We start from the raw sequence: 57671 nt of genomic DNA, 5'->3' as shown, positions 1-57671 counted from the left end.
AGGTATCATGATTGATGATATTGTAGCGGGTATTATGGCGGCGATTTCGCTGTATGCCGTGGCACACTTCGCAGGTTGGTTAGTGTGAGTTTACTGAAGGGTTAAGGTTTAGTTGGCGATACACCAAGCTACGTAACGGATACTTAAAAGGTTGACCCTAGGGCCAACCTTTTTTGTTTTGTAGCTTATGCTGTTTGCTGGTGAAAGCTATTTAGCAAGGTAGTCAGAGATAGACTTCTCTATGCCTTTCGCATCTAAGCCAAGCTCTTCATGCAGCTCGCCTTGAGTACCTTGAGCAATAAACTTGTCTGGCAGACCAAGGTTCAACACTGGCATTAGCAGCTTCTCTTGCATCAAGAATTCAATCACACCCGCACCCGCACCACCTGCGATTGCGTTTTCTTCGATAGTAACCAGTACATCGTGGTCAGCAGCAAGTTGTTTGATCAGAGCTTCGTCTAGCGGCTTCACAAAACGCATGTCTGCAACTGTCGCATCGATAGAGTCAGCGGTTTGAAGTGCACTTTCTAGGAAAGTACCAAAGCTTAGGATTGCGACTTTCGAACCATCTTTTGCTTTCGCATTTTCGCGAACGATACGACCTTTACCAATCTCAAGCGCAGTAAACTCACTTTGGATCTCAGTACCCATGCCATTACCACGTGGGTAACGAACGGCACTTGGACCTGTGTGTTGGTGGCCTGTGTATAGCATTTGGCGACATTCGTTTTCGTCACTTGGTGCCATGATCACCATGTTTGGAATACAACGCATGAAGCTTAGATCGAACGCACCTTGGTGAGTTTGACCATCGGCGCCAACAAGACCTGCACGGTCAATCGCGAACATCACCGGTAGGTCCATGATTGCCACATCGTGGATCAGTTGATCGTAGCCACGCTGCAGGAACGTCGAGTAGATAGCCACAATCGGCTTATCACCCGCAATCGCCATACCAGTTGCTAGTGTTACAGCATGCTGCTCTGCAATTGCAACATCGAAGTATTGCTCTGGGTATTCTTTCGAGAAACGAACCATGCCAGAACCTTCACGCATTGCTGGCGTGATCGCCATTAGCTTAGGATCTTGCGCGGCCATATCACACAGGAAGTCGCCAAAAATCTTAGAGAAAGTTGGTTTAGAGCTGGTGCTCTTAGGCAGACTTGAGTGTGCAGGATCGAACTTAGGTACACCGTGGTAGCCAATTGGATCTTTCTCTGCTGGCTCGTAGCCTTTGCCCTTCTTGGTCATGATATGCAGGAACTGAGGGCCTTTAAGGTCTCTCATGTTCTTCAGCGTTTTAATCAGCTCATTCACATCGTGACCGTCAACCGGACCAATGTAGTTAAAGCCTAACTCTTCAAACATGGTACCGGGAACAACCATGCCTTTTAGGTGTTCTTCTGTACGACGAACGAGCTCTTTAATCGGCGGAACGCCAGATAGCACTTTCTTGCCGCCCTCACGAATAGACGTGTAAAGACTGCCAGAAAGAACTTGAGCTAGGTGGTTGTTCAGAGCACCTACGTTTTCAGAGATCGACATCTCGTTATCGTTAAGGATAACCAGCATGTCATTGTGAATATCGCCCGCGTGGTTCATGGCTTCGAAAGCCATACCCGCAGTAATCGCGCCATCACCAATCACACTAACGACTTTACGATTCTTGCCTTCTTTCTTAGCACTGATTGCCATGCCGAGAGCAGCACTGATCGATGTCGAAGAGTGACCAACAGAAAGCGTGTCGTATTCGCTTTCTTCACGCCATGGGAATGGGTGCAGTCCATCTTTTTGACGGATGGTCGACAAGCGGTCACGACGACCAGTAAGAATCTTGTGCGGGTATGCTTGGTGGCCAACATCCCAAACCAATTGGTCAAAAGGCGTGTTGTACACATAGTGCAGAGCCACTGTTAGCTCTACCGTACCTAAGCCTGACGCTAAGTGACCACTTGACTGGCTCACTGAGTTAAGAAGATAGGTGCGTAATTCATCACAAAGCTGTGTTAGCGTCTCTTTCGGAAGAAGACGCAAATCCTCTGGCTTATCAGCCAAAGCAAGAGTTGGGTACTTTGATATATCAAGAGTCATAGGTAATGCGCGCTTATTGTCTTAGTTCTTGCGCTCGATGACGTATCGGGCGAACTCTTCGAGTAACTGGGTATTGTATGGGATTGCAGCCAAAGCTTGAAGCGCTTCCTGTAGCAGAGATTGCGCTTTTTCTTGAGCGCCATCTAAACCTAACAAAGAAGGGTAGGTGCTTTTGTTCAAATCTTGGTCAGAGCCCTGTGGTTTACCCAACGTTTCAGTGTCGCTAGTGATATCTAAAATATCGTCTTGAACTTGGAAGGCTAACCCGATGGCATCGGCGTACTTGTCTAATTGAGGTAGTACTTCAAACGCTTTCTCACCAGCAGCCAGTGCACCTAAACGAATCGCACTCTTCATTAGAGCGCCCGTTTTATTGCGGTGAACTTCTTCCAGTTCTTCTAGTGTGACAGCGCGGTTTTCTGCTTCAATATCAAGCGCCTGACCAATACACATACCTTGCGCACCTGAGGCTTCAGCTAGGCGTTGAATCATTCGAACGCGATTGCTTTCCCCGTCAGCACTTAATGTGCCTTCCGCAAGTATAGTAAACGCGAGAGTTTGTAGTGCATCGCCGGTTAAAATTGCTGTCGCTTCATCGTATTTGATGTGACAAGTCTGATGCCCACGACGCAGTTCGTCGTCATCCATTGCTGGAAGGTCGTCGTGAATCAGAGAATAGGCATGAATACATTCGACTGCAGAGGCTGGAGTATCGAGCTCTTCAGCGGTACAACCGAGCATGTCCCCTGTAATGTAGACAAGAAATGGACGTGCGCGTTTACCGCCTAAAAGTAATCCATAACGCATTGCGTTGATAAGATTCTGATTTTGGTGTGGTAGGCGATCAAGCCAAAGGTTCAATTGCTCGTTATTACGTGCTTGATAAGACAATAAAGTCTCGATCATAGGGGATCTCATACAATTCGTTATTCAGGTTGTGGGTTAAAGTCACTCAGCTCTGCATTTTCATCATTTTGCAGTAGGATGCTAACACGTTGTTCAGCATCGTTTAGTTTACTTTGACCAGCACGAGCGAGGGAGATGCCTCGTTCGAATTTTTTCAGCGCATCATCTAAAGCTAGATCACCATTTTCTAGTTGATCAACCAAGCCATCAAGCTCTTCGATTGCTGCTTCAAAGCTCATATTTTCAGGTTTCTTAGTAGCCATAATAAATCTGCGTTTGGAAAGATGAACGAACGTTACCCTAGGCCGCTGATATGGTCAAATGTAACCAATAAATTTTGCTAGAAAGTTCGTTTTTAAGAGGCTTCAAGCCACTTTCATCGAATAACCTCACCTTTATCGAGTTTATGACTGGCTGATAAGAGCAAAGCGGGTAATAGTTGTGATTCAAAAACCAAAAGTGTGATACTTAGGCCAAGAATTTACTAAAAGATCTTATAGTCTTGCCGATAAAAAGATTATCGTCGACATAGAGCTACAAAAAAGCATGAGGAGTGCTCAGTGGATTTAGCAACCCTAATAGGTTTGATTGGTGGATTTGCCTTTGTAATCATGGCAATGATCCTAGGTGGAAGCCTCGGGATGTTCTATGACACGACATCCATTTTGATCGTGGTTGGTGGTTCAACATTTGTTGTTCTAATGAAGTTCACCATGGGACAGTTCTTCGGCGCGACCAAAATTGCCGGCAAAGCATTTATGTTTAAAGCTGATGAGCCTGAAGATCTGATAGCAAAAGTGGTTGAGATGGCAGACGCTGCTCGTAAAGGTGGCTTCTTAGCACTTGAAGAGATGGAAATCAGCAACAGCTTTATGCAAAAGGGCATCGACTTATTGGTGGATGGCCATGATGGTGATGTAGTGCGTGCTGCACTGCAAAAAGACATCGCATTAACGACAGAACGTCACGAGCAGGGCGCGAAAGTGTTCTCTGCATTCGGTGATGTGGCCCCAGCAATGGGTATGATTGGTACCTTGGTTGGTTTGGTAGCCATGCTTTCGAACATGGATGATCCTAAAGCGATCGGTCCTGCGATGGCGGTGGCACTTTTAACCACCCTATATGGTGCGATTCTTTCGAACATGGTGTTCTTTCCAATTGCCGACAAACTTGCGCTGCGTCGTGACCAAGAGACACTCAACCGTCGCTTGGTGATGGATGGCGTATTGGCGATTCAAGATGGCCAGAACCCACGAGTTATTGATGGTTACCTCAAGAGCTACCTCAACGAAGGTAAGCGTACGATTGATGGTGAACCGGCGTAAGAGGAGTTTAAGATGGATGAAGAGAATCCATGTAAATGTCCTCCTCCGGGGTTGCCTCAATGGATGGGGACATTTGCTGACTTGATGTCACTGCTGATGTGTTTCTTCGTGCTGCTGCTCTCATTTTCTGAGATGGACGTACTGAAGTTCAAACAGATTGCGGGTTCGATGAAGTTTGCGTTTGGTGTACAAAACCGCTTAGAAGTGAAAGACATCCCGAAAGGGACCAGCATCATTGCACAAGAGTTTCGTCCTGGTCGTCCAGAGCCGACACCGATTGATGTGATCATGCAACAAACCATTGATATTACACAGCAGACGCTGGAATTTCATGAAGGCGAATCTGAGCGTGCTGGCGGCACCATGCGTGACCAAGGCAAGATGACCGGAGGCAAGTCGCCAGAGGTTTCGACTCATGACAATCAAAACTCTGAGTCAGACCAACAGCAACAACAAGCTGAAGCTCAATCGCAAGAGATGGAAACCTTGATGGAAAGCATCAAGAAGGCGTTGGAAAGAGAAATCGACCAAGGCGCGATTGAGGTGGAAAACCTTGGCCAACAGATTGTGATTCGAATTCGTGAGAAGGGTGCATTCCCATCGGGTTCTGCTTTCTTACAGCCTAAGTTCCGACCTTTGGTTAGACAGGTGGCTGAACTGGTTAAAGATGTTCCGGGTATTGTTCGAATCTCAGGGCACACCGATAACCAACGTCTTGATTCTGAGCTGTATCGTTCTAATTGGGATCTGTCATCTCAGCGAGCCGTATCTGTTGCTCAAGAGATGGAAAAGGTTCGTGGATTCTCTCATCAACGTTTGAGAGTACGTGGCATGGCCGACACTGAGCCAGTAGAGCCAAACGATACTGAATGGCAACGCAGTCTAAACCGCCGCGTAGAGATCAGCATCATGCAGGGTGAGCCGCTATACAGTGAAGAAGTCCCAGCTATCTCTCAATAGTATCGAGATCTGAGTTATATCGAGTGATTAAATAGACCAGAAAGCCCAACCTTATGATGAGGTTGGGCTTTTTCTTTGGTCCGTTAGTTCTTAGCTGATCATTGCGTTGTACATCCATCAAACTGTCGATAGCGAGCAGAGGTGCTATTTTTAATAAGGTGCGTATTTATTACTGGTGCCCAAGCAAGCACTCTTTTCCTTGTTTCACTTTCTCATGTATAATTCGCGCCCTTAGATTTAGATATGATCTACTCTTGCTTCAAGTGCTGTGTAAATTCTCTAATTTACTTGGCGAAGAGCCTTTTAAAAATTTTGAACATTAATGTTGTGAAAGTACTATGAAATTTATTGTTAAGCCCCATCCGGAAATTTTTGTAAAAAGTGAATCGGTGCGTAAGCGCTTCACAAGGATTCTAGAGTGCAACATTCGTAACGTTATTCAGCGTCGCTGTGAAAGTGTTGCGGTATTCAACCGTCGCGACCATATCGAAGTGACGTCTGAGAGTGACCAGTACTACACAGAAGTGTTAGAGGCACTGACTCACACTCCGGGTATTCACCACTCTCTTGAAGTTCAACAGTCTGAATTCAAAGACTTGCACGATATTTACGAGCAAGTACTAGAACGCAGCCGTGCTGATATTGAAGGCAAGACTTTCTCTGTTCGTGCTAAGCGTCGTGGTAAGCATGACTTTACGTCTATCGAGCTAGAGCGCTACGTAGGCGGCGGTCTAAACCAAGCCGTTGAGTCAGCGAAAGTTCGACTTAAGAACCCAGACGTAACCGTTAAGGTTGAAGTGGCTAACGACAAACTTAACCAAGTACTGGCTCGTCACAAAGGCCTTGGTGGTTTCCCTCTTGGTACTCAAGAAGACCTACTAAGCTTGATCTCTGGCGGTTTCGATTCTGGCGTTTCAAGCTACCTGCACATCAAACGCGGTTCTAAGGTTCACTACTGTTTCTTCAATCTTGGTGGCCCTGCGCATGAGATTGGCGTTAAGCAAGTGGCTCACTACCTATGGAACAAATACGGTTCATCTGCAAAAGTGAAGTTCATCTCTGTAGACTTCGAACCGGTTGTTGCTGAGATCCTTGAGAACGTAGAAGACGGCCAAATGGGCGTTGTTCTTAAGCGTATGTTCATGCGTGCTGGTGGTATGGTTGCAGACAAGTTCAAGATCGAAGCATTGGTTACTGGTGAAGCACTAGGTCAGGTATCAAGCCAAACGCTAACTAACCTGCGTCACATCGACAACGTAACGGATACGCTGATCCTTCGTCCGCTTATCAACTGGGACAAAGAAGACATCATCGATCTTTCTCGTATCATCGGTACTGAAGACTTCGCGAAAGTAATGCCAGAGTACTGTGGTGTTATCTCTAAGAAGCCAACAGTAAAAGCGAAGAAAGGTAAACTAGAAGCAGAAGAAGCTAAGTTTAACTTTGAAGTGCTGGATCAAGTGATCGAGAACGCTCGTGTTATGGATATCCGTGACATTGAGAAAGAGAGTCAAGAACAAGCGCCTGAAGTTGAACAAGTTCAGGCTGTTGCTGACCACGCTATCGTTCTAGATATCCGTAGCCCAGACGAAGAAGACGAAAGCCCTCTAGAAATCGACGGTGTTGAAGTGAAACATCTACCTTTCTACAAGCTAGCGACTCAGTTTGGTGACCTTGACCAAGGTAAAGAGTACCTACTGTACTGTGACCGTGGCGTTATGAGCCGTCTGCAAGCACTTTACTTGCAAGAGCAAGGCTTCAAGAACGTTAAGGTTTACCGTCCATAGTTAGTCTTTGATGGTTGACTTCGGTCTGAGAACACATACGAAAAGCCGCTTACTGAAAAGTAAGCGGCTTTTTATTTATCGGTTGATTGTTATTCTGTCGTCGATAAAGTGGTTTGATAGCCTCACTCGTGCGGTTTTTGTCGTAAAAACAAGGCTGTGTGATAAAGAGAGTTCAGGTGAGAGTTGTTACCAAAATGCGCAATGAAGTGCTTATATTTGTATGCGTATGATTGTTTACGTAAGTAGGCGTTAAATTTTGTGATTAGAGTGAGAAAATAGTAAGGATTAATTAGCACAGCTATTGATAAACTTGTTGTTACTTTTCTCTGGGCATAAAAAAACACCGCCGTATAGGCGGTGTAAACAAATTTGACAGACAGGTCAAAATAAATACAGGAAGTATATGCCTCGTTTCAGGGTATAACTGCAACAAAACATTTGGTAGAACTCTACCCAACTCGAAAAGTACGAGTTTGCAAACACAACATCGCAGGAGCTAAGCCAATTGATTCTAGAGAGAATCAAGCCGTTCAGGCTAGCTGCTGCGGAATGAAATATAGAATTTCTCTGGCCGCTAGGCAATGGACAAATTATAATGTTTCAGATAAAAAAAACTAATGCTTATTTAGAGAGTAACTATGTCTCGTCGATTACCCCCATTAAACTCGTTAAGAGTGTTTGAAGCCGCTGCTCGACACTTGAGTTTTACGCGTGCTGCAGAAGAGTTGTTTGTTACTCAAGCTGCGGTTAGCCACCAGATCAAAGCACTTGAAGAATTCTTATCTTTGAAGCTTTTTCGTCGAAGAAACCGTTCTTTGTTGCTAACTGAAGAAGGGCAAAGCTACTTCTTAGATATCAAAGATATTTTCACATCACTCGCTGAAGCCACTGACAAAGTGCTTGAGCGAAGTGAGAAGGGTGCATTGACCATCAGCTTACCGCCAAGTTTTGCTATTCAATGGTTAGTACCAAGGCTTGCCGACTTTAATCAGCAAGAACCTGATATCGATGTGCGAATCAAAGCCGTGGATATGGATGAAGGCTCGCTAACTGATGATGTGGACGTTGCTATCTATTATGGTCGAGGCAATTGGTCGGGTCTGAGAGCTGACAAGCTGTATCAAGAATATCTGATTCCGCTTTGTTCTCCTTCAGTGCTGCTAGGAACAAAACCATTAGAATCTCTAAGTGATTTAGCATGCCATACGCTATTGCACGACACCTCTCGAAAAGATTGGAAACAGTTTGCTAAACAAAATGGCATCGATGGGGTTAACGTGAACCACGGGCCGATCTTCAGTCACTCAACCATGGTGCTTCAAGCAGCAGCTCACGGCCAAGGCATCGCATTGGGTAACAACGTTCTCGCACAACCTGAAATAGAAGCGGGTCGCTTGATAGCACCGTTTGATGAAGTGTTGGTGAGTAAGAACGCCTTCTATGTAGTGTGTCACGAGAAACAAGCCGACATGGGCCGAATCGCGACCTTCCGTGATTGGATGCTGGCTAAAGCACAAAGTGAACAAGAGGACTTGCTGGATGAATAACATCATTATTGATGGTGAAGACAACCCAATCACCTTTATCTTCGCACACGGCGCGGGTGCTGGCATGGACCACGAGTTCATGCAGTCGGTAGCCAAAGGGGTGGCCTTTAAAGGGATACGAGTGATTCGTTTCAATTTTCCTTACATGATCAAGCGTGCTGAAGATGGCAAGCGTCGTCCACCTGACAGAGCCCCTAAGCTACTTGAAGCCTACCAAGAGATCATCGAACAAACCGATGCTGACAAACTTGTGATTGGTGGTAAGTCGATGGGAGGCCGCATGGCGAGTCATCTATCTGAGTTGGATAAAGTGGCTGCGATGGCGTGTTTGGGTTTTCCTTTCCATCCGCCGGGTAAACCAGAGAAGTACAAAGGCGAACATCTCGCAGAGTTAACTAAGCCGTGTCTTATTTTACAAGGCGAGCGCGATACCTTTGGTAAGCGTGAAGAGTTTGCTGACTTCAATCTGTCGGATTCAATTCGAGTCGAATTTATTCCCGATGGCGACCATAGCTTCAAGCCACGCAAGAGTTCTGGCTATACGGAACAACAGAACATCGCGTTAACCGTTGAAAAGCTATCCGCGTTTATCAAAGAGGTGCTCAATGAAAAGTAAGTATTTACTCACTTTCGCAGGCATTTCTGGTGCGATCGCTGTGATGCTTGGGGCATTTGCTGCACACGGTTTGAAAGCCATCTTGCCAGAGTATCTTTTGGGTGTGTTCGAGACGGGTGTTCAGTACCAGTTTATCCATACTCTAGCGATATTGGCGTGTGGTGCTCTGCTACAGATGAAACTTGGCGCTAAATCACAAAAATATTTTTTCATTGCGGCAATTTGCTTTATCATCGGCATCCTTTGTTTTAGTGGCAGCCTTTATGGGCTAGCACTGACAGGAATAAAATGGTTTGGCCCTATAACACCGTTTGGTGGTCTACTATTTATCATTGGTTGGGGAGTCTTCTCCTTCGCTGCTTTGAATATAAAAGAGGTAACTCAGTGAAACACGTACTACTTTATTGTCGCTCTGGTTTTGAAAAAGAATGTGCTGGCGAAATTCAAGACAAGGCAACACAACTGGAAGTGTTTGGTTTTCCTCGCCTAAAGAACAATACAGGCTTTGTATTGTTTGAATGTTACCAAGCAGGTGAAGCGGACAAATTGATCAAAGAGATCGACTTCCAGTCACTGATCTTTGCTCGTCAAATGCTAGCCGTAGCGGTTGAAATCAAAGACCTGCCAACCGATGACCGTATCTCTCCAATTCTTGAGGCGCTTTCTGAGAAAGAAGGTTTCCCACGTTGTGGCGATATTCGTATCGAAACGCCAGATACTAACGAAGCAAAAGAGCTATTGAAGTTCTGCCGTAAGTTTACCGTGCCAATGCGTCAAGCAATGCGTGGCAAAGGCTTGATGACGGCTAAGGACAACGCTAAGAAGCCAGTACTGCACTTGTGCTTCATCGCTCCGGGTCACTGCTTTGTGGGTTACTCTTACCCATCGAACAACTCGCAGTTCTTCATGGGTATTCCTCGTCTGAAATTCCCATCAGATGCACCAAGCCGTTCTACATTGAAGTTAGAAGAAGCGTTCCACGTATTCATTCCTCGTGATGAGTGGGATGAGCGTCTGGCTTCGGGTATGTGGGGTGTTGATTTGGGCGCGTGTCCAGGCGGTTGGACTTACCAACTGGTTAAGCGTTCGATGTTCGTTCACTGTGTTGATAACGGCATGATGGCAGACAGCCTAATGGAAACCGGTCAGATTAAGCACCACATGGTAGATGGTTTTAAATTCGAACCAGACCGTAAGAACGTAACTTGGATTATCTGTGACATGGTTGAAAAGCCAGCTCGCGTTGCACACCTTATGGGTGAGTGGATCATCAAAGGTTGGGCGCAAGAAGCACTATTTAACCTGAAACTGCCGATGAAAGGCCGTTACGATGAAGTACTGCAGGATATCGAGAACCTAAAAGTGTTCCTTATTGAGAACAAAGTGAAGTTCAAGATGCAAGCTAAGCACCTTTACCACGATCGCGAAGAGATCACGGTTCACATCCAGTCGCTTTCAAACATCTCACCGCACTAATATTTGCGTTAGTGCCAGTCTCAGTATCGAGATAAAGAAAATGCTCCTTTAAGGGGCATTTTTTGTATCTGCAGTTTGGCAATTGCTCAGTTAAATCCATTGTTACATGTTGTGGAAAGTCGCACTCATGAGTCAGCTATGGGTGTTATGACTATCAACACAACTGACATGAAAATCGTTAAATTCCCTATATCAGCGGTGATTTGATATGAAAAAAGCCGTAAGTGATCGAGACATACGGCTACCTAATTCAGGGGTGATACGAAGAAGGGTTTATTCAAAGATTCAGCAGCAAAACGAAGTAAGTTTTACAGCCAGAACATCCTAATCGAATTCTGTTTTATTAAAAGTAAGGGAACGTAAGTAAAGAATGTAAATGATAAGAATTATCATTCAAACTGTGTAATATTCACGCCTCCTCACTCGAATCTATAAAACATAAAAACAGAATATGAAACTTAAAGCACTATCAGTGGCCGTTACGGTTGCCTTAACTTCATTTACAGCGCTTGCTGCTGACGAACAAGAAACCGTTGTTGTTATCGGTTCTGCACTTGACCAACTTGTTCAAACTGAAATCAACTCTGACACGCTTGAAAAGAAACAAGCATCGGACATCAAAGATGTTCTGAACACCATGCCAAGTGTGACGGTAGACGGAAACGCACGTTACTCTCGTAAAGTGTATGTACGTGGTATGGAAGACAAATTTGCCGTAGTGACCATTGATGGTGCGCGTCAAGAAGGTCAGCTGTTCCACCACTCTGGTGACCAAGCGATTGACCCAGCCATGCTTAAGCGTGCTGAAATTGAACTAGGCGGTAACTCTGCGCTGTCGGGTTCTGGTGCGATTAACGGTTCGTTTAGCTACGAGACTAAAGATCCAAGCGACCTTCTTAAACCAGGTGAAAGCATTGGTGCTCGAGTTAAAACCAGCTACCAAACCGCTTACGAACGTTTCGCAACCAACGTTGCTGTGTATGCAAAAGTGAACGACAAGCTGCAGTTCATGGGTATCGCAAACTACTCAGAAGATGGCGATCTGCATATCCCAGATCAGGAAGCGGTAACGTCTAAGCAGGGCGAACTGAAATCAGGTTTGGCTAAGGTTGTTTTCATCCCGAACGATGCCAACGAATTCAAGCTGACTTTCAACCGATACAACGATGGCGGTAAGCGCCAATTGTCAGGTGAGAAGGCAGGTGCTCTGTATGCTGATGATGAACACAACTACCACTCGCTCAACCGCGATACTGTGACTCTGCAGCACGAATACGACGCAGGTAGCGATTTGGTACATCTGAAAACCAATATCTACTACAACCGCCAGTACATGGAGCGTGATGCGCTTGTTGATACTGCTTGGGATAAAGACGCGAACGGTAACTGGATTAAAGATGGCACAATTGCTATTCCTGATCGCGAATACAATGTGACGACCATTGGTGGTGACATCCGTAATATCTCTTGGGTTGGCGAGCATGAGCTGACTTACGGTCTTGATGGTTATAAGGCAGAGCAGTGGATTGATGCGGGTGACGGTGTTTACCAAAGCGGTTCTAAGCAAGGTGAAACCAAGAAGTACGGTATGGATGGCGGTACGGTGACGGCTTACGGTCTTTACCTACAAGATATGTATGAGTTCAGCGATTTCCGTTTAACAACAGGTTTGCGTTACGACGTTCATAAACTTGGTGGTGTTTACGATGGTGATTTCGACCAGCTGTCTCCGAAATTCAAAGGTGAATACCAAACGACGGATAACCTAAAACTGCGTGTCGGCTATGGCCGTCTGTTCAAAGGTGCATCATTGCCAGAAGCACTCACGATGAAAGCTGCACCTGATGTTAACCAGTCTGATACTAAGGCGATGACGGGTAACAACTACGAAGCGGGCTTTGATTACGAGCTGACGCGCTTGCTTGCTGCTGACTACGCTATCCTAGGTTTCACGGCTTACACCTACAACCTTGATAACCAAATGCACCCAACCAAGAACAACTCAACACTGGCAAACCAGTATGATGTTGAAGTGTGGGGTGTGGAAACAGTATTGAGCTACGAGCTAGATTCTCTGAGCGTATACGCGAACCACTCATACTCAGACGGTGACCAGAAAGATCTAGAAAATGGCAAGACTAGTCATATGAGCAAAACAGGCATTCACAACTTCAAAGCGGGCTTCAACTACAGCCTAAACAGTGAGTTTGTGTTTGGTTGGGATTCTCGATTCGTTCCGGGTAATGACTACACGGATGAAAAGGGTGAACAAGTGAAGCGTGCTGGTTTTGCAACACACAACATTTGGGCGGCTTACACTCCTAGGTTTGCTAAAGACCTAGAGATGAACATCGGTATCGATAACCTACTTGATAAGAAATATGCAGAGCACACTGGCTTTGGTATCTCTTGGGGCTCTGATAAGTACACCAGCTACGAAGCGGGTCGTAACTTCAAAGCTTCTATCGCTTATAACTTCTAATCATCCGATTAAGTTCGCTTAGGCGGTCGCCGTAAATAACAAAAAGCCTTAGTGTCGACTAAGGCTTTTCTGTATCTGAAGCTCTGTATAAGAGACGTTCGTTATAATAGGGCTTTGTATATGAGAGTTAAGCGTTCGCTTCGTAGCGAATGTCTTGCAGGTTAAAACCTAAATCAATGTCTGTTTTCAGAGCCGAAACCAGCTTACACAAGCGAGCTGATTCGATATGTTCATCGAACTTCTTGCGATATTTCTTCGGCAGGTCTTCTGCTTGATAGGCGGTTTCAATATCAGGGTAGGTGGTTAGTATCTCTTTTGCCGCTTTCGGGCCGACACCTGGAATCCCCGGCACTTGGCTAGAGCTCACACCCGTTAAGCCCCAGTAATCAGCAAGTTGTTCAGGCTTTACGCCAAACTCAGCTTCGATAAAGGGTTTATCCAACCATCGATGTTGGAAGTAATCACGGATCTGCAGGGTAGGTGATAGCAGTTGGCAGTAGCCTTTATCCGTCGAAATGATGGTGACGGTTTCTCCGTGGTCGGCCACTTTCTTTGCCAATGTTGCGACTAGATCATCCGCCTCATCGCCATCTGATAGTAGTGAATCGATACCTAATTCCCACCAAGCTTGTTGTATCGCATCAAGGCCCTGCATCAGTGGTTCTGGCATCGGTTTACGATTCTGCTTATAGGCAGGAAGTACTTCAGCGCGCCAGCCTCGATCTTGTAAGTGATGATCAAACACTGCGATGATGTGGGTTGGCTTAGACTCAGAAAGGATTTTATTGAGAGTACGAGTTGTCGTGGTGATGGTTCTTGCTATATCGGTTGGATCCGGCTGAACAGAGTGCACGCGTCGGATGAGGTTTAAGGCATCGATGATAACAAGATGGATAGACATAAGTTTCCACTAAATAGGCAATAAAAAAGGGGCTGCTAGCCCCTTATAGTAACGTATCACTTGGTGAGTTGAAACGTTAGCAACGTAAACGTCATAACCTGATTAACTTTATGCCTGCCAATTGGTTATCTGTGACTTGGTTGCAATGAGTGAGTGTAACTAATCGCTCGGCGCAATTTTATAACAAGGCACATAGTCCGTACCGCCCGGCAGTTTCATTCGATGCTGTTCAACAAAGTCATTCAGCAGTTGGTCCATTTTGGTCATCAGCTCTTTGTCGCCATCGATGATGAATGGGCCATGTTTTTCTATTTCTAGAATACCTTCAGCTTTGACGTTACCTGCCACTATGCCAGAGAACGCTTTACGTAAATTCGCTGCTAGGCTCTCTGTTTTTTGGTCCATGTGCAGGTCGAGTGCCGCCATAGACTCATGAGTCGGGTCGAATGGCAATTGGAACTCAGGTTCAATATGCAGTGACCAGTTGTAGCTGTAGGCATCGCCGGTCTCTTTACGGTGAGAGCGCACATCTGGCATCGCTTGCTTCATGATCTTCGCAGCGCGTGCTGGGTCATCAATCACGATCTCATAGTGTTTTTGTGCATCAGGACCTAAGGTTTCACCAATGAACTTATCAATCGAACGGAAGTAAGCTTCGCTCTCTTTCGAGCCCGTTAACACAATCGGCATTGGTTGCTCGGCGTTATTCGGGTGCATCATGATCCCTAAGATGTACAGCAGCTCTTCAGCCGTCCCGGGGCCACCAGGGAAAATGATGATGCCATGCGCCATACGAACAAACGCCTCAAGACGCTTCTCGATGTCTGGCATAATCACTAGCTCGTTCACGATTGGGTTTGGTGGCTCAGCAGCAATGATTGAAGGCTCTGTTAGCCCTAAGTAACGATGATCGGTGTAACGCTGTTTTGCGTGACCAATGGCAGCCCCTTTCATTGGGCCTTCCATCGCACCCGGTCCACAACCCGTACAGATGTTCAGTTCGCGTAGGCCGAGTTCATTACCTACTTCACGAGTGTATTGGTACTCGTTGGCATTAATAGAGTGACCACCCCAACATACAATCAGGTTAGGCTCGATGCCCGGCGTCAGCGCACCTGCGTTTCTCAAAATACCAAATACTAAGTTGGTGATGTGAGTGGCGTTGGTGAGGTTGAGCCTTTGGTTATCGGCCAAGTGCATGTTGACGTAAACAATGTCACGCAACACTGAGAATAGGTGTTCTTGGATGCCCTTGATGATTTCACCATCGACAAAGGCATGCTCAGGTGGGTTGCTCAGTTCGAGCTTGATACCACGCTCACGGCGAACGACTTCGACATCGAACGACAGATACTTGTCGAGCAACTCTTTAGAGTTGTCGGTGTGGCTACCTGAGTTGAGTACCGCTAACGTACAGTTACGATACAGTTGGTACAGATCACTAGACGCGGTTTTCTTAAGACGCTCAACCTCAAGTTGAGAGAGTAAATCCATGCTACCGGCAGGGCTGATATGAGTGATCATAGTGCCTCCTTGTTGAAAAGAGCAGGGGACGTTGAAGTGACCCTCTGGCTCGAGAGTGAGAAGCAAACGTTGAAAGTGTTTGGTTAAGGGTGAGAGAGTTAACCAGACGAAACGGATACGACAGCGTTGCTTAATGGCTTTTGTAAACTTGCTTAATAGCTCATATGCATTGGCTTAAGAGCGACTATACATTGGTTTAAGAGCGACTTTACAGCATTGCTTGCCAAGAATGCTTGTTAAGCGAATGTTAATCATTAGCTTAGCAAACATTGAGGGAAATGGTATGTGATAAGTATTTGAAAAAATGAAATAAATTAAACCTAGGAAAGGTCTAGTTCCAAACCAGTTGGTTAGTACCGCGCTGTTTTGCTTTATTTAGCGTCTTATTGAGTCGCTCTAGCACTTCTTCAGGTGTATCTGATTCTTTAAATTGAGTACTCGCAGCACATAAGGTAATCGTGATTTGTTGGTCACGGAACTTAAACGGTAAGCGGCTAACTTGAGTCTGGATGTTTTGAATCACCTGATGGCAATATTCATCGGTTTGTTCGGGTAGCAACAAGATAAACTCTTCACCAGAAAAGCGAGCCACAGTATCTGTGGTGCCGGTTTCTTTGGTGATGGTTCTCGCGATGATCTTGAGTGCCTTGTCGCCTGCCGTATAACCAAAGCTATCGTTAATGGCTTTGAAGTTATCAATGTCTAGAAGTACCACACGCAGTGAGTGCTGCGCGCGAATCCAGCGGCGGTATTCCAGTTCTAAGCGATCTGTAAAAGCAGTGCGGTTGTACACCTTCGTTAGAGGGTCAAGCAGCATACGCTGAGCCTGATCTTCCAAGCGCTTACGATAATCTTGGGTCACTTCATAGAGCGAGTCTAACTGAGTCTTTCCGTAACTCATTCTCTCTATTAGAGCTTGTTCTTTCTGCTCTGCGTGATTCAGTCTTTCTGAAAGCGAGGCGATTTCACTGAGTAGGGGATTAATCGACATCTTTAAGCTATCGATGTCTGTGGCTTTATCCACTGAGCTTTGGCTTTTAGAAACTAACTCATTCAATTCTGAATTCAGACCTTGGCGGTGCTCAAAGTAGCTTTGGCTCTGGTCGGCATTTTGGTCTGCGGTTTTGATGCTAGACGCGAGTGAAGAGTTCAGCTGATCAATAAACTGTTCAGACTTTTTACGCTCTAGATTGGTGCCTTCAATGACCAATTTGAGAATTTGCAGTGTCAGCTCAAGTAGGTTTTGTGTTGAAACACCAAGTAGTAGCTTTGCTCGAATATCGGTAAGCAGATCACCCGATTCACCCTCGAAGTCGAGTTCAGTGATCAGATGTTGTAATTCGTTTGATAGGTCGGAAAGGAGTTCTTGCTCTGGAGACTGCGCAGCGTCGGCAAAATGAGTGCGCGAGTTATTCGCCATAATCTTTATGGCACGCTCATAAATACCGAGAAGTTTCATGGCATGGTCGACTTTCTGACTGCCATTGCATTCGGAGAAGCTAAGTAAGTTTCGTAGGTCGCGTTTCAACTGCGCTGGTAAACCAGTGATGCGTTGCAGCGTTTCCCCACTGTGCTTAATGCTATCGTCCAGATATCCGTTCTGTTTATCCATAGCCAACGTTTTCTGCTTAAGCATCCTTTCTAATACTGCCAGCTTTGGGATCATTGAGCTAATGTCTTTTTGCTTTTCTAGCTCTTCCCTAAGGGCAATGAGGTTTTCATCTAAATGGCTGTTACTGCCAACACATGCATCACTTAAAGATGTGACGATACGTTTTAGAACTTTCTGTTCTCGAATAAATTTGAACGAGGTGTCTCTTTGCGTCAAACGGACCTGCTCCAACTGAGATTTCAGCTGGTGGAGTTGCGCCTGAATGTCTTTTTCAAGAATGCCCATAGATGTATTAATTAGCGCCGCGTAGACCGATCTCGATCATTTTGATGAAATTCCGTTACATCGATAATAACAAAACTAAAAATAAGGTCACGACTTGCAAGTCTTAACCGCTCGCAAATCAGTCATCTTTTAGCATTTTTTTGATGTTGTCCTCATTCTGGTACGACGATTGTATTTTAATTAACCCTTGATTAATCGCATGTTTACACGCTTCTCTTATGTTACCGGTTGCAAGGCTTGCAGCTGGTGCATTGTCGATAGCTTTGAGGTATACCCACTGGCTGCTGCGCTCTTTAAGACTTATCTCACGCGCTAGGTTGGTCGACATCAATAACACGTCGAGCAGCTCTTGATCGTTAATCGCTGTGTAAGCGCGTGGTAAGAACGGGTAATCCGCGATGCCCATGCGAACGGTTCGGTTTATGTTGCGTTCTGGTTCGAAGTTATTCACCCAAGACTGAATCTTTTTGAACATCGCCTCAGGTGATAAATCACGGTCTGAGTTAGGTTCGATATAAAGCAGGTTCGCGTCCGAGAAGTGGTAAACACGAGCTGGGCCTTCAAGCTTTGATTTTAAGAACTCACCAAAAGCGTCTTCGAGCTCGAGACCCGCTTTATAACCATTTTGCGTGTACATGTTGCGTAGGAATGGCAAGTCAATCATCACGAAGCGTAAACGGTCGTTGAGTGGTTCATGAATCAATTCACCCATCTGCCATTGCTCAAAGGTTTGGCTGGTTTGCTCTAATGAATTTGAAAGCTTCGCATTGAGCATTCTTAGGTTCGGAAGCTTTGAACGTGAGTGCGTAAACAGGTCGGTGCGCAGTGAGTCCACTTCCTTGGCTAAGGTTTGAATGATGTAGCCGCGACGCAACACAAAGAAGAACAAGATAATACTGAACAAGAATAGGGCGAACGAGATCTTCTGGAACTTACGATGTTCCAGTTTGTATTTCTCTAGCTCTTGCGCTTGGCCTGCGTAGTGCAGGGTTTGTTCAGCAAACTCTTTCTGTTGTCGGAATGCGTCTTCACCAACACGGTTGAGTTTTTGCTGTTCTAAAGAGACAAGACTGTTGTATTGCTTAAGGTTAGCCAACGCCTGTTGTGGGCGACCTGCTTGCTCATAACCTAGAGAGAGTAAGTAGTATGAACGTTGCGATAAACGCATATTCTCGACCTGACGCGAGATCTCAAGTGCGCGTGTCGCATGCTTGATGACATCTTCGCTCTCTTGCAGATGGTAAGCCAAACCTGCTGATAGCAGTGCTGCGCGGCCTTCCAGTTTCGGAATGTCCGTGTACTCCAGCAGTTCAAGGGCACGGGTTAGGTACTGCTCTGCAAGAGGGTAGTTATAAAGACGTAAGTATGTTGCCGATAAACTTAGACGAATATCAATGACTTGGTAGATATCTCGGTCAGTACTTTCATGATCCAGGACGTTGAAGAAATGCACTAGGGCAAGGTTGTATTTACCTTGGTAAAAGTACACATCGCCCATTTTCTTAAGCACTTGTGCTAATACTGGAGAATTTTCAAAGTTATCATAAAAATCAGCGGCTTGAGATAGGTGTTCTAGTGCTTTGTCTAATACTTGGCGCTCAAAGAAAAGCTGTGCCAGTAGGCGGTTTACCTTAGCCAAACGAGAGCTTAAGTTTCCTTCTACCGACTTCCAATAGCCATACAACAACTCAGATAGCGCGTGGTTGTACTCTTTGTGGTTCAGGTAAAATTCACCGACCGAGATATGGTAGTCGATGGTCACTTTTTCAGAGTAACGCTGGTCGAGATAGGTCTTCGCTTCTTGGTAGAACTTTTCCGCTTCATCGATCTTGTTATCGTAAGAGGCGATATCGGCTTTCAACATGATCAAGCGGTAGGTAATGCCTTCCGTCAGACGTAAGGTTTTATTCACCGATTCTAGGTTTGCTTCAATATTGGCGAGATCTGCCTTTGCTTTGGCGGACTTTCTGTCACTTAGCCAAAGTAAGCGTACTTTTAGGATCTCTAGATCCAGTTTGAGGTACTCAAGCTTATAGGTTTTCGCGAGCTCAGAGGCTTTGTCGATGTGCTGAATTGCAATGCGAATGTTGCCAAGGTTGTACTCGGCTTTCGCTAAGATCTTGTAGGCATCGATGCTGCTGTTTGGCGTACGAATCGAAGAGTCTGTCTCTTCGCGAGAAATCGCCGAAGGGCTTTTCTCGCGTTGATCAGAAAGGACACGAAGCGTTAGGTAGCTGTTGGCCATTTGTTTTGCTTGGCTCGGCTCGATCTCAACCAAGTTATTGGCTTCGTTGAGCAGCGCCGATGAATAGACCGACGCATTAACCGATGTGCTTAAGCTTAAAATAAATAGGCTAACGACGTATAACCAACGCATTTCAATGTCCCTTTAAAGATGAGGTAGGTTCCAATAAGTGTGTGTCTTGAGCCTATTATTGGCGAGCCATACGCTTGTTGTGGCTTGGTCTATCTTGCTCTGTTGAACGGTATGGGTTGATATCCAGACCACCACGACGCGTGTAACGAGCAAATACAGTTAGCTTAGATGGGCTACAGTATTTCATGATGTCAGTGAAGATACGTTCAACACATTGTTCGTGGAATTCGTTGTGTTCACGGAAAGAAACTAAATAGCGTAGCAGAGCTTCACGGTCAATTTGCTTACCTGAATATGCGATCTCAACGCTGCCCCAGTCTGGTTGGTTGGTGATCAAACAGTTCGACTTCAATAGGTGGCTGTGCAGTGTTTCTTCCACTTCTTGTTCGCCAGCAGCGCCTTCAAGCAGTGATGCTTCAAAGTCGTAGCTAGTGATTCGGATATCTTGGTTGTCGATACAGTCGCCTTCCATCGTTACGATAGGTTGGTTGGTGTAGTCGGTTACTGAGTTTACATTCACAATGACAGTTTCGCCTGCACATGCTGACAAATCTTGGGTCAATCGCTCAGTTACTTGATCCCAGTTTTCAAATTGAGTCTGGTTATAGCTGTTTAGGTACAGCTTGAAAGATTTTGATTCAATTAAGTTTGGGCTCGTTGCAGGGATGAAAACTTCACCCACGGCGACTTGCGGTAGGCCATTAGTGTTTAGCCACGAAAGTTCGTACATCGTCCAAATATCATGACCAACAAAAGGCAGTTCACCGTTTAGCGCAAGATCATCACGATTCAGGCTACGAGGTACTGGTTGCAATAAACTTGCATCGTATTGGTTAGAGTACTCAGTTTTTTGGCCTAGGGTTAAACCCGCTAGCTCTTTTGCGTCAGAATATTTGCTCATACTTTCGTTTCAAATTCGATTAGAATGGGGTCGATTTTACTGAATCCCCATTACCCTGTCATTAAGTCATCGCTTAATCGGCACGGAAAGGGCTCGGATTCTATTTATTATTTTGTGTTTAGGAGATTTTCATGACTCAACGTGCTCAAGACGCACTACTTTCTTTTAGTCAGCGATACGTTGACGCGTGGCAACAGCAACACCAAAGCTTACCTCGCAATGAGGAGTTGGTGGACGTGGTATCGCCATGTGTAGAAGAAAAGAGCGGCGATGCCGTGTTATGGAAGCACTATCCACGTGAGCAATTCGCTGATTTCACTAACGTTGAAACGGGTATCGAGTTGACGCTGCATGAAGACATCAAAACTTTCTACGGCGCACAATACAGCGCAGATATGAACGCAACTTTTGATGGTAACGATCTGACGTTATTACAGATTTGGAGTGATGAAGACTTCGAGTGTCTACAAGAAAACATCTTAGGCCACCTAGTGACTCAACGTCGTTTGAAGCTAAAGCCAACGGTTTTCATCGCAGCAACTGACGCTGAATTGGACGTGATCTCTATCTGTAACCTAACGGGTAACGTGATTCTAGAGCGCTTAGGCACCAAAAATCGTGATGTACTAGCCGAGACATTGGCAGAATTCTTAGAAAAGTTACAACCAGCGGTATAAATAGATGTACGTACTAGAACTTCAATTTGAGTGTTTTGATAACACAACGGTAAGCGCTGTCGACAAGGCTGTTAATGGCTTAATGGATGCACTTCGTTATAACGGACAAGTGTTAGGTCGTGAGTTCCCAATCGTGATGGGCGATGGTGAATTCTATGTTCGCGTTGTGTGCCCGGAGCAAGATAGCTTGCACCCGCGTAATCACTCAGACTTTGTGAAAGTGTGTTTTGATCGCTTGTCTAACGCGAGCCTACTAGCGCCTAAAATGCGTTTGCTAGGTCGAGATCTGAACTCAGAAGAAGTGGCAGAAGATGAAACGCCAAGCTGGCAGGTGTTATACACGACATTCGTGCACACCTGTTCGCCGCTGCGCAGTGGTGATAGCTTGCTACCAATCCCTTTGTATCGCAATCCACCTACATTCAATGGCGACCATAAAGCCGTATTGAAATGGCAGACAGAATGGCAAGCCTGTGATGAAATACAAATGGGTGGTGGTTGTCGCGCTGAACACGCAACGCTAACCGAGATCAGTGACACTAAGAGTGTGTTGTTTAAACGCGGTTGGGGCCTAAGAGGGCGCATTGAATATCTGACTAAGGTTCCAACCTACTACTACTTGTACCGTGTCGGTGGGATCAGCCTGAAAGATGAAAAAGAGCGCAAATGCCCACAATGTGGTGGCGAATGGCTGCTAGATGCGCCTATCCACGATATTTTCTATTTCAAGTGTGATGACTGCCGATTGGTGTCAAACATCTCTTGGGATCACCTGAAGTAGTCTGCTTGTGGTTATCTAAGCGTCATGCTTTAGATATCGGAGTGCTAATTTAGTGCTCCGATGTTATTTATATTTTTATATCAAATGCTTATATCCTTACGTCATCCCCGATGCCGTGACTTCGTTACTTATCTTAGCTCGATCTTTATTACTCTCTTATCGTTACCCTTTTCCCCTTTAAATACGCACAGAACGTGATATTCAGCTCTTTCTTTAGCGCCAATGTATTCATTGAAATAATCCAACACCCATCAATTTTTAGTTACCTCAATAGTTAGCCTGATCACAATAATCAATCAGTTCTCTTTCAATTTATATTCTGCTCAATATAAATGGGATCGATCCCATGGGAATGTTCCCATTTATAAATAATAACCTGATTCTAGATCTGAAAGGAATGGACGATGAAACTGTTACCTATTGCTGCTGCACTCTCTACTGCTTTACTTGCACCTAATTTATACGCTGATGAAACCACGCCATTGGAGTTTAATGGCTACATGCGCGGCGGCGTTGGCCTGAGTAATGAAGGCGGTTCAAATAGTAAATGGGAGGTGAGTAAAGTTGGACGACTCGGCAACGAAAATGACCTGTATGGAGAATTTGGTTTTAGAAAAGAAGTGTATGCTGAGGACGACGTTTCATTTTTAGTTGATTCCATGTTGTCGTACTGGCAAGGCCAAGATGAGAACGCGGCGGATAAAAGCGTTGATGTAGTTCAACTCAATGTTCAAGCGGTAGGGCTTTTTGAAGACAAGGATATTGGCATTTGGGCGGGTGAGCGCTACTACCAACGCCATGATGTTCACATCGTTGATAACTACTACTGGGATGTAAGCGGTATTGGTGCGGGTGTTGAACACATCAATATGGGACCAGGTAAATTATCGGTGGCTTTGATTCAAGACACAGTGACAGGCGATGTGTTTGATGGCAAAGAGACCACAGCCATGATTGCGGATATACGTTATGCGGGTATTCCATTGTGGAACAATGCAGACCTTGAGGTCGGTATTGATATGAACTTTGCCAATGAAAAGCAGGGCCAAACGGTAGACGCGGATGATAGCGTGATGCTGACAGCCAGTCTAAATCAAAACCTAGCGGGTGGTTTTAACAAAACCATTCTCCAAGTGGCTAACTCTGGCTATGCCGAACAGATGACAACCTTTGGTACCGGTAAGGGCATCGTTCGTGATGCAAACAACAACGATGCTGATGGCTTCCGATTGATTAACTGGGGTGTGCTTGCGATTGGTGAGAACATCGAATTTGGCCACACGGTTCGTTATGCTGCGTCATCGGGTGTTGGTGCGAATAACAGTGATGATGAGTCGTTCAGTGCAGTAATCCGTCCGCTTTATAAGTGGGACAAGCGTATGCGTACCATTCTTGAAATTGGTGGCTTTGTTGAAAGCATTAATAACCAAGACGGTGCGGGTGGTAAGTTCACTGTCGCTCAGGCTTGGGTTCCGCAAGTGGGTTTCTGGTCTCGTCCTGAATTCCGTATCTTCGCCACTTACCTGAATGATGCTGAAAACGACAATGCTTTCGGTGAAGGTAAAAACAGCGAAATGAGTGTCGGCATGCAAGTGGAAGCTTGGTGGTAATTAGCCAACGGCAATCAATAAAAAAGGGGCTGACGTTATGTCAGCCCCTTCGGGTATCTATACAGTGCTGTCGTTTAGTTGATTACCAACCTTTAACGACGCCACCTTGGAAGATGTCAGAAGCTGCGTTGTACACTTCTTCAGTTTGGTAAGCTTTAACGAAGTTTTGTACGTTCTCAGCGTTTAGGTTGTCTTCACGAGAAACGATTAGGTTTACGTAAGGAGAATCTTTGTCTTCAACGAATACGCCATCTTTTTGTGGAGTCAGGTTGATAGAGCTCGCGTAAGTTGTGTTGATGATAGATAGAGCAACATCATCAAGAGAACGCGGCAGTTGAGCTGCGTCTAGTTCAACAATCGTTAGGTTCTTAGGGTTACCCACGATGTCGCGAACTGTAGCTAGAAGACCAGCGCCTTCACGAAGTTCAAGAAGACCTTGTTGCTCAAGAAGAAGTAGAGAGCGACCTAGGTTTGTAGGGTCGTTTGGTACAGCAATACGAGCACCGTCTTGGATTTCGTCTACTGATTTCACTTCTTTAGAGTAACCAGCGATAGGGTAAACAAACGTGTTACCAGCGATAGTCAGTTTGTAACCACGGTCAGCCACTTGCTGATCTAGGTACGGTGCGTGTTGGAATGCATTGATGTCGATAGAGCCATCATCCAGTGCCGCGTTTGGTGTTACGTAATCCGTGAAAGTAACCAGTTCAACGTCTAGGCCGTACTGCTCTTTTGCTACTTTAGCTGCAACTTCAGCAACCTGCGCTTCAGCACCTGCCATTACGCCAACTTTTACTTTAGAAGTATCTACTTCTTTATCACCACAACCTGCTAGTACTAGCGCTGATGCCGCTGCTGCGATAGTAAGTAAACCTTTAAGGCTAAATTTCATAATAATCTCCTTTTAATAAATCTATTTAATTTGGTTCAGACGACTCTTGTCTTAGATAGTTTGCGTTTCAACGCTGAGTCTTTATCTGTGGTCAACGCGGCGAACTAATGAATCACCGATTGATTGAATAATTTGTACAAGCACAATCAACATCACCACTGTTACAGCCATGATGGTCACATCGTAACGGTGGAATCCGTAACGAATCGCGACATCACCTAGGCCACCACCACCAACCGTACCTGCCATTGCCGAGTAGCTCACCAGTGTTACTAGCGTAATCGTTACTGAGTTGATAATAGTCGGTAGTGCTTCAGGAAGCAGAACCTTATTGATGATTTGTGTTGGTGTTGCACCCATCGATTGAGCTGCTTCTACTAGACCTGTTGGTACTTCAAGTAGTGCACTCTCGATAAGTCGAGCCACGAATGGGATAGCGCCAATCGTTAGTGGAACAATCGCAGCTGTTGTACCGATGAAGGTACCAATCAGCATCTTAGTCAGTGGGATAATCGCAACCATCAAAACTAAGAAAGGTACTGAACGACCCACGTTCACAATCGCACCTAGAATCTTGTTTACTTTGGTGTTCTCTAACAGACCACCTTTTTTAGTCGTGTGTAGAATCACGCCTAATGGAATACCGACAGCAAAGCCAACAATGCCTGCAACAGCAACCATGTAAAGTGTTTCGCCCGTTGCGCCTAATAGAAGGTTACCGTTAAGGCTGATCCAGTCAGCAATCTCGTTGAAACTAAAGGACATAACCAAGCACCTCTACTTTTACATTGTTGTCGCGTAGGAATTGGATAGCAGCATTATCATCTGCTTCATTACCGAACAGCTCAGCGACCATCATGCCGAACTTCACGCCACCGGCGTAATCAAGGTCAGAGCTTAAGATGCTGACGTCGATGTTGAACTTACGTGCGATTTGCGTCATTAGCGGAGCATCAACCGTTGCGCCCGTAAACTCAAGGCGTACCAGCGGGTAGCTGCTGTTTACGCGAGTTTCTTGCAAGCGTGCTTGGTAATCTTCAGGAATCGTCAGATCCAAAGTTGAGCGTATAAACTGATGTGCTAGTTCTGTCTTAGGGTGTGCAAAGATGTCACCGACTGTGCCTTTCTCTACTAATTCACCACCGCCAATGATCGCCACTTCGTGACAAATGCTTTTCACTACATCCATTTCATGAGTAATAAGCAGGATAGTGATGTTCAGCTTGCGGTTGATTTCACGCAGCAGCTCAAGAATAGATTGAGTGGTTGCTGGATCCAGTGCGCTGGTCGCTTCATCACACAGCAGTACTTTCGGGTCAGAGGCCAGTGCGCGAGCAATCGCAACACGCTGCTTTTGACCACCACTAAGGTTTGCAGGGTAGGTGTCACGCTTATCAGCAAGGCCAACCAGTTCAAGTAACTCGCTCACTTTCGCTTCAATAATCGCTTTATCTTTACCGGCAAGTTCTAGAGGCAGTGCTACATTGTTAAATACAGTACGAGAAGACAGCAGGTTGAAGTGTTGGAATATCATGCCAATGTTACGGCGCGCTTCGCTGAGTTCTGATTTGCTGAGTTTTGTTAGGTCGATACCGTCAACAATCACTTCACCAGAGGTAGGAGCTTCCAACATATTTACACAACGGATCAGGGTACTTTTGCCTGCACCTGAAGAGCCGATGACTCCAAATATTTGACCTTGAGGAATGTGGAGGTTGATATCAATTAAGGCATTGATTTCTTTAGTGCCTTGATAGAAAACCTTGTTGACTTGATTCACTTTAATCATAGGGAAACTCGTGCAGGTAAAACAGAATAATATATCGATAGCTCGTTCGATTTACAGACGATGCTATGGTGTTCTATGATCTAAGTCAATAGATATTTTTACGTCTAGACGGCTAAACGTCGATCGTATTGCTAGGTTAGAAACAAATCGTTAACGAACGCAAAACTAAATAGATAGTGATGAAGCAAATAAAGCGTGTAATAATTAATGATTAATAGAGAGTTGATAGAGAACTGAATTTTGTCTAAACCGGCTGTTTTTTTAGATCGTGATGGTGTGATTAACGTTGATCACGGCTACGTACATGATGAGCATGACTTTGAATACATCGACGGTGTGTTTGAAGCGGCGAAAGCGTTTAAAGATATGGGCTATTTATTGGTGCTAGTGACTAACCAGTCAGGCATTGCTCGTGGCATGTTTAGCGAAGACCGTTTTCTTTCTTTAACGCAGTGGATGGATTGGAACTTTGTTGATAATGGTGTCGAGCTCGATGGCATTTATTACTGTCCTCACCACGCTGAGCACGGCATTGGTGACTACAAGCAAGATTGTGAATGTCGTAAGCCAAAGCCAGGCATGTTCATTTCTGCTCGTGACTTTCTGAAGATTGATATGGCTAACTCTGTGATGATTGGCGATAAAGCTGAAGACATGATGGCTGCAGAAGCCGCAGGTGTTGGCACTAAAGTCTTGGTAAGAACCGGTAAACCAATCACTGAAAAAGGTGAAGCGTTGGCTAGCGTGGTACTTGATAGCATTAAAGACGTACCCGCTTTCTTAAAAGGCTAAACGTTTATTTGCCACTAAGGTATGGACCTATCATTAGGCACTTACATTAGGTTTTTCGAACCTGTGAATACGCTAAGTGTCGTTGACTATATAAAGATGAGGAACGAAGTATGAAAGCTATGTTGGTAGCATCTCTATGTACGGTAGCATTGGTTGGGTGCTCTAAATCAGCAGCCCCTGAGACTGATAGCGCAACATCGGATGATCAATTCGTGACTTATCAATGTGAGTCTGACGTTTCGTTTGATGTGTCTTACCTTGATAATGAAAAAGCGGTATTACGCTTGCCTGATAATGAGTACCGCCTGACTCAAGTTCCAGCGGGCTCAGGAACCAAATACATCTTAGATGATGGCACTTCAGAGATGATTAACAGCATCACTTTGCGCACGAAAGGTGACAATGCACGTCTAGAACTTGGTCGCGTAGTCTATCGAAATTGCCAAAAGTAAGTCATAGTAAGAACTGCTAGGATTTACAAACAGTTAAGTGAGGGAATCTACCCTCACTTTTTCTTCTCTTCCCTTTAACGTTAGACTTTTTATGAGCAAAAAACTCACTATTCTCGATATTGCTAAGCTGTCCGGTGTTGGTAAGTCAACCGTATCTCGCGTTCTGACCAATGATCCTAAAGTGAAACCTGAAACCCGTGAAAGGGTGGAAAGAGTAATTCAAGAATCTGGGTACACGCCTTCAAAGTCAGCGCAGTCTATGCGCGGTGGCAGTCAAAAAGTCATCGGCGTGATCATCTCTCGTTTAGATTCTCCCTCTGAAAACAAAGCCGTTAGCACCATGCTAGCTGAGTTGTATCGAGCGGATTACGATGTGGTGATCATGGAAAGCCAATTCGATAGAGACAAAACCAACGAGCATCTTCAGGTTCTAAAGCGTCGCAATGTGGATGGCATCATTGTGTTTGGCTTTACGGATTGTGATATTCCAGCGATCGAAGCGTGGGAACACAAAGCCGTGGTTATTGCTCTGGATACCGAGAATGTCACATCGATTAACTATGATAACCAGCAGGTGATCAATAGTGCGTTGGCGCATTTATCGGATCAGGGGATCTCTGACGTTGGCTTTATTGGTGTTGATCCTAGTGATAAATCAACCGGTGAACTGCGTCTTAAGGCTTATCTTGATTGGTGTGAAAGCACCGGAGTGATTGCAAACTATCGTACTGGGCAGCTTCATCATGAAAGCGCTTATCAGCTGGTGGATGAGGTACTGAGCCCTACGACTCAAGCGCTTGTTTGTGCCAGTGACACATTGGCTCTTGGCGTGATCAAGCGTCTGCAAGAACTACAACGTGAAGACGTGGTTGTAACTGGCGTTGGCGGTAATGATCTTCTCTCTTTCTTATTCCCGCGAGTATTTAGCATTGATCCTGGTTACCAATCTGCAGGTAAGCTGGCTGCTAATCTATTGATCTCTCAGCTTTTAGGTAATTCAGAGGTCTCTCATCACACCCAATCCCCTATTCTATAATCCACTCAATTAAGCGAAATTGAACCGCTTAGATTAAAATTAGAGTGTGATCTCTTTCAATTAATGGGACTGTTCCCATTTTAATTTGCCATTCATACGGGCATTATAATAACCGTAATTGGGAATGTTCCCATAAATCTAAATCTGAGTAGTTATAGCTGCATGGTTTAGATGAGTAATTGAATGAAACCAGGGTGGGGTAGTATGAGTAAGATAGCGAAGCAAGACGTTGCGCGTCTTATCGAGTTAGTCGGTGGTAAAGAAAACATTGCGAGTGTCAGCCACTGTCTGACTCGACTGCGTTTTGTATTGAACGATACAGAGCAGGCCAACAAAGCTGAACTCGAAAAACTGAAGCTAGTAAAAGGCTGTTTTACTAACGCAGGCCAATTCCAAGTTGTGATTGGCACTGAAGTTGATGAAGTGTACGCACTTCTGATTGAACAGACAGGTAAAGAGACATCATCAAAAGATGAGGCGAAGCTGGCTGCTCGTCAAAATATGAACTTCCTTGAGCGTGGTATCTCCCATTTAGCCGAAATTTTCGTACCACTGCTGCCTGCCATTATTACTGGTGGTTTGATTCTTGGTTTCCGTAATGTGATTGGCGACATTCGCATGTTCGACGGCAAAACCCTCGTTGAAATCAGTCAATTCTGGGCAACCGTTCACTCTTTCTTATGGTTGATCGGCGAAGCTATTTTCTTCTTCCTACCGGTTGGTGTGTGTTGGGCAACGGTTAAAAAGCTCGGCGGAACCCCTATTTTGGGTATCACGCTCGGTGTGACTTTGGTTTCACCACAGCTCATGAACGCATACATGATAGGTAAATCGGTACCTGAGGTATGGGATTTTGGACTGTTTGTGATTGAGAAGGTCGGTTATCAGGCTCAGGTGATCCCTGCAATGTTAGCGGGTGTGGCTTTGGCGTTCATTGAAACCAATCTTAAGCGCATCGTCCCAGCTTACTTGTACTTAGTGGTTGTGCCATTTGTATCTATTATTTTGTCTGTGATTCTAGCGCACGCTTTCATTGGCCCATTCGGTCGTATGTTAGGCGATGGTGTGGCATTCGCAGCTAAAGCGGCAATGACAGGCGACTTTGCGATTCTTGGTTCTGTAGTATTTGGCTTCCTTTACGCACCTTTGGTTATCACGGGTATTCACCACACCACTAACGCGGTGGATCTGCAACTGATGCAAGACTTAGGCGGCACACCAATCTGGCCTTTGATTGCACTATCAAACATTGCACAAGCATCGGCAGTAGTGGGCATCATTATCTTGAGTAAGCGTGAAGGTGAGCGAGACATCTCGGTTCCTGCGGCAATCTCAGCCTACTTAGGTGTAACAGAGCCTGCGATGTACGGCATCAACCTTAAATACAAATTCCCAATGCTGAGCGCAATGATTGGTAGTGCTGTTGCAGCCGCAATCTGTGGCAGCGCGGGTGTGATGGCGAATGGTATCGGTGTTGGCGGCTTGCCGGGCATTCTATCGATTCAACCTCAATATTGGTCGATTTATCTAGTTGCGATGCTGGTGGCGATAGTACTGCCTATAACGCTAACCCTGTTCTTCTACAAGCGAGCCCAATCAAAGGGTGAGTTAGAAACCGCGAACGCGTAATGCATTTAATAAGCGATGACTTCAATGTGAGTTATCGCTTTTCTCTTAGGAATAATACCAATCGTAGTAACTAACTGGTCATCCTAGCTGGTTAAAACGCTCGATAACTGCGTTATAATTTTTGATTGTAGAATAACTACTTATCAAAAAATTACGCCTTGTTCTCAAGCCTTTTTCCTGCGCTATTTCTGAACACTTACTTACTGTGATTGGTATAACGGCTATTCGACCATGATTTGCATGGTGATTTTTATTTTATATTTTCTGGTAAGTGAGTGTTAGAGATGGCGATGACTGAACATGATGAAAGCTGGTGGAAAACCGCGACCATCTATCAAATCTACCCAAAGAGCTTCTGCGACAGTGGCAGTAAGGGTACTGGCGATATCAAAGGGATCATTTCGAAACTGGATTACCTCAAACATTTGAGTGTCGATGCGATTTGGCTAACCCCGGTTTACGCATCTCCTATGATCGATAATGGTTACGATATCTCAGACTACTACGCGATTAATCCTCAATTCGGCACCATGGAAGACTTCGACTTATTGCTGTCTGAAGCGCACCAACGTGGTATCCGTATCGTGATGGATATCGTGGTAAACCATACCTCGACAGAGCATGCATGGTTTCAATCTGCTTTGGGCGACAAAAACAGCCAGTACCGCGATTACTATATTTGGAAAGATCCCGTAGGTGGTCAAGCACCAACTAACTGGCAGTCTAAGTTCGGTGGTAATGCGTGGGAACTAGATGATGCGACTGGGCAATACTTCCTACACCTGTTCGCCAAAGAACAGGCTGACCTCAATTGGGAGAACCCGGTTGTACGCGAAGAAGTGAAAGACGTTATCAGCTTCTGGGCAGAGAAGGGCGTTGATGGTTTCCGCTTGGACGTGATCAACCTGATTTCAAAGCAGCAAGATTTCCCTAATGATGATATCGGTGATGGTCGTCGTTTTTACACCGATGGTCCACGTGTGCACGAATATCTGAAAGAGATCAGCGAAGCCGTATTTCAGAAGTACGGTAGCGTGACCGTCGGCGAGATGTCTTCAACCACGTTGGAACACTGCCAGCAATACTCAAACGTTGATAACAGTGAGTTATCGATGGTGTTTAACTTCCACCACCTTAAGGTCGATTACACTAATGGTGAGAAGTGGACTAATGCTCCGTTTGACTTCTTACAGCTCAAATCGATCTTCAATCACTGGCAAACGGGATTGAACGGAAAAGGTTGGGGCGCACTATTCTGGTGTAACCACGACCAACCTAGAGTGGTGAGCCGCTTAGGTAACGATCAGCAATATCGCGTTGAATCAGCCAAGATGCTTGCCGCGTCTGTGCATATGATGCAAGGCACACCTTACATCTATCAAGGTGAAGAGATTGGCATGACCAACCCTGGCTATACTGAAATTAGCCAGTATCGTGATGTTGAGAGTACCAATATGTACGACATCATGGTGAACCGTGATGGTGTGGCGCATCAAGATATGATGGCGATTTTAGCGCAGAAATCTCGTGATAACTCTCGCACGCCAATGCAATGGAACAATGAAACTTACGCAGGCTTTTCACAATCACAGCCATGGTTAGATGTTGCTAATAACTACACTGAGATCAACGCCGAGCAAGCATTGGAAGACAAAGACTCTGTTTTTTACTTCTACAAGAGCTTGATTGAATTGCGCAAAGAAGTACCTGTGATTACTCATGGTAGTTATCAAGATCTATTGCCTGAGCACTCATCCATTTTTGCGTATGCACGTGAGAGCGAAGGGCAAACCTTGCTGTGTATTAACAACTATTATGGTGAAGAGGCGGAGTGCGTTTTACCGGAACGTTTTGATATGAGGAAGGCGAAGAGTTTGTTGTCTAACTATCAAGAAGCTAACACTTCAGTAGCCTTACATCATCAAGTCTTACGTCCTTACGAGACTCGTATTCTCTTGATTGAAGAGTAACATTGTTTCTATTTTAACAAACCTAATTATTACGTCCCCCTAAAGATTTAGGCATTTAAAAAAGGCTTTGGAGTGCTCCCCAAAGCCTTTTTATTTTAGTGATGTATTGGTCATAATGTTTCTGCCTGCATAGCTGGAAGCTAAAGCACCAGATACTAACAACATAGGGCAGCTAGTAAGCGCTAAGACGCGTAGTTGACCGAATAACGAGTAGGCTTGTGGTTCATTGCCAATACGATGTTCAATACTGCGGTGCCTAAAACAGATACGGCAATTACCCAAGGTGACACAAAGAAGAACGATGCAAACAGAATACACGCATCAATAGCCATTTGGGTTTTACCTACCGAGATACCGTAGCGGTCTTGGATAAACAAGCACAGTACGTTGAAGCCACCCAAGCTTGAGCGGTGACGGAATAGGATTAGCATACCTAAGCCCATCAACAGGCCGCCTGCAACAGCACAATAGATCTCGTTATGAACTTCTAGCGAGATAACTAAGTATAAATGATCGGCAAACACAGACACTAAAGCACCAGAAATCGCACTGCTAATAGCAAAGCTACGGCCAAATCGTTTCCATGCCAATAAGTAAAATGGACAATTAGCAACAAAGTATAAAATACCAAAGGTTACAGGCAAGAATTGACTCAAAAGCAGAGCCAAGCCAGTAGTACCACCGGTAAGCAGGTTCGCTGACTGTAAAAAGAAGACGCCTAACGCCACTAAAAACGTGCCAGTGAGAATCGCTACCCAATCTTCTTTACGTGAGTGTTTTTCCATCGTTTTTATAATTACCTAACCAATAAGGGCGTGCATAGTAGAGAAAAACCTTAGCTTTCGGTAGCTTGAGGTGCAAAATTAAGGTAAACCTATGTAATCTGCGTTTTACAGGGTGTAAAGCGTAAAATTGACAGTAAGCGTCATCTTTGGTTGGATAAGCTAAATAACCATGATGAATCTTATATGTGATTATGAAAAAACTGCATGATAAAATTGCAATTAGCTCTTTATGACCTAGATCAAATTATGTAGAATGCGTCACATCAAAACGGTGACGGAAACGTTTGCTTTCGGTCGTTGTGTGGTTTTTTTGAAACTTTCAGTACAATCTGAGTCAGGAGATACAGATGCTTAAGCGTGACATGAACATTGCTGATTACGATGCGGATCTATTCGCAGCTATCCAAGAAGAAACTCTTCGTCAGGAAGAGCACATCGAACTTATCGCTTCAGAAAACTACACAAGCCCACGTGTAATGGAAGCTCAAGGTTCTCAACTTACAAACAAATACGCTGAAGGCTACCCAGGTAAGCGTTACTACGGTGGTTGTGAGTACGTAGATAAAGTTGAAACTCTAGCAATCGAACGTGCATGTGAACTGTTTGGCGCTCAATACGCAAACGTACAACCTCACTCAGGTTCTCAAGCAAACAACGCTGTATACATGGCACTACTGAATGCTGGCGATACTGTTCTAGGTATGAGCCTTGCGCACGGTGGTCACCTAACTCACGGTTCTCCAGTAAACTTCTCTGGTAAGCTTTACAACATCATTCCTTACGGTATCGATGAAGCAGGTCAAATCGATTACGAAGAGATGGAAGCGCTAGCTATCGAGCACAAGCCTAAGATGATCATCGGTGGTTTTTCAGCTTACTCTCAAGTTTGTGATTGGAAGCGCATGCGTGAAATCGCTGACAAAGTAGGTGCTTACTTCTTCGTAGATATGGCTCACGTTGCTGGTCTAATCGCTGCAGGCGTTTACCCGAACCCAGTTCCACATGCTCACGTTGTAACAACGACAACGCACAAAACGCTTGCTGGTCCTCGTGGCGGTCTTATCCTTTCTAACGAAGGCGAAGACCTTTACAAGAAACTAAACTCAGCAGTATTCCCTGGCGGCCAAGGTGGTCCTCTAATGCACGTTATCGCTGGTAAAGCAGTAGCGTTCAAAGAAGCTCTAGAGCCAGAATTCAAAGAGTACCAAGCTCGCGTAGTGGCTAATGCAAAAGCAATGGTTGCTGAATTCTTAGCACGTGGTTACAACATCGTTTCAGGTTCTACAGAGAACCACTTGTTCCTAGTTGACCTAATCGACAAAGACATCACAGGTAAAGAAGCAGACGCAGCACTAGGTTCAGCTAACATCACTGTTAACAAGAACTCAGTACCAAACGACCCACGTAGCCCATTCGTTACGTCTGGTATTCGTATCGGCTCTCCTTCTATTACTCGTCGTGGTTTCTCTGAAGCAGACGCGAAAGCTCTTGCTGGCTGGATGTGTGACATTCTTGATAACATGGGCGATGAGTCTGTTATCGAAGCAACGAAAGCAAAAGTATTAGAAATTTGTAAGCGTCTACCTGTTTACGCTTAATTTTTCTTCGTAGTCATTTGAACTTCGTTGTCGAGCATGCTCACTTACATCCGTAAGCTCCGCGTGCTCTCCTAGAATTTCAAATGACTACTTTGAAAAACACATTTAAAGGGGCTCATTGAGTCCCTTTTTGTTTCTAGATAAAGGTGTTTGTAAACTCCGCGCCTTTTCCTTGAACTAAAGCTATTTGATTGAAAAATACGATTTGAAAGGCTCCTGTTGGGAGCCTTTTTGTTTTTGACGTACTACGCTGTCGAGCATGCTCACTTACATCCGTAAGCTCTCCTAGAATTTCAAACGACTACTTTGAAAAATGATTTAAAAGGTCCCTGTTGGGGCTTTTTTTTGTTTTTGAAGATTGGTTATTGCGGGTACTAAAAAGGGCTGATTTTTGTACATCAACCCTTTGTGGTTTTCTTATATTGGTTTTACTTTCTGATGCTTAGCAGAGTGCCAGACTTACATTTGAATGAGTAATAATGGCGGCTCTCGTTGAATTTGCCTAAGCCTTCGCCATCACAGTAGTCAATATTGATATCACGCATCACTTCTAGCGTGTCTTCGTTGTTTATCGCGAATTTAGAGCCATCAGAGCAGACAATGCGTACTCTTTCATCATGGCTTACTGAGTAAATATCGACTTCGGTATTACACAGCTCAAAAGAGGCTTCACGAAAGTTGTCTTGCTGTGTATTTGAAGCGCAACCTGCAGTCAGTGTTGCGGCGAAAACTGCCAAAAGTCCGAGTCTTTTCATTGTTAATCCTTCGCTATCATCAGATTGGGTGATGAGTTGTATAGGCTATTTTAGGTAGCCTATACAACAATACGCTTTGGTTCAAGGAGCGTTCGTTGACTCTAAGATATAAAAGTATAGATGTAGACAGATAATTTATAACTGGCTAACTACATGTTTATCCAATAAGTATCACCAATAAAAAAGACCAACACTGAGGTTGGTCTTTCAAAATCAAGTTTGTTCTAAATGACTATCGAAACTGTTTGGCTTCTGGGAGGAATTCAAAACCAGCAGACGCAAGTTTAGCGATCAATGCTGCTTTGTCGATCTCGTAGAAGTTGACCACTCGATCCAAATCACCACCGAAGTCGTCACGTAGCTTCATGTTGACGATGCTCATCAACATTACAGGATCCATCTTTTCAAAATTAGCGAGGTTCATATTAGTCCTCGAAATCTGAGATCAGTAGGTTTGCAGCGGCAAATGCTGCACGCTCACGCGCTTCTTTAGGAAGAGATTCATCTGCAGCAAGGTCATTCAATGTTTTTACCGCGCAGGTGATCGCTTTAGGGATATAGCCTTGGTCGCCACTGCCAATTTGAGAATACAGTTCACGCACCAAATCACAACAATCGTATACTTTCATTTTTATACCTAACCAAATGATAACTGATCTCAATATACACATAGAGATAAGCAAAAACAAAGTGGATCTGATCAAGTTCAGAGTTAGTTTGTCCTTGCTCAAGATCTCACTTGGTTAGTTCGCTGCTTAGGCCGTTCTTTACTGCTTCGTTTGGTACTTACCGATTAGCTAGATACTTGTTGTTCAAGTTGATAGGTGACTTCATCAGCAAGGTTGAGTTGCTTCGCGAGCTCTTTCAGGTACGCCTTTTCCATGAAGTTTTGTTCGTCGGCCACAATCAAAGAAGCTAAGTAGATCTCACTCGCCTGTTGAGGTGACGTTGCCAATTGAGCGATTTCGCTTGGGTCGAGCGGTTTGTGCAGCTCTTCAGATACCAATTTCGTCAGTTGATAATCGGCGCCCATGTTTTCGACAGCTTGCTCGATCTTGGCCATCTCCTCTTCATCGACATGGCCATCGGCTTTGGATGCTGCAATCATCGATCTTAGAATCAGTACGCTATGGTTTGAATCGTTCTCATCAAATTGAGCCTGCTCGACATTGGGTGTCTGGCCTTGTTTAGACTGATAGTCGTTGTAGACCTTATAAGCGAGAGCACCAAGTGCTGCTGCGCCACTAATACCAGCGGCTTTCTTACCCATTTTCTTGGTTTTCTTCGAGCCCATTAACGCACCTAAGAGTCCTCCGCCAACTGCGCCTGCACCGAAGGCGCCTAGTGTGCTCTTACTGCTACTCTTGCCATCGCTGTTACTGCTTTTTGAAAGGCTACTTAAACTCGAAGATCCTTGGGAAAGTTTCTGAGTGCCTTGTTTTACGAGATCTGATTTAAGTGCTTGGTTCAGTAAGCTTTTGATATCCATCGATACCTCCAATGGTGAGCATGTCCAAAAAGTTGATGACACCAATATACGGATTTGAAGATGAACAGGGGATTAACTTACGTTATTTACTCTAGTGATAAATAGAAGAGAATTTAAAGGGAAACGACAGGTACAAAAAAGGCCACCTAATGGCAGCCTTTCAATGTTTATCTAGTCAGTAATCGGATTACTAAGCTAGTTGAGCCTTAAGGTGCTCGATAACCGTGTCCATTGCGATAGCTTCTTTATCACCAGTACGACGGTTTTTGTATTCGAAGTTACCTTCGTCCATGCTGCGATCACCGATAACGATAGTGTGCGGAATACCCACTAGCTCGATATCTTTAAACATAACACCAGGGCGCTCTTTACGGTCATCAAATAGTACTTCGATACCCATAGCCGTTAATTCAGCGTATAGCTTCTCAGCGGCTTCTTTAACGCGCTCAGATTTGTGCATGTTCATTGGTACGATAGCAACTTGGAACGGCGCTAGTGCGTCTGGCCAAGTGATACCGAATTTATCGTGGTTTTGCTCGATAGCAGATGCAACAACACGTGAAACACCGATACCGTAACAACCCATTTCTAGGATTACGCTCTTACCATCAGGACCAAGCACGTTACAGTTCATTGCTTTCGAGTAAGTGTTACCTAGCTGGAAGATGTGACCAACTTCGATACCGCGCTTAAGTTGGATTGTACCTTGACCACATGGGCTAAGGTCGCCTTCAACAACGTTACGTAGGTCTTCAACTTGAGCAAGCTCAACGTCACGACCCCAGTTGATGCCGAAGTAGTGCTTACCATCTACGTTTGCGCCAGCGCCGAAGTCACTCATTACAGCAACAGAGCGGTCAACGATGAATGGTAGCTCTAGACCAACAGGGCCAAGTGAACCAGGACCTGCACCAACAAGTGCACGGATTTCTTCTTCAGAAGCCATCTCTAGTGGAGAAGCAACCTGTGGAAGGTTCTCTGCTTTCACTTCGTTAAGCTCGTGGTCACCACGGATGATTAGCGCGATGATATCAGCGTCTACTTCATCAGAAGCTTTAACGAATAGAGTCTTCACTGTCTTCTCGATTGCTAGACCGTGTTGTTCTACAAGTTCAGCAATTGTTTTTGCGTTTGGCGTATCAACCAGTTCCATCTCTTGAGTAGGCGCTGCAACTTCTTCAGTAGGAGCTAGTGCTTCTGCTTTCTCGATGTTCGCTGCGTAATCAGACTCAGAAGAGAATGCGATTAGGTCTTCGCCGCTTTCAGCAAGAACGTGGAACTCTTGAGAGCCGCTGCCGCCGATTGCGCCAGAGTCTGCCAATACTGGACGGTACTCAAGGCCCATGCGGTCGAATGCTTTACAGTAAGCATCGTGCATCGCTTGGTAAGACTTTTCTAAGCCTTCTTTGTCGATATCAAAGCTGTACGCATCCATCATAGAGAATTCACGTGCACGCATTACGCCAAAACGAGGGCGGCGCTCATCACGGAATTTAGTCTGGATTTGGTACAGGTTTAGAGGTAGCTGTTTGTAAGAGCTGATCTCGTTACGTACTAGGCTCGTTACTACTTCTTCAGCTGTTGGGCTAAGAACGAACGGACGAGAGTGACGGTCTGTGAAACGAAGTAGCTCAGGGCCCATCTTTTCAGAACGGCCAGTCTCTTCCCAAAGCTCAAACGGTTGAACTACGGGCATCAAGATTTCAACGGCACCTGCATTATCGATCTCTTGGCGAACGATATTTTCGACTTTACGCAGTACACGTAGACCAGTAGGTAGCCAAGTATATAAACCTGAAGCTAGCTTACGGATCATACCTGCACGTAGCATCAGCTGGTGGCTGATAACTTCTGCGTCGTTTGGAGTCTCTTTCAGAGTAGAAAGAAGGTAGTTACTGGTACGCATTCTATGGTATCCGTTTCATCATTGATAAAAGAAAATTTGCTGCAGTGAGTGACGACAGCAAATCTGATATAGCCGCATATAATATCAGCCTATTTGGGATCTCAAAAGCGTTCAATGTCAGTTACATTGATGAAAAGCGCCTCAACAACGAATTTCACGTTAAGATCGAACAAATTTACCGCATATTCCTTACTGTCCGGCTTGCTTTTTTTATAGGCAGGGCGTGGATCTTGACCAAGCACTTCTTTGATCACCTGAATGATATGGCGTGCCTGCGGGTGTTGTGCCAGTTTCGCTTGGGCTTGCTGTGAAAAGTTCACGTCTAGCACTTCAGGTTCATCGGCGGCAAAGCCTCCAAGTGCACCCGGAATCGCATCCGAGTAGGGGATATAAGGTTTGATGTCGATGATCGGCGTGCCGTCTACGAGATCGACACTGCCCAAATCCAACCAAGTCTGCCCCTTCTCTTGAGAGACACCTTTGAGCTCAACCGCGGACATACCAATCCCATTCGGTCTGAATGTCGCACGTGATGCGAACACACCTATGCGTTCATTACCACCGAGTCGAGGTGGTCTCACTGTTGGTTTCCAGCCCGCTTCAAGGTTCTTGTCGAATAGAAATAGCAGCCACACATGGCTGAATTGTTCGATGTTACGAACTGATTCAAGGCAGTTTGCCGCATCAACCAGCCTGACTCTTGAGGTGGATGTTGGCACCAATCTAGGTTGCCTTGGCACGGCGAACTTCTCTTTATAAGGAGACTCTATAAAGCCAATAGGTTCAATGGAGTACATGAGCAGACGCTCTCTAATTACGATCTATGGTGGAAAAATATCATAAATTAGCTTGTTTTTCTTTTGATAATGATTATCATTTGAAATGTTATAACATAACAAATTAATCATTTAGAGAAAGACAATGAAACCAAATATCCATCCAGATTACCGTCCTGTAGTCTTTCATGACACCAGTGTCGATGAGTACTTCTTAATAGGCTCTACGCTGAAAACAGATCGCACTATTGAATGGGAAGATGGCAATACTTATCCTTACTTCACCATTGAAGTGTCGTCAAAGTCGCACCCTTTCTATACCGGTAAACAGAGAGTGCTACATAAAGAGGGACGTGTTGCGAACTTTACTCGTCGTTTTGGTCAATTAGGTAAGGGAGCGAAATAAATGAAAGTCGTGAAATCACTGAAAAGTGCAAAGAGCCGTCACCCAGATTGTCAGATAGTAAAGCGCCGAGGCCGTCACTATGTTATCTGCAAAACCAATCCGAGATTCAAAGCAGTTCAGAAATAAGCCGTCAATTGGATGTGACACGTGTGTAAAAAACGAGGGGAAAGTCAAACGTCATTCATTTGCCTGCTTTTCTTTTTCCTCGAGAGGAACCTGGTTAAAGATAGAGTATTTATTTAGCGTACGATGTGTTTTATTTTCAAGTGAATCAATAGGTTACATCTTTGTTTATATTTGTGGTGAATGTGTATTTGTGAATTATAAATCTAGATTTTGTATTTAATATGGATTTATTTGCTAATCAATTGCTCAAATAGAGTTAAAAGTCGTCGTTTGTTACACATTTTGTAACATTTTGAATTTCTAATTGATAATTTTGTCGCGTACCCTTCGCTGGCAATTTGAACATTTTTGTCACAATTGCATAGGAATCACTACAAGGAGGGAACTGATGAGTTCATCAGCTTCAATAAAAAACAACTCGCCAAAGAAACCTATTTTTACCCGTTTTCTCGATGGTGTTGAGTATTTGGGGAATCTATTACCCCACCCGATCACTCTTTTCGCAATCTTCTGTGTCGCTATTCTAGTTACTTCAGGTATCGCTGGATATTTTGAAGTATCTGTTATGGACCCTCGTCCAGAAGGTGCTCCAGGTCGTGCTGCTGACGGCATGATCTACGTTGTAAGCTTACTTAATGCTGAAGGCTTACAGCTCATAGTTACTAATCTAGTGACAAACTTTGTTGGCTTTGCGCCATTAGGTACCGTGCTTGTTGCAATGCTAGGTGTAGCGATTGCTGAGCACTCAGGTTTATTATCTGCGGCGATGCGTGGCATGGTAATGGGCGCATCTAAGCGCATGGTTACGGTAACCGTAGTTTTTGCCGGTATTATCTCTAACACGGCTTCAGAGCTTGGTTATGTAGTACTTATCCCGCTTGCAGCAATGCTTTTCCACTCTTTGGGTCGTCACCCATTAGCTGGTCTAGCGGCAGCATTTGCTGGTGTATCTGGTGGTTACTCTGCAAACCTTCTAATCGGTACGGTTGATCCACTGCTTTCTGGTATTACCACAACAGCAGCACAAATGATCGACCCGACTTACAACGTTGGTCCTGAATCAAACTGGTACTTCATGTTTGTTTCTACTTTCTTCATCGCGATTACAGGTGCATTTGTAACTGAGAAGATTGTTGAACCAAAACTGGGTAAATACAACGACGAAGAAGCGTCTGAAGATTTATCAAATGATTCAATGGGCAAGCTAACAGACGTTGAGAAGAAAGGCCTTAAGCTTGCGGGTATCGCAGTATTAGCGGTTTCTGCACTTCTTGCATGGACGATTGTTCCAGCTGATGGTGTTCTACGTTCAGCAGCAGGTACGGTTTCAGGTTCTCCATTCCTGAAAAGTATTGTAGCGTTCATCTTCGTATTCTTCGCAGTTCCTGGTTTTGTTTACGGTAAAGTTACCGGTACAATGAAAACAGACCGTGATGTTATCAATGCAATGTCTAAGTCTATGTCTTCAATGGGCATGTACATCGTACTTGTGTTCTTCGCTGCTCAGTTTGTTGCTTTCTTCAAGTGGACTAACTTCGGTCAAGTATTCGCAGTTGCAGGTGCTACGTTCCTACAGGATATCGGCCTAACAGGTCCAATGTTGTTCTTCGCATTCATCCTAATGTGTGGCTTCATTAACCTGATGATCGGTTCCGCTTCTGCTCAGTGGGCTGTAACAGCACCTATCTTCGTTCCAATGCTAATGCTAGTAGGCTATGCACCTGAAACGATTCAAGCGGCTTACCGTATCGGTGACTCAACAACAAACATTATTACTCCAATGATGAGCTACTTCGGTCTTATCCTAGCTGTAGCTACGCGTTACATGAAGAACCTAGGTATCGGTACTCTGATTGCAACTATGCTTCCATACTCATTAGTATTCTTGGTTGGTTGGAGCTTAATGTTCTACGTTTGGGTATTCGTATTTGGCTTACCAGTAGGTCCGGGTGCTGCAACGTACTACACGCCTTAGTAAGCAGTGATGGGCGAACATTTTGATTCGCTATCAACTGAATAAATTATGTGATACCAAAGGGCCTGCATTGATGCAGGCTCTTTTTATTGGAACCTGCAAATTATTGGAGCCTACAAATTATTGCAGCCTACAAACTTACAACCCCGCAAAACGATAGGTTACCCCTAATTCAAACGACCAACCTAAATCTCGTTGGATCAACGCGCTGTCGCTGTCGTGATGAATCAAGTCTGCTCGTGCGATACCAATCCAAGTGGGTGTGAACTCATAGAGTCCGATTAACCCGGCTTGATAGACAAAGGTTGACCCAGAATCAAATTGACTCAACCCAGTGGAAGAAGCCTCTGCGTTAGAAATACTGTAAAGATGATTTGAGAGCTTTTTGTCTCGATAGTCGATTTCTATGTAAGGCGTAATAGTGAAAGGTTGCGTCCACGTTTCTAGCGTTTTGCCTAAGTGAAGCTGAACTTCATAGCCGTTATGCTCTGAAGTCACGTCGTGTAAATAGGTCAGGCGTGCGCCTACCGTGCCTAAAGTTATCCCTAGCTCTCCATTACCATCTCGGTCTTGAATGCCGTTAGGTAGGTCTACAAAAGTGTCTGACACCTCTGCAAAGCGCCAGTTTCCTGATAACCCCACATAAGGTAGCAGTTGCCAATTGACTAGGCTGCCATCAATAAAGCCTTTCGGGCCGGAATAGAAGAGGTTGGGTGTTGCACCGAGTTGAGGAGAACTTTTAGTGGAGAAAACACTTTCACCATAGGTGATACCGCCACCTATGATTCCGTATTCTTCATCGGCGAAATCTTTATGGGCAAAGCCTTCATCAGCAAAGCTTTCCTCGGCGAAGGAAAGTTGAGTGCTGCAAAAAAGAATGGATAGCGAGAGGGCGATTCGACGAATCATAAGCAATACTCCGTTATTGTAATAAATATCAAGAACGGAGTATGTCGATTAAAATTTCATCGGGGCTGCATCTACTAAGTGACGATTTCTAAAGTTGTCGTCATTAGAAAGACTGCGTTTAGCGTTTAGCTAGCAGGCGATCGAGGTGGTTGGCGAACTCACGACGGTCGGTTTGAGAAAGGGTACTTGGTCCGCCAGTTTGAATACCACTTGAACGCATAGTATCCATGAAATCACGAATGTTGAGACGTGCTTTGATGGTTTCTTTGGTGTAAAGCTCCCCGCGAGAGCTTAAAGCAAGCGCACCTTTGGTGATCACTTCATCAGCCAGAGGGATGTCTGAGGTTATCACTAGATCGCCGGGTTCCGTGCGTTTTACTATTTCATCATCTGCAATATCAAACCCGCTTGGGACTTGAATTGAGTGAATGTTATTACGCTTGGGAACGGGAACCAAATGGTTCGCGACAAAGGTACATTCCACCCCTGTGCGCTCAGCTGCGCGTACGATGGTTTCTCGGATAACCTTGGGACAAGCGTCCGCATCAACCCATATCTTCATAGTGTTCTATTTCTCTGTTAGCTTATTTACCGGTCAACTTATTGCTCGGTTAACTTATTATTCAGTTAGTTTGGCTTCAAGCGTGGCTACGCGAGCAGTAAGTTCAAGGATTTGTTTTTCCAGTTGGCTAACACGGTCTAGTGCTGGCTCTTCTTGTGTTGCGACTTCCACTTTAGGTACTCGATTCGCACTTTTCCAGCTCTTGATAGTTGTGATCAAAGCAGGCATCGGCACAGATGTGCTCATACGAGCTTTAACTAAAGCAACAGTCGGCTCTTTTCCTTGCGCTTGCAGTCCTTCAAGCACTGATTTCAACTCTTCAGACACATCTTTTGTCAGCATGTTGACCTCCATTTTTAGTCTTTGGTCATTTTACTCGCTCCGGTGGATGATAGCGAATCATAAAACATCCCATGCCGTGTGAGAGATCTCTTACAAAGGCTGTGAGATAACACGAATACATCGTTAGAGACATTGAAGTGCATATAGTTAAAGTGTTGAATTTTAATTGTTTTATATAATTAACAACTTTCTTGAATTCAAAATGTGATACAAATCTATTGTCCGAAATCCTAAATCGCGTAAATTAAACCTTGTCGGAAGGATTCTGACACGGAACAGGAAAGCACCAAGGATTTGGTTATCTTCAGGATGAAGATTTGGTTACTTAGGATTGAGTGATCAAGCATGGAGCGTAAGGACATTGTAGGGATACAGTCAGTTAACAGGAAGTTAGCTGCAACGGAATGACAATGGACACCTTTAGGATTAAAGGGTTGGATTAGCATCAGGACGATGTAAAGGACACCGCTCACGGAACAAGTGATGTGCGCTAACTAGGATTGTTAGCTTTCAGGATGATTGGACACCGCTAGGACGGCGAAGTAAAGGAAAGAGCTGAAGGATTACAGCCACTATTATGGATGATGCATGGAGCATTAATTAGTAGCCGGACTGCTGCGAGTAAGACCCTAGCCCTGACACTTCGGTGTCGGGGCTTTTCTTTTCCTGAGGCTTTTCTCTATCTAGACGTCTCTTTTTCGTCTAAGAGCGCAACATCTGCTTTTCTGCTAATGGTCAACACAAGGAGTGTTTTATGACGATAGCAACCTCAAGAACGCTGTTGGTACCTTATACTGAACAGCTAGAACTCGAATTTATCAAGTTAAATTGCTGCCCCATTAATCGTGCTGAAATGAACGGGCCTCACTCTGTCGCCTCTGCGAAGCATCTTTTTCAAGAAATACTGCAAGATAACGTCGGCTTTTGCCGCGCGATCATCCACAACCAAACCCGTGAATATCTTGGACATGTCTTTGTTTCATCGGAAAAGGGTAAGCATGAACTTGGCTTTATTTTGGATAAAGATTACTGGAATCAAGGCTTTGCTAGTGAGGTACTAAGGCCTTTCTTTAGTTTGGTGCGTTTTGAAGAGCGTCTAACGAATGTTGTTGCGACTGTGAATGTCGGCCACAACCCATCTATTAAGCTATTAGAAAAATTAGGTTTTGCATTTAAAGAGACCAAACAAGATCAGTTTGGCCCTTATCATGAGTATCGTTATACCGAGTATTGCGACGTTACATTCTATGAGGCTGTAGCTCAAACCGCATAGAACGGAAACCTACCATTGTCAGTTTCCCTTGGTACAGGTCATCACCCAACGCCGAAAACTCGAATTGGTACACGGTGTGCCAGCGCCAAATAGTGTTGAGCTCATGGCGCATCTTAAGTTTATGACCACTGAAGGCGACACTTAATAATTGTAGGTCTAGCTCTTTACACTTTCTCGCAATGGCAGCTTTCGCAAGCTCAGATTGCCTGCGCTGCTGCCAAAACAGAAAGCAAAAGAAGCACAGAAACAAAATAGCCAATAAGTTATCTATCATTTAATCCATACTTCCTTTTTATCTTTCTATTCCGTTCGTGATTTGAGTTTTTTCTTACGAGCTATTGTTCGGTTCTATTTAGTTTCTATTGCGACTTAGCCGCTTGTTGTAATTCAACAAGTGCATTGGCAAGTTCTGGTGATGGGTTCGAGTTCAGTAGCGGTAAAAATACCATTCTCAGAGTCGGAATCATCACTAAATCTGCAAACAATTGATTGAACAGGTTTTGATTACCCGTTTGTGCGAGACGCAGCAAGAATTGCTCAGCAATCGCTGGGTCTTGTAGTGCATGCCAGCTACGACCAGCCAAGCCAATTAACACCTCTTGGTGGCTTAAGCGTGGGCTAGCCAGAACTTGGTTAATTACGGCATTCGTTGTGCTTTGCTCAGCACCAGAAAGGGCACGAACCAAGGCTGACAGCAAGAACAGATCAGGTTCTTGGCTGTTGATCTCATTCTCTGCCATCTCTTGTAAGCGTTGAGCGAGCTTGTCATTGATTTGCGTATGCTCAAGTGCCCCTAGTGTTGCGTATAAAGGTTCTGATGGTAGTTTATTTAGCGCTTTTCGAATCGCGACACCGTTTTGTTGGCTGCCTAGGCGAGCACACATGTCGGTGATGCCTTGAAGACCAACCGTTTTCCAGTTGTCCCAGCCTAGAGCGCCAGTGAAGTAGTGTTGAGCATGTTCGTAGTATTGGCTCGTCGCTAGGTCTAAACCTGCTCTGACTTGGCTATGGAACACGGCCATCTTGTCTTCTGAAGGCTTGAACGTGTATGGGTTGTTAGACAGCTTTTGTTGCTGCTCTTCGCTGATCTCGCCGTTTAAACGTGTGCCCATTGCTTCGATAACAAACTTAAGGAAGTTGCCTACATCGCCTTGATGCAATAGGCCTCTTTCGTCCAGCTTGAACTTTAGAAACCAAATCCAAGGTTGCTTGTGTTCGTTCCAGTAACTAATGGCTAAGTGAGCTTGTTTCTGAAGTGGAAATGGGTACGGCTGTTTCCCTTGCTCAACATCAGAGAATAAGGTGTTGTCGATCTTCTGAATGCGACGACCTAGGTCGTAGATATCGTATTGGCAACCGCTATTCTTGAGTAACTGTGTGAGCGTGTGAATCGTTTCCATAGTAATAAAGCTCCTAACTTTCTTTCCTAAATAGATGGTACTCTATGCCCCAATTTCAAGGTCACTAGATAAATAACTTGGTGAAAAATGACAGCTGCCACAAAGTTACCTCTTTTACTTCAACAATTAGAACAACAAATGCGCCAATGTTCTCTGTGGAGCGCTCTTCCTCCCTCGGATGAGGCGCTTGCAAGTGTTGAACCTTTCGCGATTGATTCGTTACAACCGGAAGAGTGGTTGCAGTGGATCTTCATCGTTAAGATTAGCGCAATGATGGATGCCCAAATGAGTCTACCTAAAGGCTTTGCGATTCATCCTTATTTTAGTGAAGTGTGGAAAAATGAGGCAGACAAAGCTGAACTGCTAGTGACGATTCTGAGCATTGATGAGGTATGTGCGTAATGTTAGAGATCATTTATCAAGATGAGTATTTTGTCGCGGTGAATAAGCCGGCGGGAATGCTAGTACATCGCTCATGGTTGGATAAACACGAGACTCAATTTGTGATGCAGACACTGCGCGACCAAATTGGTCAGCACGTCTTCCCTCTACATCGCTTAGACCGACCAACATCTGGCGTATTGGTGTTTGCTCTATCGAGTGAGGTTGCCTCTGAGGTGATGCCAATGTTCGCTAACCATGAGATGCAAAAGACTTATCATGCAATTGTTCGTGGCTGGATAGAAGAGGGCGATACGCTCGATTATGCGCTTAAGGTTGAGTTAGATAAGATCGCAGATAAGTTCGCGAAAGAAGATAAAGAACCACAAGAAGCAATCACTGTTTACGAGCCGTTAGCGAAAGTCGAAGTGCCGTATTCAACAGGCCGTTTCCCTACCAGTCGTTATTGCTTAGTTGAGATGATGCCAAAGACGGGGCGCAAACATCAGCTGCGTCGTCACATGGCTCACCTAAGACACCCAATCGTTGGCGATACTTCACATGGTGATGGTAAGCATAACCGACTGTTTCGTGATGATTTAGATTCGCACCGTCTGTTGCTGCATGCTTCTGAGCTGCGTTTCATTCACCCTTTTACAAAGAAAGAATTAGTAATGAAAGCTAGCCTAGATGAAACGTGGCTAAGGTTGTTTGAAACCTTTGAGTGGGATACCAACTTAGTGAATGCTGAAGCGCGTTTGTCTAAGTAAACACACGCGTCTAGTCAACGTAGACAGTAGAAAAAACAAAGGGCTGATAGTGATATCAGCCCTTTTTGATGTCTGTGTGATCTGAGTGGAACAACTAATGTGGTTGTTAGTTGTCTATTCTCGGGATCATTTTAGCTTTTCTAGATCCGCTTCGATCTCTGCGATCTTACTCGATACCACTTTTTCTAGGTGGCGTAAGTCAGTAAGAATTTTCTGTTTCACATCGACTTCTGCGGTTGGAATCGGCTTGGTGATCTTATTGAGCTCATCAATTACAAGTGTGAGATTACGGTTTATCTCGGTCACTTCTTTGTATTGATTGTTGCCACCGCTAACAAGCACACTTTTCACTTGTCGTGGATACTTAAACTTAACGCTTTTCGCGAACAGTTCGCCTTTCTGCTTACGGAAGTAAATCTTAAGAATATCTTTGTGGGCTTCTTGGCGAAGGGAGTAACGTTCAATCTGTTTAGGTTCGTGGATACCTAAGCCAGTGAGGTTTGGATACATAAGCGACCTCTAGTTTATGAATGTAATACTTTTATGTAATTGACTTAATCAATGTAGCAGCCTAGCGACGAGCTAGATAGTTGATACCTGGGAATTGATTGTAAGTTGTGGACAAGATCGCTCTCTATCTTTGTCCACACTTATTCGATGGTTAGATTCTATTTTTAAGGCGCAAGTTCCGAAACATGTTCTGTTAATCTTTCTCTTAGCGCTTGCTCTTGCTCTTCAGAAAGTCTTCCTCCCACTTCACTGGTCAGAATGAACAAATCTTCTGCTCGTTCACCAATAGTAGTGATTTTCGCGCCGTGTAAATTAATGTCTAACTCAGCGAAGGTAGCACCGACCTGAGCTAATAGTCCCGGTGTGTCTAGAGCTCTTAACTCCATTAAGGTGCGCTTTTTACTCTTGGTTGGTAGGAACTCAACTAAGGTTTTGACCTTAAAGTGCTGCAAGTTACGTGGCGTGCGACGTGTCTTAATCTTAGTTGGACGGCCATCAGCCAGTACATGGGTTAGATGCTTAGCAACTGCCTTGTGTCTTGCTTCATCGATGGCTTCACCATGTTGGTCCAGTACGATAAAGGTATCTAAAACATGGCCATCTTTGCTGACCATGACCTGCGCGTCGTGAACGTTAAAGTTACGTCTGTCGAGTTCGGCAACCACGGTCGCAAACAGTGCTGCTTGGTCTTTACAGTAAACGAACACTTCAGTGCCACCACGCGTCGCTTTTTTGCTGATCAGTACGAGCGGTTGGCTTGGGTCTTCCAGGCGAAGTAAGTGCTCACAGTGCCAAGCGATTTGTTTGTGTGTGTGACGCAAGAAGTAATCGGCTTTGAAACGTTGCCAAAGGACTTCAATCTCACGAGCTGTGAAGCCTTCTTTACGCAGTAGAGCTGATGCCATCTGTTGATTGTGACGAATACGGTCTCTCACATCGACTGGGTTTTCCAAGCCGCGGCGAAGTGCACGTTGTGTTGAGTGGAATAGCTCTGCTAACAGGGTGCGTTTCCAACTGTTCCATAGCTCCGGGTTGGTTGCACAGATGTCGGCGACGGTTAAACACACCAGTAGCTCTAATGATTCTTCATCACGTACTTTCTTGGCGAACTCTGTAATCACATCGGGGTCGTAGATATCGCGGCGTTGGGCGGTGACAGACATCAATAGGTGATTCTGAACGAGCCATGCGACTTGTTTTGCTTCTGGTTTTGATAACCCGTGTTCGATACAGAAAGAGTAAGCTTCAACCGCACCGATTTCGGAGTGGTCTCCACCACGGCCTTTACCTATGTCGTGGAAAATAGCGGCAAGGATCAGCAACTCTTTTTTCTGTACGCGTGGGTAAACTTCACAACAGATAGGGTGCTTATCGTGGTTTTCGATTTGACCAAATCGGTTGATGTGCTTGAGCAAGCGAATACTGTGTTCATCAACGGTGTAAACATGGAATAGGTCAAACTGCATCTGGCCAACGATCTGGCTCCACTGCGGTAAGTATGCCGAGAGTACGCCCAGTTTATGCATTAGGCTAAAAGCTTTGTGCAGGGCATTAGGGTGGCGAACTAGATCCATGAACTTGTCACGAGCTTCAGGAATGGTATGCAGGAATCGGTTCAATCGACGACGCGCCGTTCGCAGTTGTCGCAATGTTGGGGGACTAACCCCTTCGATTGAAGAGTCATTCGCAATGTGGATGAACATATCGAGAATGGTTTCTGGTCTTGCTTGGAATAGGGCTGGCTTACGTGCTTCGATCAATGCGCCTCGACGTTGGAAGTCACTATCGAGAATCTCAGCGTCTTGGGTCTGACCGCCATTGATGATCGCTTGATCGAATAGCTTGAGCAGCATCTTATTGAGTTCAGCAACACGACGAAGGGTTCGGTAGAACTCCTTCATCATCATCTCAACACCGCGGTTTCCTTCGCCCGTATAACCCAGATGTTCAGCGACTTGAGCTTGATGGGCAAAAGTGAGGCGGTTGTCGTAACGGCGCAGTTCAATGTGCAATGCAAAGCGAACACGCCACAAGAAATCTTGGCACTCAACTAACTCACGATATTCCGCGTCAGTAAGAAAACCGTACTTGCTCATTTCTAACAAAGAGGTCGCGCCGAAATGGCGACGGGCAACCCAGCTCAGGGTGTGGATGTCTCTGAGTCCACCCGGAGTTGATTTAATGTCCGGTTCTAGATTGTAGGTGGTGTCGTGGTAGCGAGCGTGGCGTTCTCTTTGTTCTTGAATTTTAGCTTTGTAGAAGGTTTCACTTGGCCAAAATGAATCAGAGTGAATCTTCAGTTTTAGTTCTTGGAAGGTGTCTTCACTGCCACACAGCAAGCGAGATTCTTGAAGGTTGGTCGCAACGGTTAAATCATCAATACCGATCTCAAGACATTCGGCAATGGTACGCACGGCATGGCCGACTTCTAATCTTAGATCCCAGAGTAGGGTGATGAATTGGCTGACTTTTTCACCTAGCGCTGGTGGCAATGTTTTTTGTGAGACGATGAGAATATCAATGTCGGACAAAGGATGCAGTTCACCACGACCGTAACCGCCCACTGCAACAAGTGAAATATGAGGCAGTTTGTTGAATCCGAAGTTCTCCCACAAACGATTGAGAAGTAAATCCATGTATTCGGAGCGCAGTAGAACCAAGTCGGTGACAGGGTGGTGGTTCAGAAATTCATTTTTTTGATACTGTGTGAAGATTTCGAGCTGATTTTTTAATTCGCAGATTTCAATTTGTTCGTCATTGAACGTAAGGGGGCATTGATAAGGCATAGTCTGCTATCCGTGCAAGCAAATGAGAATAGTAAACAATTTAACAGAAGCTGATGGAAAATCGAAATTGAGCGGATAAAAAAATATCCTCGACAATGCGAGGATATTTTTAAAAGGCTGATGCGTTCAGTTCGGTGAACTAAGCGTTTTTCATGATACGTGGGATTGTATCATCGCTGCGCAGTGTTAGTACTTCACAACCAGTATCAGTTACAACAAGGGTGTGTTCCCATTGAGCCGAGTTCTTGCTGTCTGCAGTGTATACTGTCCAGCTATCTTCGTCGTCGAGACGACAGCCAAACTTACCAGCGTTGATCATTGGCTCGATAGTGAAACACATGCCTGCTTTTAGCACTGTGCGATCGCTGTTCTTGTAGTGAACCACTTGTGGGTCTTCATGGAACTCAGAACCGATACCGTGACCACAGTAATCTTTAACAATAGAGAACTTAGCGCGTGGGTTGTTTTTATTGTTTGTTTTGATGTACTTCTCGATAGCCGTACCGATTTGACCAAGCTGAACACCAGGTTTTACTTGGCGCATGCCTTCGTAAAGTGCTTCTTGAGCAACCATACATAGACGTTTGTTTGCTGGAGAAACTTCACCCACAAGGAACATCTTAGACGTGTCACCGTGGTAACCTTGCGGGCGAGTGCTTAGGTCAGCGTTTTCGTCATCAGGGATGATTACTGTGATATCAACGTTAAGAATGTCGCCATCTTTTAGTACCGCAGGTTTGAATTGACCTGTGCTACCTGTCTCATCTTGTGATGCAGGAATGCCGTGGCACACAATGTGGTTGATAGACGTACAGATTGACTTAGGGAAACCGTGGTAATCAAGTGGTGCTGAGTATGCGCCTCTTTCTAGAGCGTATTCATGACAGATTTTGTTCAGTTCTTCTGTCGTGGTACCTGCTTGGATATGAGGTTCAATCATCTCTAGAATTTCAGAAGCCAGCTTACCGGCAACGCGCATTTTTTGAATTTCTTCAGCAGTTTTAATTTTTACAGCCATTGCATATCTCTTAATTTGGTAGCACCTAAGTGTGCATATTGGGGCTATTCTAGCAGTGCAGCATTTTAGCGCAACATTCTGATACCTATATAATGCTGGTGGATACTATTAAGCGTGATTGAATAGTGTTCAACTTTAAGCCGATTACCTCTTGCGTTATTGATACTATTTATAGGAGAAATACAGCGTCAAAGATCAGTATAGCAACCGCCATTTTTATATTTTTTTCTAGCCATAGATGGACAAAATATGGTATAAAGCGCGCCGGACATCAGGACTGTTTTCTCCAATTGGCGAAACAAGCTTCGTGTCCACTAACTTATATCTTTAAATCACACACATTCCGACACATGTTCCGGGGTGCCTCAACAACACAAATTAACGGCTGTAAAGTGGTTAGTTGTTAGGGGTCGGATTCATGGGGAATGTGGAGGCCTAACCCCATAGAGGATTTTAAAATGGCAACTGTATCAATGCGCGATATGCTTAAAGCTGGTGTTCACTTCGGTCACCAAACTCGTTACTGGAACCCAAAAATGAAGCCATTCATCTTTGGTGCTCGTAGCAAGGTTCATATCATCAACCTAGAAAAAACTGTACCAATGTTCAACGAAGCTCTAGCAGAGATTGCTAAAGTTGGTGAGAAGAAAGGTAAAGTTCTTTTCGTTGGTACTAAGCGCGCTGCATCTGAAGCTGTTAAAGAAGCTGCTATCAACAGCAACCAGTTCTACGTTAACAACCGCTGGTTAGGCGGTATGCTAACGAACTACAAAACTGTTCGTCAGTCTATCAAGCGTCTGAAAGAACTTGAAGCGCAAGCTCAAGACGGTACTTTCGACAAGCTTACTAAGAAAGAAGCTCTAATGCGCACTCGTGAAATGGAGAAGCTAGAGAAGTCTCTTGGTGGTATCAAGAACATGGGCGGCCTTCCAGACGCTCTATTCGTTATCGATGCTGATCACGAACACATCGCAGTTAAAGAAGCAAACAACCTAGGTATCCCAGTTTACGCTGTAGTTGATACTAACTCTAACCCAGACGGCGTTGACTTCGTTATCCCAGGTAACGATGATGCAATCCGTGCAGTACAGCTTTACCTAAACGCTGCTGCAGACGCGGTTAAAGAAGGTCGTAACAAAGATGTTGCTGCTGTAGCTGCTGAAAAAGACGGTTTTGTAGAAGCTGAATAATAGCGGCTCTGAGCCATATTTAGTTCATATTAAGCGGTCATAATCGATGGCTTAACGGACTGAATACAGTCAATATCAGGGGCCAATTATTTAGGCCCCTGTTTTTTATCTTTTTTAGAATTTACTAAGGAATAGAGAATGGCAACTGTAACTGCAGCTCTAGTTAAAGAACTTCGTGAACGCACAGCAGCGGGCATGATGGAATGTAAAAAAGCGCTTGTTGCTGCTGAAGGCGACATCGAGCTAGCAATTGAAAATATGCGTAAATCTGGCGCAGCGAAAGCAGCTAAAAAAGCTGGTAACGTTGCTGCAGAAGGCACAATCATCATTAAAGAAGAAGCTGGCGTTGCTGCTCTTCTTGAAGTGAACTGCCAAACTGATTTCGTAGCTAAAGATGCAGGTTTCCTTGCATTCGCTAACGAAGTTGCTGAAGCGGCTCTAGCTGAACGTCTAGACATCACTGCTCTTCAAGCTAAGTTTGAAGATGCACGTATCGCTCTAGTAACTAAGATCGGTGAGAACATCGGCATCCGTCGCGTTGAGCTTGTTGAAGGTGTTGCACTAGCTTCTTACCGTCACGGCGAGAAAATCGGTGTTGTTGTTGCTGGTGAAGGCGAAGCTGAAACGCTTAAGCACATCGCTATGCACGTTGCTGCTTCTAAGCCTGAGTACGTTAACCCATCTGACGTACCTGCTGACGTAGTAGAAAAAGAAAAAGCTGTTCAAGTAGAAATCGCTATGAACGAAGGCAAACCACAAGAGATCGCTGAGAAAATGGTTATCGGCCGTATGAAGAAATTCACGGGCGAAGTATCTCTTACTGGTCAAGCTTTCATCATGGAACCTAAGAAAACTGTTGCTGACATTCTTAAAGAGAAAGGCGCATCAGTTACTACCTTCGTTCGTTTAGAAGTTGGTGAAGGTATCGAGAAAGCTGCTGAAATGAGCTTCGCAGACGAAGTTGCAGCGGTACAAAAAGGTTAATCCTTAGCGTATTGATTAAAAAAAGACCGTGGCAAATGCTGCGGTCTTTTTATGAATAGTGAATTATTTTTGGCTTTTAGCTGTTATGAATGCGAACTGAGCTAATCAGTTTTCATCCATGACTGTTAATCATCAACTCTTTGGAAGGTAAACTCCATGACTACGAACCCTAAACCGGCGTATCAACGTATTCTGTTAAAACTTAGCGGTGAAGCACTACAAGGCGAAGAAGGTTTTGGTATTGACCCGACGATCCTTGATCGTATGGCTCAAGAAGTAAAAGAATTGGTTGAACTAGGTGTTCAAGTAGGTGTTGTTATCGGTGGCGGTAACCTTTTCCGTGGCGCAGGCCTTGCTGAAGCAGGTATGAACCGCGTTGTTGGTGACCACATGGGTATGCTTGCAACGGTAATGAACGGCCTTGCAATGCGTGACGCTCTACACCGTGCTTACGTAAACGCACGTGTAATGTCTGCAATCCCTCTTAAAGGTGTATGTGACGATTACAATTGGGCAGATGCAATCAGCCAACTACGTCAAGGTCGTGTTGTGATCTTCTCTGCAGGTACTGGTAACCCATTCTTCACTACAGATTCTGCTGCGTGTCTACGTGGTATCGAAATCGAAGCTGACGTAGTTCTAAAAGCGACGAAAGTAGATGGTGTATTTACTGCTGACCCAGTAGCAAACCCAGACGCAGAGCTGTATGATACTTTGTCTTACAACACGATTCTTGAGAAAGAATTGAAAGTAATGGATTTGGCTGCATTTACGCTAGCACGTGATCACAAAATGCCAATCCGTGTATTTAACATGAATAAACCAGGCGCACTACGTCGCGTGGTTATGGGTGAAACTGAAGGTACATTAATCAGCGACGCTGACTAATTTTTCGGGCTTACTGAGGTGTTATACTTTGGTAAGCTTATCCTTATCACTCCAAATAAAAAGCTTTCTTGAAGAAAGAACATAATCAAGGTGAAATTGTGATTAACGAAATCAAAAAAGACGCTCAAGAGCGCATGGTAAAAAGTGTTGATGCACTAAAAAACAGCCTGCAAAAGATTCGTACAGGCCGTGCGCACCCGAGCTTACTTTCTGGTCTTACTGTTGAGTACTACGGTGCTCCAACGCCTTTGACTCAAGTAGCTAACGTTATCGCTGAAGATGCACGTACACTAGCTATTACAGTGTTTGATAAAACACTGACTCCTCTAGTTGAAAAAGCAATCCTGACATCTGACCTAGGCCTAAACCCTATGTCTGCGGGTACAGTTATCCGTGTTCCACTTCCACCGCTAACGGAAGAGCGTCGTAAAGACCTAGTTAAAATCGTTCGTGGCGAAGCTGAAGGTGGCCGTGTTGCTATCCGTAACATCCGTCGTGATGCAAATGGTGATCTAAAAGCACTTCTTAAAGACAAAGAAATCTCTGAAGATGAAGATCGTAAAGCACAAGACGAAATTCAAAAGCTAACTGACGCTGCGGTTAAGAACGTAGACGAAGTTCTAGTTGTTAAAGAAAAAGAGTTGATGGAAGTTTAATTTTCCATATTCTTTTCTTTCCGGAAAAACGCTGTACTCACGGTGCAGCGTTTTTTTATGCTACTCTGTTCGACTATTAGAATTTGATTCACTCTTTTATGCATAATTCTCAAGCGTTCACAGACTCTCTTCCTAAACACATTGCTATCATTATGGATGGTAATGGTCGTTGGGCAAAAGCTAAGGGCAAGCCTCGCGTTTTTGGCCATAAAAACGGTGTTCAAGCCGTTCGTAAAACTATCTCTTCTGCAGCCAGACTTGGCATTAAAGCCGTTACTCTTTTTGCGTTTAGTAGCGAGAACTGGCGTCGTCCTGAAGAAGAAGTCGGTATCTTGATGGAACTGTTTATTTCAGTGCTGTCGAGTGAAGTAAAAAAGCTTCATAAAAATAATCTACAACTTCGTGTTATCGGTGATAAAAGTCGTTTCAATGATCGACTACAAAAGAAGATAGAAGAAGCGGAAGCTTTGACTAGCACCAATACCGGTATGGTTATTAATATTGCGGCTAACTACGGCGGTAAGTGGGATATTCAGCAAGCAATGACCTCTATTGCTCAACAGGTAAAGTCTGGCGATATTAATGTAGATGACATTGATGAAGCTATGATTACACAGCACCTGACGATGGCAGATATTCCTGAAGTCGATCTACTTATCCGTACCAGTGGCGAATGCCGCATTAGTAATTTTATGCTTTGGCAGTTGGCTTACGCCGAAATGTATTTCACTGAACAATTCTGGCCAGACTTTAATGAAGACAGCTTAGTAGAAGCTGTGACTTGGTTTGTGAACCGTGAGCGTCGTTTTGGATGCACTGGTGAGCAAATTAAAGCTCTGATGGACAGTTAATAAGGATTTTTTGGTTTGAAACAACGAATTATTACGGCGTTGATTTTAGCTCCCCTAGTTATTCTAGGTATTTTCGAGTTATCACTTCCTACATTTATTCTTTCACTAGCGGTAATCTCGCTATTGGGTTTTTGGGAGTGGACTCAGTTTGTTGAAAGCAAATCGCGTTATTTAGCGTTGATTCCAACGGTTGTGGTTAGTGCTGCAAGTTTTGCTTTTATCCCTTTTGATGCATTTAGCCTTAATAACTTGTCTACTGCTCACTACGCCATCCTAACGATTGGCTCGATTTGGTGGGTAATCGCGAGTGGCATGGCGGTGACTTATCCTAAGTCTATGCCCGCATGGAAAGACTCTTCTCTTCTTCGTCATGCCTTTGGTGTGCTAACTCTACTGCCATTCTTCTGGAGTGTGGTTATCCTACGTGCTAACGGTATCGATGTTGATCCTTACCACGGTGCAAAATTGGTGATGTTTGTTTGCTTGCTTGTTTGGGCTGCGGACAGCGGTGCTTATTTTTCAGGAAAGAGTTTTGGTAAGCGCAAAATGGCACCAGCGGTGAGCCCGAACAAGACGATTGAAGGTCTTATTGGGGGTATTATTACTGCGGTGATCGTGGCTTGGATCTTTGCTGACTTGTTTGACATCCAATTCACCAGTTCACTTCACATGATTGTTATTACCCTTGTGACTGTTGTTATTTCTGTTCTAGGTGACCTTGTTGAAAGCATGTTTAAGCGTGTTTCTGGGGTGAAAGACAGCAGTAATCTGATTCCTGGTCATGGTGGTATACTAGATAGAATAGATAGCTTAACAGCTGCATTCCCTGTCTTTGCTCTGCTTTATTTAGCATTCTAATAAAAAGGGCAGTGATTCTGCCCTTTACTACATTTCTACGGTCATATGTGATGCGAAAT

57 protein-coding genes (2 of these 57 cut by a window edge) are annotated in these 57671 nt (G+C 44.7%); 31 read left to right on the top strand and 26 right to left on the bottom strand.

Features of this window, described 5'->3' with window-relative positions:
* Positions 1-88 carry the final stretch of a phosphatidylglycerophosphatase A gene (gene pgpA, locus OQJ75_RS00820; protein WP_265970513.1) on the top strand. The gene continues 419 nt to the left of window position 1, outside the view, so only the last 88 of its 507 coding nucleotides appear in the window; its start codon lies off the left edge, out of view; the stop codon is at positions 86-88.
* A 119-nt stretch (positions 89-207) separates the two neighbouring features.
* Here the strand turns inward: pgpA and dxs are convergent, their stop codons facing one another.
* The 3 genes from dxs to xseB are packed head-to-tail and all read right to left on the bottom strand — an operon-like array spanning position 208 to position 3260.
* A complete protein-coding gene (gene dxs, locus OQJ75_RS00815; protein WP_265970512.1) occupies positions 208-2091 on the bottom strand; it encodes a 1-deoxy-D-xylulose-5-phosphate synthase in 1884 nt (627 codons plus the stop codon).
* A 21-nt stretch (positions 2092-2112) separates the two neighbouring features.
* On the bottom strand, positions 2113-2997 hold the full coding sequence (ispA, locus tag OQJ75_RS00810) for a (2E,6E)-farnesyl diphosphate synthase (RefSeq protein ID WP_265970511.1): 885 nt from the start codon (positions 2995-2997) through the stop codon (positions 2113-2115).
* Positions 2998-3017: 20 nt separating this feature from the next.
* The gene (xseB, locus tag OQJ75_RS00805) at positions 3018-3260 is read right to left on the bottom strand and encodes an exodeoxyribonuclease VII small subunit (protein WP_004734405.1); all 243 of its coding nucleotides are present in this window, start codon (positions 3258-3260) and stop codon (positions 3018-3020) included.
* 297 nt (positions 3261-3557) lie between these two features.
* Between xseB and pomA the strand changes: the two genes are divergently transcribed.
* The 8 genes from pomA to OQJ75_RS00765 all read left to right on the top strand — a co-directional run bounded on the left by pomA (position 3558) and on the right by OQJ75_RS00765 (position 13190).
* Complete coding sequence (pomA, locus tag OQJ75_RS00800; RefSeq protein ID WP_004734406.1) at positions 3558-4322, top strand: flagellar motor protein PomA; 765 nt, start codon at positions 3558-3560, stop codon at positions 4320-4322.
* Between the two features lie 12 nt (positions 4323-4334).
* Positions 4335-5282: a flagellar motor protein MotB gene (locus OQJ75_RS00795; RefSeq protein WP_017633412.1), complete on the top strand. Its 948-nt coding sequence runs from the start codon at positions 4335-4337 to the stop codon at positions 5280-5282.
* Between the two features lie 338 nt (positions 5283-5620).
* Positions 5621-7069 carry a tRNA uracil 4-sulfurtransferase ThiI gene (gene thiI, locus OQJ75_RS00790; RefSeq protein WP_176680324.1) on the top strand — a complete coding sequence of 483 codons (1449 nt, stop codon included), beginning with the start codon at positions 5621-5623 and terminating at the stop codon, positions 7067-7069.
* Between the two features lie 638 nt (positions 7070-7707).
* Positions 7708-8616, top strand: coding sequence for a transcriptional regulator GcvA (locus OQJ75_RS00785; RefSeq protein WP_017080068.1), 909 nt, complete (start codon positions 7708-7710; stop codon positions 8614-8616).
* Entirely contained in the window at positions 8609-9232 is a 624-nt protein-coding gene (locus tag OQJ75_RS00780) for an alpha/beta fold hydrolase (RefSeq protein WP_265970510.1), read from the top strand. Before OQJ75_RS00785 ends, OQJ75_RS00780 begins: the two co-directional genes overlap by 8 nt.
* Positions 9222-9620 carry a DUF423 domain-containing protein gene (locus tag OQJ75_RS00775; RefSeq protein ID WP_017632369.1) on the top strand — a complete coding sequence of 133 codons (399 nt, stop codon included), beginning with the start codon at positions 9222-9224 and terminating at the stop codon, positions 9618-9620. The genes OQJ75_RS00780 and OQJ75_RS00775 overlap by 11 nt, the downstream gene beginning before the upstream one ends.
* The gene (gene rlmM, locus OQJ75_RS00770) at positions 9617-10708 is read left to right on the top strand and encodes a 23S rRNA (cytidine(2498)-2'-O)-methyltransferase RlmM (RefSeq protein ID WP_265970509.1); all 1092 of its coding nucleotides are present in this window, start codon (positions 9617-9619) and stop codon (positions 10706-10708) included. The genes OQJ75_RS00775 and rlmM overlap by 4 nt, the downstream gene beginning before the upstream one ends.
* Positions 10709-11159: 451 nt before the next feature.
* The gene (locus OQJ75_RS00765; protein ID WP_265970508.1) at positions 11160-13190 is read left to right on the top strand and encodes a TonB-dependent receptor plug domain-containing protein; all 2031 of its coding nucleotides are present in this window, start codon (positions 11160-11162) and stop codon (positions 13188-13190) included.
* A gap of 127 nt (positions 13191-13317) precedes the next feature.
* Here the strand turns inward: OQJ75_RS00765 and xni are convergent, their stop codons facing one another.
* From xni to queF, 5 genes are all read right to left on the bottom strand, one after another.
* Entirely contained in the window at positions 13318-14091 is a 774-nt protein-coding gene (xni, locus tag OQJ75_RS00760; RefSeq protein WP_265970507.1) for a flap endonuclease Xni, read from the bottom strand.
* A gap of 159 nt (positions 14092-14250) precedes the next feature.
* Positions 14251-15615, bottom strand: coding sequence for a nucleotide 5'-monophosphate nucleosidase PpnN (gene ppnN, locus OQJ75_RS00755; RefSeq protein ID WP_265970506.1), 1365 nt, complete (start codon positions 15613-15615; stop codon positions 14251-14253).
* Positions 15616-15946: 331 nt separating this feature from the next.
* On the bottom strand, positions 15947-17512 hold the full coding sequence (locus OQJ75_RS00750) for a GGDEF domain-containing protein (protein WP_265970505.1): 1566 nt from the start codon (positions 17510-17512) through the stop codon (positions 15947-15949).
* A 118-nt stretch (positions 17513-17630) separates the two neighbouring features.
* Positions 17631-19889 carry a tetratricopeptide repeat protein gene (locus OQJ75_RS00745; RefSeq protein ID WP_265970504.1) on the bottom strand — a complete coding sequence of 753 codons (2259 nt, stop codon included), beginning with the start codon at positions 19887-19889 and terminating at the stop codon, positions 17631-17633.
* Between the two features lie 55 nt (positions 19890-19944).
* Positions 19945-20790 (bottom strand): NADPH-dependent 7-cyano-7-deazaguanine reductase QueF, encoded by an 846-nt coding sequence (gene queF / locus OQJ75_RS00740; protein ID WP_265970503.1) that lies wholly within the window; start codon positions 20788-20790, stop codon positions 19945-19947.
* Positions 20791-20921: 131 nt separating this feature from the next.
* Between queF and syd the strand changes: the two genes are divergently transcribed.
* From syd to OQJ75_RS00725, 3 genes are all read left to right on the top strand, one after another.
* Positions 20922-21467, top strand: coding sequence for a SecY-interacting protein (gene syd, locus OQJ75_RS00735; protein WP_265970502.1), 546 nt, complete (start codon positions 20922-20924; stop codon positions 21465-21467).
* Positions 21468-21471: 4 nt separating this feature from the next.
* Positions 21472-22248 carry a Zn-ribbon-containing protein gene (locus tag OQJ75_RS00730; protein WP_265970501.1) on the top strand — a complete coding sequence of 259 codons (777 nt, stop codon included), beginning with the start codon at positions 21472-21474 and terminating at the stop codon, positions 22246-22248.
* Positions 22249-22652: 404 nt separating this feature from the next.
* Entirely contained in the window at positions 22653-23858 is a 1206-nt protein-coding gene (locus tag OQJ75_RS00725) for a carbohydrate porin (protein WP_265970500.1), read from the top strand.
* An 82-nt stretch (positions 23859-23940) separates the two neighbouring features.
* Here the strand turns inward: OQJ75_RS00725 and OQJ75_RS00720 are convergent, their stop codons facing one another.
* The 3 genes from OQJ75_RS00720 to metN form a co-directional block, all read right to left on the bottom strand.
* Positions 23941-24750: a MetQ/NlpA family lipoprotein gene (locus OQJ75_RS00720; RefSeq protein WP_017069493.1), complete on the bottom strand. Its 810-nt coding sequence runs from the start codon at positions 24748-24750 to the stop codon at positions 23941-23943.
* Positions 24751-24831: 81 nt separating this feature from the next.
* A complete protein-coding gene (locus OQJ75_RS00715; RefSeq protein WP_017060764.1) occupies positions 24832-25515 on the bottom strand; it encodes a methionine ABC transporter permease in 684 nt (227 codons plus the stop codon).
* Complete coding sequence (metN, locus tag OQJ75_RS00710) at positions 25505-26539, bottom strand: methionine ABC transporter ATP-binding protein MetN (RefSeq protein WP_017060763.1); 1035 nt, start codon at positions 26537-26539, stop codon at positions 25505-25507. Before metN ends, OQJ75_RS00715 begins: the two co-directional genes overlap by 11 nt.
* A gap of 240 nt (positions 26540-26779) precedes the next feature.
* Between metN and gmhB the strand changes: the two genes are divergently transcribed.
* From gmhB to treC, 5 genes are all read left to right on the top strand, one after another.
* Complete coding sequence (gene gmhB / locus OQJ75_RS00705) at positions 26780-27331, top strand: D-glycero-beta-D-manno-heptose 1,7-bisphosphate 7-phosphatase (RefSeq protein ID WP_060468351.1); 552 nt, start codon at positions 26780-26782, stop codon at positions 27329-27331.
* Between the two features lie 110 nt (positions 27332-27441).
* Positions 27442-27783 (top strand): MliC family protein, encoded by a 342-nt coding sequence (locus tag OQJ75_RS00700; RefSeq protein WP_048612235.1) that lies wholly within the window; start codon positions 27442-27444, stop codon positions 27781-27783.
* A 91-nt stretch (positions 27784-27874) separates the two neighbouring features.
* On the top strand, positions 27875-28819 hold the full coding sequence (gene treR, locus OQJ75_RS00695; protein WP_265970499.1) for a trehalose operon repressor TreR: 945 nt from the start codon (positions 27875-27877) through the stop codon (positions 28817-28819).
* A gap of 204 nt (positions 28820-29023) precedes the next feature.
* On the top strand, positions 29024-30448 hold the full coding sequence (gene treB / locus OQJ75_RS00690; RefSeq protein ID WP_265970498.1) for a PTS trehalose transporter subunit IIBC: 1425 nt from the start codon (positions 29024-29026) through the stop codon (positions 30446-30448).
* Positions 30449-30732: 284 nt separating this feature from the next.
* The gene (gene treC / locus OQJ75_RS00685; protein ID WP_265970497.1) at positions 30733-32418 is read left to right on the top strand and encodes an alpha,alpha-phosphotrehalase; all 1686 of its coding nucleotides are present in this window, start codon (positions 30733-30735) and stop codon (positions 32416-32418) included.
* Between the two features lie 182 nt (positions 32419-32600).
* On the opposite strand, the gene OQJ75_RS00680 is transcribed toward treC, so the two are convergent.
* Complete coding sequence (locus OQJ75_RS00680) at positions 32601-33203, bottom strand: YitT family protein (RefSeq protein ID WP_048661205.1); 603 nt, start codon at positions 33201-33203, stop codon at positions 32601-32603.
* 347 nt (positions 33204-33550) lie between these two features.
* Between OQJ75_RS00680 and glyA the strand changes: the two genes are divergently transcribed.
* Positions 33551-34801 carry a serine hydroxymethyltransferase gene (glyA, locus tag OQJ75_RS00675; protein WP_248397569.1) on the top strand — a complete coding sequence of 417 codons (1251 nt, stop codon included), beginning with the start codon at positions 33551-33553 and terminating at the stop codon, positions 34799-34801.
* A 428-nt stretch (positions 34802-35229) separates the two neighbouring features.
* Here glyA and OQJ75_RS00670 read toward each other — a convergent pair whose 3' ends face one another.
* From OQJ75_RS00670 to tsaA, 6 genes are all read right to left on the bottom strand, one after another.
* Entirely contained in the window at positions 35230-35556 is a 327-nt protein-coding gene (locus OQJ75_RS00670) for a hypothetical protein (protein WP_248372483.1), read from the bottom strand.
* Between the two features lie 232 nt (positions 35557-35788).
* On the bottom strand, positions 35789-35980 hold the full coding sequence (locus OQJ75_RS00665) for a DUF4250 domain-containing protein (protein WP_010436438.1): 192 nt from the start codon (positions 35978-35980) through the stop codon (positions 35789-35791).
* Position 35981: 1 nt separating this feature from the next.
* On the bottom strand, positions 35982-36185 hold the full coding sequence (locus tag OQJ75_RS00660; protein WP_008222923.1) for a YaeP family protein: 204 nt from the start codon (positions 36183-36185) through the stop codon (positions 35982-35984).
* Positions 36186-36349: 164 nt separating this feature from the next.
* Entirely contained in the window at positions 36350-37045 is a 696-nt protein-coding gene (locus OQJ75_RS00655) for a tellurite resistance TerB family protein (RefSeq protein ID WP_265970496.1), read from the bottom strand.
* A 190-nt stretch (positions 37046-37235) separates the two neighbouring features.
* Entirely contained in the window at positions 37236-38951 is a 1716-nt protein-coding gene (locus OQJ75_RS00650; RefSeq protein ID WP_065675226.1) for a proline--tRNA ligase, read from the bottom strand.
* 101 nt (positions 38952-39052) lie between these two features.
* The gene (gene tsaA, locus OQJ75_RS00645) at positions 39053-39748 is read right to left on the bottom strand and encodes a tRNA (N6-threonylcarbamoyladenosine(37)-N6)-methyltransferase TrmO (RefSeq protein ID WP_265970495.1); all 696 of its coding nucleotides are present in this window, start codon (positions 39746-39748) and stop codon (positions 39053-39055) included.
* Positions 39749-39872: 124 nt separating this feature from the next.
* On the opposite strand from tsaA, the gene OQJ75_RS00640 reads away from it, so the two are divergent.
* The 3 genes from OQJ75_RS00640 to OQJ75_RS00630 all read left to right on the top strand — a co-directional run bounded on the left by OQJ75_RS00640 (position 39873) and on the right by OQJ75_RS00630 (position 42234).
* A complete protein-coding gene (locus tag OQJ75_RS00640; protein WP_009847432.1) occupies positions 39873-40133 on the top strand; it encodes a type B 50S ribosomal protein L31 in 261 nt (86 codons plus the stop codon).
* Positions 40134-40259, top strand: a complete 126-nt coding sequence (gene ykgO, locus OQJ75_RS00635) for a type B 50S ribosomal protein L36 (RefSeq protein WP_004734365.1) — start codon at positions 40134-40136, stop codon at positions 40257-40259.
* Between the two features lie 388 nt (positions 40260-40647).
* Positions 40648-42234 carry an AbgT family transporter gene (locus OQJ75_RS00630; protein ID WP_248372480.1) on the top strand — a complete coding sequence of 529 codons (1587 nt, stop codon included), beginning with the start codon at positions 40648-40650 and terminating at the stop codon, positions 42232-42234.
* Between the two features lie 138 nt (positions 42235-42372).
* Here the strand turns inward: OQJ75_RS00630 and OQJ75_RS00625 are convergent, their stop codons facing one another.
* The 3 genes from OQJ75_RS00625 to OQJ75_RS00615 all read right to left on the bottom strand — a co-directional run bounded on the left by OQJ75_RS00625 (position 42373) and on the right by OQJ75_RS00615 (position 44047).
* On the bottom strand, positions 42373-43143 hold the full coding sequence (locus OQJ75_RS00625) for a MipA/OmpV family protein (RefSeq protein WP_248389469.1): 771 nt from the start codon (positions 43141-43143) through the stop codon (positions 42373-42375).
* Between the two features lie 118 nt (positions 43144-43261).
* Complete coding sequence (locus tag OQJ75_RS00620; protein ID WP_004734361.1) at positions 43262-43705, bottom strand: YaiI/YqxD family protein; 444 nt, start codon at positions 43703-43705, stop codon at positions 43262-43264.
* Between the two features lie 57 nt (positions 43706-43762).
* Positions 43763-44047 (bottom strand): hypothetical protein, encoded by a 285-nt coding sequence (locus tag OQJ75_RS00615; protein WP_017093239.1) that lies wholly within the window; start codon positions 44045-44047, stop codon positions 43763-43765.
* A gap of 754 nt (positions 44048-44801) precedes the next feature.
* Here OQJ75_RS00615 and OQJ75_RS00610 point away from each other — a divergent pair.
* Positions 44802-45320 (top strand): GNAT family N-acetyltransferase, encoded by a 519-nt coding sequence (locus OQJ75_RS00610; protein ID WP_265970494.1) that lies wholly within the window; start codon positions 44802-44804, stop codon positions 45318-45320.
* On the opposite strand, the gene OQJ75_RS00605 is transcribed toward OQJ75_RS00610, so the two are convergent.
* Both OQJ75_RS00605 and OQJ75_RS00600 read right to left on the bottom strand, forming a co-directional pair.
* Positions 45286-45594: a DUF3301 domain-containing protein gene (locus OQJ75_RS00605; RefSeq protein WP_265970493.1), complete on the bottom strand. Its 309-nt coding sequence runs from the start codon at positions 45592-45594 to the stop codon at positions 45286-45288. The genes OQJ75_RS00610 and OQJ75_RS00605 overlap by 35 nt on opposite strands.
* 85 nt (positions 45595-45679) lie before the next feature.
* Positions 45680-46720, bottom strand: a complete 1041-nt coding sequence (locus OQJ75_RS00600; RefSeq protein WP_265970492.1) for a DUF3549 family protein — start codon at positions 46718-46720, stop codon at positions 45680-45682.
* A gap of 87 nt (positions 46721-46807) precedes the next feature.
* Between OQJ75_RS00600 and OQJ75_RS00595 the strand changes: the two genes are divergently transcribed.
* Together OQJ75_RS00595 and truC are read left to right on the top strand one after the other, a co-directional pair.
* Complete coding sequence (locus tag OQJ75_RS00595) at positions 46808-47122, top strand: YqcC family protein (RefSeq protein ID WP_265970491.1); 315 nt, start codon at positions 46808-46810, stop codon at positions 47120-47122.
* Positions 47122-47871 (top strand): tRNA pseudouridine(65) synthase TruC, encoded by a 750-nt coding sequence (truC, locus tag OQJ75_RS00590; RefSeq protein WP_265970490.1) that lies wholly within the window; start codon positions 47122-47124, stop codon positions 47869-47871. The genes OQJ75_RS00595 and truC overlap by 1 nt, the downstream gene beginning before the upstream one ends.
* A gap of 126 nt (positions 47872-47997) precedes the next feature.
* On the opposite strand, the gene OQJ75_RS00585 is transcribed toward truC, so the two are convergent.
* From OQJ75_RS00585 to map, 3 genes are all read right to left on the bottom strand, one after another.
* Positions 47998-48381 carry a DUF3461 family protein gene (locus OQJ75_RS00585; protein WP_017107178.1) on the bottom strand — a complete coding sequence of 128 codons (384 nt, stop codon included), beginning with the start codon at positions 48379-48381 and terminating at the stop codon, positions 47998-48000.
* A 164-nt stretch (positions 48382-48545) separates the two neighbouring features.
* Positions 48546-51167 (bottom strand): bifunctional uridylyltransferase/uridylyl-removing protein GlnD, encoded by a 2622-nt coding sequence (gene glnD, locus OQJ75_RS00580; RefSeq protein WP_248397548.1) that lies wholly within the window; start codon positions 51165-51167, stop codon positions 48546-48548.
* A gap of 139 nt (positions 51168-51306) precedes the next feature.
* Positions 51307-52185: a type I methionyl aminopeptidase gene (gene map / locus OQJ75_RS00575; protein ID WP_265970489.1), complete on the bottom strand. Its 879-nt coding sequence runs from the start codon at positions 52183-52185 to the stop codon at positions 51307-51309.
* A gap of 458 nt (positions 52186-52643) precedes the next feature.
* On the opposite strand from map, the gene rpsB reads away from it, so the two are divergent.
* The 7 genes from rpsB to ispC form a co-directional block, all read left to right on the top strand.
* On the top strand, positions 52644-53375 hold the full coding sequence (rpsB, locus tag OQJ75_RS00570; RefSeq protein ID WP_032500394.1) for a 30S ribosomal protein S2: 732 nt from the start codon (positions 52644-52646) through the stop codon (positions 53373-53375).
* A 138-nt stretch (positions 53376-53513) separates the two neighbouring features.
* Positions 53514-54359, top strand: coding sequence for a translation elongation factor Ts (gene tsf / locus OQJ75_RS00565; protein ID WP_248372472.1), 846 nt, complete (start codon positions 53514-53516; stop codon positions 54357-54359).
* Between the two features lie 156 nt (positions 54360-54515).
* The gene (gene pyrH / locus OQJ75_RS00560) at positions 54516-55247 is read left to right on the top strand and encodes a UMP kinase (protein ID WP_009847418.1); all 732 of its coding nucleotides are present in this window, start codon (positions 54516-54518) and stop codon (positions 55245-55247) included.
* A gap of 98 nt (positions 55248-55345) precedes the next feature.
* Positions 55346-55903 (top strand): ribosome recycling factor, encoded by a 558-nt coding sequence (gene frr, locus OQJ75_RS00555; protein ID WP_265970488.1) that lies wholly within the window; start codon positions 55346-55348, stop codon positions 55901-55903.
* A 98-nt stretch (positions 55904-56001) separates the two neighbouring features.
* The gene (locus OQJ75_RS00550) at positions 56002-56754 is read left to right on the top strand and encodes an isoprenyl transferase (RefSeq protein ID WP_017060739.1); all 753 of its coding nucleotides are present in this window, start codon (positions 56002-56004) and stop codon (positions 56752-56754) included.
* A gap of 15 nt (positions 56755-56769) precedes the next feature.
* On the top strand, positions 56770-57612 hold the full coding sequence (locus OQJ75_RS00545) for a phosphatidate cytidylyltransferase (protein ID WP_265970487.1): 843 nt from the start codon (positions 56770-56772) through the stop codon (positions 57610-57612).
* 50 nt (positions 57613-57662) lie between these two features.
* Positions 57663-57671, top strand: partial view of a 1-deoxy-D-xylulose-5-phosphate reductoisomerase gene (ispC, locus tag OQJ75_RS00540; protein WP_265970486.1) — the beginning only. 1200 nt of this gene lie beyond the right edge of the window; 9 of the gene's 1209 nt are visible here — the first part of the coding sequence; the start codon lies at positions 57663-57665; its stop codon lies off the right edge, out of view.

The organism is Vibrio sp. 14G-20, assembly GCF_026241515.1.
In the GTDB taxonomy this organism is placed as follows: domain Bacteria; phylum Pseudomonadota; class Gammaproteobacteria; order Enterobacterales; family Vibrionaceae; genus Vibrio.
This window is presented reverse-complemented; position numbering and strand designations above follow the sequence as displayed.

What these genes read in the sequence shown, in the direction of transcription:
- dxs (WP_265970512.1), bottom strand. Translation starts at nt 2,091, where the DNA reads ATGACTCTTGATATATCAAAGTACCCAACTCTTGCTTTGGCTGATAAG.
- ispA (WP_265970511.1), bottom strand. Translation starts at nt 2,997, where the DNA reads ATGATCGAGACTTTATTGTCTTATCAAGCACGTAATAACGAGCAATTG.
- xseB (WP_004734405.1), bottom strand. Translation starts at nt 3,260, where the DNA reads ATGGCTACTAAGAAACCTGAAAATATGAGCTTTGAAGCAGCAATCGAA.
- OQJ75_RS00795 (WP_017633412.1), top strand. Translation starts at nt 4,335, where the DNA reads ATGGATGAAGAGAATCCATGTAAATGTCCTCCTCCGGGGTTGCCTCAA.
- thiI (WP_176680324.1), top strand. Translation starts at nt 5,621, where the DNA reads ATGAAATTTATTGTTAAGCCCCATCCGGAAATTTTTGTAAAAAGTGAA.
- OQJ75_RS00785 (WP_017080068.1), top strand. Translation starts at nt 7,708, where the DNA reads ATGTCTCGTCGATTACCCCCATTAAACTCGTTAAGAGTGTTTGAAGCC.
- OQJ75_RS00780 (WP_265970510.1), top strand. Translation starts at nt 8,609, where the DNA reads ATGAATAACATCATTATTGATGGTGAAGACAACCCAATCACCTTTATC.
- OQJ75_RS00775 (WP_017632369.1), top strand. Translation starts at nt 9,222, where the DNA reads ATGAAAAGTAAGTATTTACTCACTTTCGCAGGCATTTCTGGTGCGATC.
- OQJ75_RS00765 (WP_265970508.1), top strand. Translation starts at nt 11,160, where the DNA reads ATGAAACTTAAAGCACTATCAGTGGCCGTTACGGTTGCCTTAACTTCA.
- xni (WP_265970507.1), bottom strand. Translation starts at nt 14,091, where the DNA reads ATGTCTATCCATCTTGTTATCATCGATGCCTTAAACCTCATCCGACGC.
- ppnN (WP_265970506.1), bottom strand. Translation starts at nt 15,615, where the DNA reads ATGATCACTCATATCAGCCCTGCCGGTAGCATGGATTTACTCTCTCAA.
- OQJ75_RS00750 (WP_265970505.1), bottom strand. Translation starts at nt 17,512, where the DNA reads ATGGGCATTCTTGAAAAAGACATTCAGGCGCAACTCCACCAGCTGAAA.
- OQJ75_RS00745 (WP_265970504.1), bottom strand. Translation starts at nt 19,889, where the DNA reads ATGCGTTGGTTATACGTCGTTAGCCTATTTATTTTAAGCTTAAGCACA.
- queF (WP_265970503.1), bottom strand. Translation starts at nt 20,790, where the DNA reads ATGAGCAAATATTCTGACGCAAAAGAGCTAGCGGGTTTAACCCTAGGC.
- syd (WP_265970502.1), top strand. Translation starts at nt 20,922, where the DNA reads ATGACTCAACGTGCTCAAGACGCACTACTTTCTTTTAGTCAGCGATAC.
- OQJ75_RS00730 (WP_265970501.1), top strand. Translation starts at nt 21,472, where the DNA reads ATGTACGTACTAGAACTTCAATTTGAGTGTTTTGATAACACAACGGTA.
- OQJ75_RS00725 (WP_265970500.1), top strand. Translation starts at nt 22,653, where the DNA reads ATGAAACTGTTACCTATTGCTGCTGCACTCTCTACTGCTTTACTTGCA.
- OQJ75_RS00720 (WP_017069493.1), bottom strand. Translation starts at nt 24,750, where the DNA reads ATGAAATTTAGCCTTAAAGGTTTACTTACTATCGCAGCAGCGGCATCA.
- OQJ75_RS00715 (WP_017060764.1), bottom strand. Translation starts at nt 25,515, where the DNA reads ATGTCCTTTAGTTTCAACGAGATTGCTGACTGGATCAGCCTTAACGGT.
- metN (WP_017060763.1), bottom strand. Translation starts at nt 26,539, where the DNA reads ATGATTAAAGTGAATCAAGTCAACAAGGTTTTCTATCAAGGCACTAAA.
- OQJ75_RS00700 (WP_048612235.1), top strand. Translation starts at nt 27,442, where the DNA reads ATGAAAGCTATGTTGGTAGCATCTCTATGTACGGTAGCATTGGTTGGG.
- treR (WP_265970499.1), top strand. Translation starts at nt 27,875, where the DNA reads ATGAGCAAAAAACTCACTATTCTCGATATTGCTAAGCTGTCCGGTGTT.
- treB (WP_265970498.1), top strand. Translation starts at nt 29,024, where the DNA reads ATGAGTAAGATAGCGAAGCAAGACGTTGCGCGTCTTATCGAGTTAGTC.
- treC (WP_265970497.1), top strand. Translation starts at nt 30,733, where the DNA reads ATGGCGATGACTGAACATGATGAAAGCTGGTGGAAAACCGCGACCATC.
- OQJ75_RS00680 (WP_048661205.1), bottom strand. Translation starts at nt 33,203, where the DNA reads ATGGAAAAACACTCACGTAAAGAAGATTGGGTAGCGATTCTCACTGGC.
- glyA (WP_248397569.1), top strand. Translation starts at nt 33,551, where the DNA reads ATGCTTAAGCGTGACATGAACATTGCTGATTACGATGCGGATCTATTC.
- OQJ75_RS00670 (WP_248372483.1), bottom strand. Translation starts at nt 35,556, where the DNA reads ATGAAAAGACTCGGACTTTTGGCAGTTTTCGCCGCAACACTGACTGCA.
- OQJ75_RS00665 (WP_010436438.1), bottom strand. Translation starts at nt 35,980, where the DNA reads ATGAACCTCGCTAATTTTGAAAAGATGGATCCTGTAATGTTGATGAGC.
- OQJ75_RS00660 (WP_008222923.1), bottom strand. Translation starts at nt 36,185, where the DNA reads ATGAAAGTATACGATTGTTGTGATTTGGTGCGTGAACTGTATTCTCAA.
- OQJ75_RS00655 (WP_265970496.1), bottom strand. Translation starts at nt 37,045, where the DNA reads ATGGATATCAAAAGCTTACTGAACCAAGCACTTAAATCAGATCTCGTA.
- OQJ75_RS00650 (WP_065675226.1), bottom strand. Translation starts at nt 38,951, where the DNA reads ATGCGTACCAGTAACTACCTTCTTTCTACTCTGAAAGAGACTCCAAAC.
- tsaA (WP_265970495.1), bottom strand. Translation starts at nt 39,748, where the DNA reads ATGTACTCCATTGAACCTATTGGCTTTATAGAGTCTCCTTATAAAGAG.
- OQJ75_RS00640 (WP_009847432.1), top strand. Translation starts at nt 39,873, where the DNA reads ATGAAACCAAATATCCATCCAGATTACCGTCCTGTAGTCTTTCATGAC.
- ykgO (WP_004734365.1), top strand. Translation starts at nt 40,134, where the DNA reads ATGAAAGTCGTGAAATCACTGAAAAGTGCAAAGAGCCGTCACCCAGAT.
- OQJ75_RS00630 (WP_248372480.1), top strand. Translation starts at nt 40,648, where the DNA reads ATGAGTTCATCAGCTTCAATAAAAAACAACTCGCCAAAGAAACCTATT.
- OQJ75_RS00625 (WP_248389469.1), bottom strand. Translation starts at nt 43,143, where the DNA reads ATGATTCGTCGAATCGCCCTCTCGCTATCCATTCTTTTTTGCAGCACT.
- OQJ75_RS00620 (WP_004734361.1), bottom strand. Translation starts at nt 43,705, where the DNA reads ATGAAGATATGGGTTGATGCGGACGCTTGTCCCAAGGTTATCCGAGAA.
- OQJ75_RS00615 (WP_017093239.1), bottom strand. Translation starts at nt 44,047, where the DNA reads ATGCTGACAAAAGATGTGTCTGAAGAGTTGAAATCAGTGCTTGAAGGA.
- OQJ75_RS00610 (WP_265970494.1), top strand. Translation starts at nt 44,802, where the DNA reads ATGACGATAGCAACCTCAAGAACGCTGTTGGTACCTTATACTGAACAG.
- OQJ75_RS00605 (WP_265970493.1), bottom strand. Translation starts at nt 45,594, where the DNA reads ATGATAGATAACTTATTGGCTATTTTGTTTCTGTGCTTCTTTTGCTTT.
- OQJ75_RS00600 (WP_265970492.1), bottom strand. Translation starts at nt 46,720, where the DNA reads ATGGAAACGATTCACACGCTCACACAGTTACTCAAGAATAGCGGTTGC.
- OQJ75_RS00595 (WP_265970491.1), top strand. Translation starts at nt 46,808, where the DNA reads ATGACAGCTGCCACAAAGTTACCTCTTTTACTTCAACAATTAGAACAA.
- truC (WP_265970490.1), top strand. Translation starts at nt 47,122, where the DNA reads ATGTTAGAGATCATTTATCAAGATGAGTATTTTGTCGCGGTGAATAAG.
- OQJ75_RS00585 (WP_017107178.1), bottom strand. Translation starts at nt 48,381, where the DNA reads ATGTATCCAAACCTCACTGGCTTAGGTATCCACGAACCTAAACAGATT.
- glnD (WP_248397548.1), bottom strand. Translation starts at nt 51,167, where the DNA reads ATGCCTTATCAATGCCCCCTTACGTTCAATGACGAACAAATTGAAATC.
- map (WP_265970489.1), bottom strand. Translation starts at nt 52,185, where the DNA reads ATGGCTGTAAAAATTAAAACTGCTGAAGAAATTCAAAAAATGCGCGTT.
- rpsB (WP_032500394.1), top strand. Translation starts at nt 52,644, where the DNA reads ATGGCAACTGTATCAATGCGCGATATGCTTAAAGCTGGTGTTCACTTC.
- tsf (WP_248372472.1), top strand. Translation starts at nt 53,514, where the DNA reads ATGGCAACTGTAACTGCAGCTCTAGTTAAAGAACTTCGTGAACGCACA.
- pyrH (WP_009847418.1), top strand. Translation starts at nt 54,516, where the DNA reads ATGACTACGAACCCTAAACCGGCGTATCAACGTATTCTGTTAAAACTT.
- OQJ75_RS00550 (WP_017060739.1), top strand. Translation starts at nt 56,002, where the DNA reads ATGCATAATTCTCAAGCGTTCACAGACTCTCTTCCTAAACACATTGCT.